This is a genomic window from Labrys sp. ALF-8 (assembly GCF_059699065.1).
Genome location: NZ_AP048541.1, coordinates 114,859 through 170,919 on the forward strand (window position 1 = coordinate 114,859; position 56,061 = coordinate 170,919).

The following is a 56,061-nucleotide window of genomic DNA, read 5'->3' on the forward strand; positions in this document are numbered from 1 at the left end:
CCGCACATGGCCGGCGCCGGATCGTCCATGCCACCGGTGACGGCACCGGGCGTGAGATTGTCAGGGCCTTGGTCGAGGCGGTTCGTCTTGCGTCTTCGATTACGGTGCTGGAAGAAGCGGAAGCACGCAGGCTCCTGGTCGAGGGCGGGCGCATTGCCGGCTTGATGGTCGCCTTGTCCTCGGGACCGCTCGTGATCCCCACCTCTCGCGTGGTGCTTGCAACGGGCGGGATCGGGGGGCTGTTCCAGGAAAGCACCAACCCCAGAACCAGTGCCGGCCAAGGATTGGCCCTCGCTGCTCAGGCTGGAGCGATGCTCTCCAATCTCGAATTCATCCAGTTCCACCCGACCGCGCTGGACGCGCCGACACGGCCCATGGGGTTGATCAGCGAAGCGGTGCGGGGAGAAGGCGCCATTCTGGTCGATGAGAAGGGCGATCGCTTTCTGAAGGATCTGCCGGGGGCGGAGCTTGGGCCGCGCGATGAAGTCGCACGAGGGATCTGGAACCATCGAATGGGCGGCCACTCGACGTTTCTTGATGCTCGCGAGCGGCCCGGCCCACGCTTCCTGAAGCGATTTCCCGGGATCGCGCACTCATGCCTTCTGGCGGGCATTGATCCGACAAGGGATCCGATACCGGTCCGGCCCGCCGTTCACTATCATATGGGTGGCGTCGCCGTTGATGGGCGCGGACGCAGTTCCGTTCGCGGATTATGGGCCTGCGGAGAGGTTGCCTGCACGGGATTGCACGGTGCCAACCGGCTGGCCAGCAACTCCCTGACGGAGGCGGCCGTATGTGCGTCCTGGGTGGCCGAGGATGTCCGCAACTGCCTGAACGATATCTGTGCAAGGTTGCCTGACTACGCTCTCCCCGTGATCCCTGCTTCCGGCAATCCAACAGCCGTGCGCCCTCTGCTCTCCCACTGGCTCGGGCTGGTGAGAGATCGGACAGGCCTGGAGAAGGCGATCGGAGCACTCCTGCCGCTGGCAGGCCGTCGCGGGCCATCCATGGCGCCTGCCCAGGTCGCCCTGATGATGGCGGTCTCGGCTTTCCGGCGCGAAGAGAGCCGAGGCGCCCACTACCGCTCCGACTTTCCCTGGGCTCACGCCGACGCTTCTCGCTCCGTCCTGTCCTTGAAGGAGGCGACGAGTGCGGCCGTGGAGCTTTGTCCTCAACCGATCGATCTTGCCGAGAGTGCCTGACATGGCGTTGACGCCCCTGCCCTCCTTCTTGTTCGAGCCCCTGGTTCGCGCCGCCCTGGCTGAAGATCTCGGTCGTGCGGGCGACCTGACCACGGACGCCATCGTTCCTCGCGATCTGGTGGCCAGGACTGTGCTGGCCGCCCGGCAGCCGGGCGTGGTCGCCGGCCTCGACGTGGCAGCCAGCGCCTTTCGACTGATGGATCCGGCCATGGAGGTGATCGTCCACAAGCCAGACGGCAGCAAGCTCGCCCCCGGAATGGTCATCGCCTCGGTAAACGGTCTCGCTCATGCCATGTTGACCGCCGAGCGCACCGCCCTGAACTTTCTTTGCCACCTCAGTGGCATCGCCACCGCGACGGCGGCGGTCGTTGACGCCGTGAAGGACCACAAGGCCCAGATCGTCTGCACCAGGAAGACGACCCCCGGCCTGCGCATGCTCGAAAAATACGCCGTCCGCGCAGGCGGCGGAGGCAACCATCGCTTCGGGCTCGATGATGCCGTCCTGATCAAGGACAACCACGTCGCGATTGCCGGCGGTATCCGTTCGGCTTTGGAACGCGCGCGCGCCACGGTGGGGCATATGGTCAAGATCGAACTCGAGGTCGACACATTGGCGCAACTGGAGGAAGCCCTGACGCTCGGCGTCGACGCCGTCCTGCTCGACAACATGTCACCCGATGAGCTGCGGACTGCCGTGGCGATGGTTGGAGGCCGGGCGCTGACTGAGGCATCGGGCCGCGTAACGGCCGCGACGGCGCCGGCCATTGCGGCCAGCGGCGTCGATCTCATCTCCATCGGCTGGCTCACCCATAGTGCGCCTACCCTCGACATCGGCCTCGACTACGCGCCGTAGCCGGGCGTATTCCCTCTGAAGCGAATAGAATGAGGCCCCGCTCTATTCGCCCGCCCGCCCCATCCCGGAGAATTGAAGTGCATCTCGAGCAGACAGAGACTGGCAAGCACCCGCGTGCAGACGCGGCCTATATGCGTGTCTATGACCGTTGGGCCGGCCTCTACAATCTCGTCTTCAACTGGCCATTCAGACCCGGCCGCAAGGCTCTTGGACAAGCTGTCTCACAGGCTCTCCCCAACGGCGGCTCGGTGCTCGTCGCCGGCGTGGGAACCGGCCTCGAGCTCGAATTCCTGCCGGTGAATACCGATATCGTGGGCATCGATCTATCAAGGCCGATGCTCGAGATCGCAAGGCAGCGCGTGGCTACGAGACACCTTGGCCATGTGCGCTCCCTGGGTCTCATGGACGCCGGCGCACTGACCTTCGGCGATAGCAGCTTTCACCTCGTCGCGGCGCCCTACCTGCTGAGCGTTGCCCCCTCCCCGCAGCGCGTCCTCGAGGAGATGTGGCGGGTCACGCGGGTGGGTGGAGAGGTGATCATCCTGAATCACTTCTCGTCCGAGCGCGGTATCTTCGCCGTTCTCGAAACCGGGCTGGAACGCCTCGGACACAGGGTGGGATGGCGGCCCAAATTTCCCCGGGCGGTCATCGACGATTGGCTCGAGGCTCAATCGGGCGCCCTTGTCATCGACCGCCGACGCATCGCGCCTTTCCGCCTCTTCACACTCGTGCGCGTGAGGAAGACGGCCTGAAAGGCTTACTGCGACAGCAGCGATGGGGCTTCCTTGATCAGCCGCTGGGAGGCAAGGACGCCCTTGGAGTCGAACTTCAGTTCGACCACCCAGTCATAGGTGGTGTCGGGCCACTGGCCGTCCGGGAGCACGGCGGCGGGCTCGCCGCCGAGCGCGCGGATAAGCTTGGCCAGCTTGTGGTGATGCCAGGCGATGAGAATGCTCCTGCCGTGCGGCTTCGTGCTTAGGAAGACCGCGAGTTCCTTCTCCTGATGATTGGCGAAGCTCGTGTCGACGGGCAAGCCGAGCGCCTGGGCGAGCGGCTCCAGCGTAAGGCGCGGACGCTCGCTGTTGTCGCTGTCGGTGGAGGCGATCAGGAGTTCGGGCTCCTGGCTGCCCCCATCCGCCGTGAAGGGCTTGAAGTAATGGGCATAGGCACGGGCCCTTCTCTCGCCCTCCGGCGCCAATCCTCGCCCCGTGGCCGGGGCTTCGGCGTGCCGGATGATGAGAATGGTGCAGCCGGCAAGGAAATCCCGTGCCAGCGCGGGGTGCGGCATCGCTCCTGCCAGCAGGGCGCTGACCAGGGCTGCCAGCAGGCTGCGGCGCGTGAAAATGGACATCACCATCTCCCGGTTTGGCGTCAGAGCATTCGCGCCAGCGCAGTCGCGGTATCCCGTGCGGCATTCAGGGTGATGGCGACGTCCTCTGCCGAATGGGCCGTCGAGACGAACAGGTTCTCATAGGCCCCGGGGTGGAAAAGGACGCCGCGCTCCAGCATGCCCTCCCACCAGAGCCGGAACATGTTCTGGTCGGCGTGACGTTCGGCGTCGCGATAGTTGTCGATGGCCCGTTCGGAGAACCAGACCTGCATCAGGGGACCGACACCCACCACGGTCGCCGGCAGGCCTGCGGCCTCCAGGACCTGCTCCAGGCCGCTGCGGAGGCTGTCCGATACGGCATCGAGGCGGTCGTAGGTGCCTTCCTTTCCCAATTCGTCCAGGGCTGCGTTTGCCGCCGCGACGGCGATGCCGTTGGCCGTGTAGGTGCCGGCCATGGAAACGGCGCCGGTCGCGACCAGCTTCATGATGTCGGCCCGCCCGCCCATCGCGGCGACGGGAAAGCCTCCGCCGAGGCCCTTGGCGAAGACGGAGAGGTCAGGCCGGATGCGGTAGCGTTCCTGCGCCCCGCCAAGCCCGAGGCGGAAGCCTGTGATCACCTCGTCGAAGATCAGAACGATGCCATGCTGCTCCGTGAGTGCACGCATGGCCTCGAGGTAGCCGGGCTTTGGAAGAATGCAGCCGGTGTTGCACATCACCGGTTCGGTGAGCACCGCGGCAATGTCGGCGCCTTCGCGCGCGATCACATCGGCCAGGAGATCGGCATCGTTCCACGGCAGGATGATGAGATTTTCCTCCACGCCATGGGGCATGCCGGGACCCTGGGCCACCGGGCTGGGACGCTCGTCCGGCCCTGCCATCGCGAGGGAGGGATGCTTGCTCCAGTAAACACCGTCCGAGAAGCCGTGATACATGCCCTCGAAGCGTATGATCTTGCGCCGGCCGGTGAAAGCGCGGGCCAGGCGCGTGGCATAGAGTACTGCCTCGGTGCCCGTATTGCACAACCTGACCTGGTCGACGCTCGGCACCGCCGCGATGATCTTCTCCGCCAATACCGCCTCCTCCGCGGTTGGCAGCGCGAAGATGGTGCCGCGCCGTTCGATGAAATCGACCACGGCCTGCGTCACGCTCGGCGGCCTGTGGCCGAGGATCATCGGCCCCAGGCCCAAGAGGTAGTCCACATAGTGGTTGTCGTCGACATCGCGCAGGCGGGAGCCGTTACCGCTTTCCACGAACAACGGATATGGCATCCACCCGGACCATTGCGCCCTGGCGGTGCTGTTGACACCGCCGGGGATCACCTGACGCGCTGAATCGAAGAGAGCAGCACTATTTGCGGTACGCAGAATCGATGTGTTGACGAAATTCACGTGTCTTACTCAGTTGCAAAAGGGGGATTGGCGAGGCGCAGTCAGTTCTTGGAAAGATCGGCGTCGAGGAAGCCCAGCGGATGCGGCGGCCGGATCACCCGCGTGCCGGCCTGTTCCTGCTCCTCGGCGATGGCACGGTGGAGCTCGGGCATCTTGGTCCAGTGGACCTTGGGGCGGTAATGATGCTCGGCGTGGTAGCCGTTGTTCATCCAGGTCCAGTTGTAGATCCTGTCGTAGGTGCTTACGCCCCAGGCTAGCGGCTTGTCCGGATCGCCGCCGAAATGCTCGTAATAGCCGTTGAGCGAGGACAGGCTCTGCCCGAGATAGTTGAACGGCAGCATGCAGACCAGGAAGCGCCAGTCGATGGCGGTCAGGACGAGGTAGAAGCCGATCATGACGGCAAGCTCGATCTTGGCCTGCCGTGCCTCGCTCGGACGCCGCAAAGCCATTGCCCGGAGGATCTCGACGGGATCGTCGCGAAAATAGCTCAGGAAGGTGTAGCTCCAGACATTCTCGGGGTGCCCGTCATGGCCGTGCTTGTAGATGGAGAGATAGTCGAGCGTGCGTCCGCCCTCGTCGGGCCGGTCCATGTTGCCGCTGTGATGGCGCATATGGACGAAGTGATACATCGTCTGGGAAAAGCCGAGCGTGATCGAGAGGACCATGCTGAAGGCGGCGTTGAGGCCGGCGCTTTTGAAATAGGGATTGTGGATGAAATTGTGGGAGATGCTGTTGATGTTCCACGAGATCGATAGCGCGTAGATCAGGGCCAGCGTCACGAAACTCCACCACGACAGCATCGGGAAGGCGAGGAACAGCGCGATCACGCCCGCAAGGTGCGCGAGGCCGAGTGACACCGGTATCCAGTCCCAGCGGGAATATTGCAGAAGGCGGGTCTGCATGTTCGGACACACTCCGGGTTGATTGGCCGGCGCGCTCCGAAGGAGCAGGCGGCATCTCATGCCACCGCAAGGCGCAAGGTGTGTGCCAACCCGGCGCGAATTAGATTTCTCAATGACTTAGCCGTTCGAACCATCGATTTTGGAGGAAGCGCCACGGATTTCTTCCCCCCATTCCGTGGAGGAAGCTCCAAAATTTGATGCTCGCAATTTGGAGGAAGGCCAGGCGGCCGGCCCGAAACCCCCGGATTTGCAGCGTTCGCGGGCCCCGGTGGGCGTGGCACGCATCTTGCGAAGTCCGTACGAACCGTGCGCCGAAGGGCGACACGCGGGTTTTCGGATTGCCTGATGACGTATCGTATTCTCTGCGACTTCGATGGGACCGTCACCATGAACGATGTGACGGATTTGCTGCTCGAGAGCTTTGCCGAGCCGGGCTGGCAGGATATCGAGGCACAATGGCAGGCGGGGCTTATAGGCTCGGCGGCCTGCATGGAGCGCCAGGTCGCCCTGCTGCGCTGCCGGCGCGAGGCGCTCGACGCGCTGCTCGACACCATCCGCATCGATCCGGGCTTTGCCGGCTTTGCCGCCTACTGCCGGCGGGAGGGCATTCCCCTCGCCATCGTCAGCGACGGCCTCGACTACGCCATCCATCGCATTCTGGCGCGCGCGGGCATTGCAGGACTGCCGGTCATCGCCAACCAGCTCGTCTTTCTCGACGATGACCGCTACGCCATGTCCAGCCCGCACTCGGAGGCAGGGTGCCGCTCGCTTGCCGGCACCTGCAAATGTCGCACCGCCAGCGCGACGGGGGATCGGACCGTCCTGATCGGCGATGGCCGGTCAGACTTCTGCGCGGCCGAGACGACGGATTTCGTCTTCGCCAAGAACGCACTTCTGACCTACTGCCGGATCCAGGACATTCCTCATGTTCCGTTCGTGCACTTTGCCCAGGTCACCGGCTTTCTCGCGATGGGCGTCGCGACGAAGCCCGCGCGTCCCGTCGCCCGTCCACGCGGGACAATGGTGCAATGATGCCGATTCGCGTTCTCGATCTCGACGGGAGCCTGCCGGAGCAGGACCCTGTCGCGCGGCGGCTGGCGTCGGGTGACGCAGAACTGCACGATCTTCGCCAGCAGGGACCGGCGTTGCGCCTGTGGAGCCTGGGGCATCGTTTCACCGCCTTCGACGGTTTCTGGCGCGATCTGTCCGGCGGGCATCGGCCATCACTGACACTGGTCGGCTCCGGCGATTTCCATCATCTGACGGCGAGCTTCATCGCCGCGGTGGAAGGCCCGCTCACGGTCCTGCATTTCGACAACCACCCCGACTGGTGCTGGACCATGCCGCGCCGGCATTGCGGCTCATGGACCCACGAGGTCCTGGGCATGAGCCACGTCGCACGTCTGATCACCATCGGCCCGTGCAGCGAGGATCTCGTGCGCCCGGACCGGAAGGGAGCCGATATGGACGCCCTTTCGACAAGGCGGCTGGAACTCTATCCCTGGCGTCACGCGCCCTCCTCGATCGGCGCTAGCCGGGTCGCCGACGGGCCGGGACATCGCGTCTCCGATGGTGCCCTGCACTGGCGCAATCTCGCCGACGACGATTGGAGCGCTTTCCTGGATGGGCTGGTCCGGGAGATTCCCACCGAGCGCATCTGGCTCACCATCGACAAGGATGTGCTGCCCCCATCGGATGCCGTGACCAACTGGGACCAGGGCGGCCTGCCGCTTGACTATCTGCTTGAGGCCATTCGCCGCCTGGCAGGTCGCTTCAGCCTCGCAGGAGCGGATATCTGCGGGGAATATGCGCCTATCCGACACCGCAATCCCCTCAAATATCTGGAGGCCAGGCTCGATCAGCCTCGTCCGGCCGCCTCTCCCGACCTTGCCGTCAATGCACTGACGAATGAGAGATTGCTTGCCGCATTCGAGGAGATCCTATGACTGGGCTTGCTTTCCTCGTGCTGGCCGGGACCGTTTGCTGCGACGTGGTCGGCCAGCTCTGCTTCAAGGTCGGGCTCGACGGCGCCCCTTCTTCGATCCAGGCCCTGCCGATCTGGCAGCGGGTCGTGCGCTCTCCCCTGATCTGGCTGGGGCTTGCCACCTATGCGATGGAAATCGGGGCCTGGCTGTATGTGCTTTCACGCCTGCCCCTGAGCGTTGCCTTTCCGCTGGCAGGCCTTTCCTATTGCGGCATCGCACTGGCGAGCCGCTTCATCCTCCATGAATCCATCTCCCGTCGTCGCTGGATCGGTACGCTCCTGATCGCAGTCGGCGCCGCCATCGTGGGAAGTTCGTTGTGAAGTATCGCGGACCACGCAGCGCTCATCGCCATGCCCTCACTCCCGAAGCCGGCCCGCGCCGGACGGACTACGGCTTCCATTTTCCCGGTGGCCCCACGGCCATATTGCTGATCCATGGCCTCACAGGGACCCCAACCGAGCTGAAGATCGTTGCCAAGGGGCTGTCGAAGGCTGGATTTTCCGTCTACGGGGTACAGCTCGCAGGCCATTGCGGCAATGAGGCGGACCTTCTTGCCACGGGATGGCAGGACTGGCTCGAAAGCGCCTTGGCCGCCTTCGACCGCATACGCAGCCGGCATGAGACTGTTTTCGTCGGCGGCCTTTCCATGGGCGCCCTGCTCTCTCTCCTGGTCGCCTCGCACCGTCCAGGCCGGGTAAGCGGCTGTATACTTTATTCCCCGACCATGTTCTACGATGGCTGGAGCATTCCCCGCATCAGCGTGGCGCTTCACGCCGCGATCCTGCTGGGCTTCGGGCGCTTCCTGCGGTTCCGCGAGAATTTTCCCTACGGGGTCAAGGACGATCGCCTGCGGGCTCGCATTCAAGCCGCCATGGAGGCCGGGCAAAGCGAGGAGGCCGGGCTGCTCCATATGCCGGGGCGGAGCCTGGGCCAGTTGCTGCGGCTGATCCGCGACCTCAAGCGCCGCCTGCCCGCCATCCGCACGCCGGCACTGGTCCTCCATGCCCGCGAGGACGATGTCACCAGCATACGCAACGCCGCCTACATCGCGGCCCATATCGGCGGTGCGGTGGAGAAGATCCTGCTCGACGACAGCTATCACCTGATCACGCTCGACCGTGAACGCGACCTCGTCATCGACCATACGATCGGCTTCCTGCGTCGCACCGAGCTGGCGCGGGCGGCGGCGTTGGCCGTGTTTCCCTTGCAGGAACGAGTTGCGTCATGACGCTCCAGGCCGTCGTCGAAACCTCGATCACCGCCTTCGCGCCGGAAGATTGGGACCGCTGCTTTCCGGGCGATCCCGAGAACTGGGCCTTCTACCGAGCCTGCGAGCTCGCCGGCCCGCCCGGTTTCGAATGGTATTATGCCGCCATTCTCGCCGATGGCCGGCCCGTAGCGCTCGCTCCGGCGTTCGGCACCCAATACCGGCTGGATACGACCGTTCAGGGACCCATGAAGCAAGTGACGGACAGGCTCTATCGGCTCTTTCCCTCCCTGCTTTCCCTGAGGCTGCTGGCCATGGGATCGCCAGTCGCCGAGATCTGCCATGTGGGTTTCGCGCCGGAGGTGAATTCATCGAGGCAGGCCGACCTCCTCGCGCGCATGGTCACGGGCCTGCAGCAATTCGGCAGGCAAAGGCGCTACAGTCTTCTCGGCATCAAGGATGCGCCGTCCGCCGCGGATGGCCTGTGGGCGAACGCCATGCACCAACGAGGCTTCACCCGTTTGCCGGGACTGCCGACAGCGATACTCGACCTGCCCTTCCATAGCTTCGAGGACTACCTCGCCAGCCTCAGCCGCGCCACGCGCAAGGACATGCGCCGCAAGATGAAGGCATTCGGCGAGATACGGGTCGAGCAGCGTCACGCGATCGACGATGTGGTGGATGAAGTTTCGCGGCTCTATGAGGAAACGGTCGCCCACAGCGAACTGCAGTTCGAATATCTGCCTGCCGACTATTTCCCGCAGTTGCTCCGCTCCCTTGCGCCCCAGGCAAGCATATTCCTCTATTGGGCCCAGGATAAGCTGGTCGCCTTCAATTTCGTCATCGAGACGGAGGGCCGGCTGATCGACAAATATATTGGCATGCACTACGAGGCCGTGCCTCGATACAGCCTCTATTTCAACAGCTGGCTCCACAATGTGCGCTACTGCATCGAGCGAGGCATCCCGCGCTACCAGAGCGGCCAGGCCTTCTACGGCCCGAAGCTGCGATTGGGATGCGAACTCCAGCCGAACTGGCAGTATTTTCGCCACAGCAATATGGCCATCAACGCCGTCCTCCAACTTGTCGCGCGGGTGGTCAGGCTTGACCATTTCGATCCCGCGATCGCGGAGCTCGTGAGAGGTACGTCATGACCGACGCCGCGGCGCCCCGGCAGCTGAGCCCCCAGGCCGTACTCGTTGCCTGGGTTTTCCTGCTCGCCTTCGAGACCATGGCGCAAGTCGGCCTGAAGGCGGGGGGGGAGGTTCTGTCGGGCGTTCCCTTCGGCATGGCCTGGCTCGGGCAGGCCGCGCAGACGCCCTGGGTCTGGGCCGGCATCGTGGGTTACCTCGGCGGCTTCGCGTCCTGGATGGTCATTCTGGACCGCATGCCCCTGAGCCTCGGTTTTCCTCTCACTGCCGTCGTAATGCTAACCGTCGCCCTGGCTTCGCGCTATATCTTCGGCGAGGAGCTCTCGTCATGGCGGCTCAGCGGCATCGGCCTCGTCATCATCGGCATGGCAATCATGGGAGGGGATGATTCATGACCCTTCTGGCATGCCTCGGAGGATGGTGGGCTCGCTCGATCCGCTGGAAGCTGGTCGGCGTCTTCGTGCTGATCAGCGTCATTCCGATGCTGATCGCGAGCCACCTCACCACGCAGCTGGTGGCCACGGCGTTCGAGAACAACGTGCGCGGCTGGCTGTTCCAGACCTCCCGCTTCTTCGTGACCAGCATTCTCGACGAGCGCAGGGAAACGGCGGGCGTCGCCAAGGCGATGATCGAGACCGGCGCCTTGAACGACATCTTTTCCGGGCAGACGCGTGAACTGCCCCTGCCGGTTTCCCATGTGATCGACGCCCTCGGCTATGACCTGTTCATGATCACCAACGAGAAGGGCGAGGTCGTCTTCTCCTCGCGAGGCAACGACCACATCACCAGTATTCCCTTCGGCCAGGGCCAGGATCTCTATCTCTACAGCAGTACCGGACGATCGGTGCTGATGGCCGCGGGAAGCAGCGACACGACCTTTGACGGAAAGCGTTTCCGTGTGCTGATCGGCAATTTCGTCGATCAGAGTTTCGTCAACAATATGGGCGTGCTCTCCTCACTCACCATCCAGCTCTTCTACAAGGTCGACGGCAAATTCCGGGAGCTCTATGCCTCGCAGTCCAGCAGCGATGCCGCGCTTCCGGGCAAGGTCCTCTCGCGTCTCGACGAGCTTGGCGGCAAGGGCTACATCAAGGCCAAGCAGGACGGCGACAATCCCTCCATAGGCGTCTTCGCCCCGATAAGGGACGGCGGCAATCTGATCGGCGTCGTCTATTGCGGCCTGAGCCCGCAGGCCGGCCTTGCCGATTGGATCACGCGCGGCAACCTCTTCATCGGCATTTTCGCCTGCGGCATGCTGCTGTCCGTCATCGCCGGACTGATCGTTTCGCGGCTGCTGACCCAGCCCGTCGTCCGGCTGGCGCACGGCGTGCATGCGATCGCCAAGGGTGACTTCACGCAGCGTGTGCCGGTCCGCCGGCAGGACGAACTGGGCCAGCTCGCCATGGCCTTCAACTCGATGGCCCTCCAGCTCGAAGGGCTGCGCAAGATGGAGGCCAAGCTGCGCCGCCGCGAGCGCCTGATGACGCTTGGCGAGGTGGCGGCGGGCCTGGCACATGAAGTGCGCAATCCCCTCGGCATCATCAAGACCTCGGCCGAACTCCTGCAGAGCAGCCCCAACCTCACCCCCGTGGAGGTCCGCCGTCTCGGCTATGTGGTCGACGAGGTACGGCGTATCGACCAGTTGATCCGTGATTTCCTCACCTTCGCCAAACCGCCGCAGCGGATGAGCGACCTGGCGCCCGCCAACCTCATCGAGCGCGTGCTGGGCAGTTGCCAGAGCGAGATCGAACGCCGGGGCGTGGAGGTTCACGTCGAGGACAGGACGACCCGCGGCCTGAAGGTGCATGTCGATCGCGACCAGATGATCCAGGCCTGCCTCAATCTGGTGCTCAACGCCCTGCAGGCCATGGAGACTCAGTCCGAACCTGCCGACGGAGAGCTGCGTGCTCCCCGGCGCCCGCGTCTCGATATCCGGATCGACAGCAGAGGGGACGATGTCCACGTGATGTTCGCCGACAACGGGCCGGGAATCCCGCCCCACTTGATAGACCGGATCTTCGATCCCTTCGTCACCACCAAGGATGCGGGCGCCGGCCTCGGCCTCGCCAAGGTCTTCGCGGTGGCCGAGGGACATGGCGGCTGGATCGAGGCACGCAACAACCCGCATGGGGGAGCCATATTCGAACTTGTCATACCAAGTACTCAGCGGAGGGCCGGGAATGTCCCAGACGATCCTGATCGTTGACGACGAGATTCGGCTGCTCGACGTACTCTCCGGCGTCCTGGAAGGGCTTGGCTACGTCGCTCTCACGGCCAGCAGCGGTCCTGCCGCGCTCCAGCTCCTGGAAAACGAGCCCATCGATCTCGTACTGACCGATCTGCGCATGCCCGGCATGAACGGCCAGGAACTGCTGACCGAGATACGCCGGCGCCATCCCGCCATGCCCGTGGTCATCATGACCGCCTTCAGCACGGTGCGGGCCGCGGTCCAGGCAATCAAGGACGGCGCTTTCGACTACATCGCCAAGCCGATCGAGCAGGAGGAGCTGGCGACCACGCTGGCCAATGCGCTGCGCCTGCACGAGGCCCTGCGCGACAATGAGCGCCTGAGGCAGGAACTCGCAGGGCGCTACAGGTTCGACAGCCTCGTCGGCAATTCGACGGCCTTCCAGAAGGTGATCAAGGCCGTCAGCGAGGTCTGCGAGCAGCGCACCACCGTGCTGGTGACGGGCGAGAGCGGAACCGGCAAGGAGGTCGTAGCCCGCGCCATCCATTTCAACAGCCCCCGCCATCGCAAGCCCTTCGTGGCCGTGAACTGCGCGGCCATCCCGGAGACTCTGCTGGAAAGCGAGTTCTTCGGCCACGTGAAGGGCAGCTTCACGGGCGCGGTCGCCAACCGTATCGGACGCTTCGCCCAAGCGGAGGGAGGCACGCTCTTCCTCGACGAGGTCGGGGACATGCCGCTGCAGCTCCAGGTCAAGATCCTGCGCGTGCTGCAGGAACGCCAATACGAGCCCGTCGGAGGCACGGGGACCCGCACCGCCGATGTGCGCATCATCGCCGCCACCAATCGGGATCTCGGCGCACTGGTCGCCGACGGCAAGTTCCGGGAGGACCTCTATTATCGCCTGGCCGTTTTCCCGATCCGCCTTCCGGCCCTGCGCGAGCGGGCGGAGGACATTCCCCTCTTCCTGCGGCTTTTCGCCGATCAGCTCGGCCCCTCGCTCGGCAAGCGCGACATTCAGTTCAGCCCGGACGCCGTTCGTGTGCTCGCGGCCTATCGCTGGCCCGGCAACATCCGCGAACTGCAGAACTGCGTCGAGCGCTCCCTGATCTCGGCGCGCAGCGAGATCATCACCGCGCCTGACCTGCCACCCTATATCACCGAGCGCCCGCCGGCCGCCAACGGCAATGCCTTTCCCATCCAGCTCGACGATCTTGCCGCCGATTTCGAGCGCCGCCTGATCCTGGACGCTCTCAGGCAGGCCGATGGCGTGCAGGTACGGGCGGCGGAACTGCTGGGCATCACCGAGCGCAGCCTTTGGCATCGCCTCAAAAAATACGACATAACCGTCTCGAAGGCGGTTGGGTCGCGCCCCTGAGCGCGAACAGGAGGCCCCCATGACCCCAATCCTCGATCGCCTTCTCCAGCGAGCCATTGCGCGCATCGTCAGCAAGGGCCGCCTCAGCGTCGTCAGTCCGTCAGGGCGGCAGATGTCCTTCGGCGACGGCACCGGCGCTCCTGTCACGGTGCGCCTGACGGACAGCCGCGCCGTCCTCGCGCTTCTCGCCGATCCCGACATGCGCCTGGGCGAGCTCTACATGGAAGGGCGGTTCGTGGTGGAGCAGGGCTCGATCTACGACTTCCTCTTCCTCATGCTGCGCGAGGCCCAGAACCGGAGCCATCCCCTGCCCGCCCGCCTTATCGACCGGACGCGCGCCTCGTTGCGCCGCTTCCGCCTTCGAAACCTCCCGGCCCGGTCCAGGCGTAATGTCGCCCATCACTACGATCTCGACGACAGGCTCTACAGCCTGTTCCTCGACGAGGATCGGCAGTATTCCTGCGCCTATTTCGAGGATGACGGCCGCACCCTCGAGGAAGCGCAGGCTGCCAAGAAACGCCACATCGTCGCAAAGCTCGCGATCGAGCCGGGGCACCGGGTGCTGGATATCGGCTCGGGCTGGGGCGGCCTCGCCTGCTCGATCGCCGAGGCCGGGGCAGGTCAGGTGCAGGGCGTGACGCTCTCCACCGAACAGCTCGCCTATGCCCGTGCCCGTCCGAAGGGCGCAGCCGAGGGGCGCGTCCGGTTCGATCTCATGGACTACCGGTCGGTCGAGGGCCGCTTCGACCGCATCGTTTCCGTCGGCATGTTCGAACATGTCGGCGTCGGCTCCTATGCCGCCTTCTTCCAGGCATGCCACAGGCTCATGGCCGAAGACGGCGTCATGCTGCTGCACACGATCGGCTGTTCCGCCGAGCCTGGCTTCACGACACCCTGGCTCGACAAATACATCTTCCCGGGGGGCTATATCCCCTCCCTCTCGGAGATCCTGCCCGAGATCGAGAAAGCCGGCCTCTACGTGACGGACGTCGAGGTGCTGCGCCTGCACTATGCCCTGACGCTCCAGGCCTGGCGCTCTCGCTTCCTGGCCCGCTGGAACGAGGCCAGGGACCTTTACGACGAGCGCTTCTGCCGCATGTGGGAATATTACCTCGCCGCTGCCGAGGTCGCCTTCCGCTGCGAGGATCTCGTCGTTTTCCAGATCCAGCTGGCAAGGCGCAACGATGCCCTGCCGCTGACCCGCGACTATATCGGCCGGACCGAACAGGCCCTGGCCCCCGTCGGCGCGGCGACGACCATGCCGGAGCTGAAGCAGGCTTCCTGACCATCCCGGATACCGACCCTGAAATGGAAATGCCCTGACCTTCTTCATCCTGACAATGAGACGGTGGCTCCCATGGCCCATATCGTACTGATCAATCCTCGCTTCGAAGCCTCCTACTGGGGTCTCGAACATGCATTGCCGCTCTTCGACGCCAAGGCCAATCTGCCCGTGGCCTGCCTGCCCCTCCTGGCAGCCCTGACGCCCGCCGAACACCGCATCACGCTGATCGACGAGAACGTCCAGGAGATCGACTATGACCTCTGCGCCAGCGCCGATATCGTCGGCGTCACCGGCATGATCGTGCAGCGTTTCCGGATGCGCGAGATCCTCGAGGAATTGAAGCGGCGGGATTGCTTCGTGGTAGTCGGCGGTCCCTGGATCACGGTGCAGGACGACTATTTCGGCGATCTCGTCGATGTCGCCTTCATCGGCGAGGCTGAGGAGACTTGGCCGCGCTTCCTGGCGGAATGGGCGCAGGGAAGCCACGGCCGCCGATACGAGCAGGCGGACAAGACCGACATGACCCGTGTGCCGGTGCCGCGCTTCGATCTCCTGAGGATGGACGATTACGCGGTCGGCAGCATCCAGTTCTCGCGCGGCTGTCCCTTCACCTGCGAATTCTGCGACATCATCGTGGTCTTCGGCCGAAAGCCGCGCATCAAGACCAGCCGCCAGGTCCTTTCGGAGATGGAGGCCCTGCTGGCAACCGGCATGGATACGGCCTTCATCGTCGACGACAACCTGATTGGCAACAAGAAGGCGATCAAGGAGGTGCTGCGAGACGTCATAGACTGGCAGGTCCGGCACAATTATCCCATGACCTTCGTCACGGAGGCCTCGATCGATCTCGCCGATGACGAGGAACTCATGGAGATGATGGTGGAGGCCAACATCCGCGTCGTCTTCATCGGCATCGAGACGCCGAACGAGGCGGCCCTGCGGGAGACCAAGAAGCTCCAGAACGTGCGCAAGGGAATGAGCATGCTGGAGAAGGTACATGCCATCCAGCGCGCCGGCATCGAGGTGTGGTGCGGCATGATCCTGGGCTTCGACAGCGACGACGCCACCATCTTCGATGCTCAGCGCGCGTTCATCAAGGAGGCACGCATCGTCAATGCCATGGTCGGCATGCTCTCGGCCATCCCGAAGACGCCCCTCCACGCCCGCCTTGCCAAGGAGGGAAGGCTGGACCCCTCGGACCGGCAACCCTATGGCACCAATGTCATCCCGCTCCAGCTCAGCCGCGAGGAACTGCGCGACGGCTATCTTGCCGTGATGGGGGATCTCCACGAACCCGGGGCGTTCTTCGACAGGCTCGATGCGCTTTATCTCGACGAGCGGATCGAGCCGGAACGCGCGCGCCTGCGCCACCTGCGCCGGCATCCCCTGCGATTGGCCAAGCTCAACGCGATGTGGATGTTCGAGGCCTTCGGCATCTTCCTGCGGCTGATGCGCCGCGTGCCCGACCGCAATCTGCGCCGTATCTACCGCGAGCGCCTGTGGACCATGCTCAAGCGCCGCCGTTCACCCGTCGTGATGCAGATCTATGCCATCAAATGCGCGATGCACTATCACGCCCATACGATGATCGGGCAGATGAAGTCCGGCACGATCATCAATTCGTTCTGAGCGGGTTTTGCGAACGGCGTTCCGGGAATAGGGCGGTGGCCGAAGCCGCCCGCCTGGACCTTTCCGATCAGAACTTGACGCCGAAGGAATAGCTGAGGTTCAGGCCGACCGTACTCTGGTTGGGCGATCCGATGCGTGAGGTGATCGGGCTGTCGGCGGCATCGCCGACCAGCCGATCATATTTGTAGTAGACTGTCGCCTTCCAGGCGGGGTTGAACCGATAGGCGGCCGATGCCAGCGCGCCGACCGACTTGAGACCGCTGCTGGCATGATAAGCCGTCACCAGCCCGTTGCGGGCCGCCTCCGCATCGGAGATGCTGAAGGAACTGCGCATATAGGTGCCGTTGGCCAGCGACAGGCGCGGGCCGAGTGAAAAGGTGAAAGCCTGATAGGGCTGTACCCAATCGGTGGCGAAATCCGCCACCATCCCCTGCCGCCCGCGCAGGGCCTGGCGGATCTCGACATGGGCGCGCAGCCTATCCTCGATCAGCCAGTATTCGCCGAACAGGCCCGCGTCCACGGTGAACGGCAAGGCATGGAGCCCGGCCAGCGAGCGATCGTCGGAGCGTGAGCGCCCTCCCCTGAAATCGGCCACCGGGCCGAAAGAGAAGCGGTTGTTGTCGAAAACGCTGATGGAGAAGCCGTCATCCGGCGCGCTGAAGCCCTCCGGCTCGCCGACGCGGCGAATGTCGAAATCGGAAGGCAGCACCGAAAGACTTGTCTTGGATGCCCCTTCATAGCTGGGGCCATATTGCAGGCCGGCGCCCAGGGTGATGATCCAGTCGGGAGCCGCCGCCGGCTGTGAGGAGAAGTTGAGCAGGGAATAGGGCGACGCCTCCTGAGCCCATGCGGAGCTGTACGCCGGCCAGAACGCGGCAACGACGGCGAAGCCAATGGCCGGCACGAGGGAGTGCTTGTGCATGGACGGATACTCAACGATCGATCTTATGAAACGTGCTGGCGCCTGACATGGCAAGCGATGAGTGCATGCAGCCTTAAGAAACCATTCGGAACCGCAGAGGGGTGTGGCAGGAAGACATCATCGCCGGACCCACCCCATCCGGATGAAGGGAGCGAACAGCACGCGATAGATAGCCTCCCCGAGTGACACAAGGAAGTCGCCCGTCAGATCCATGAACACCTTGGCCGCGAGCGCCGCCAGGAGCGAGGTCGCGAGTGCTCCCAGCATGTCCAGCGGCATATGGACACCCAGATAGATGCGAGCCCAGCATATGGCGAGCGCAATGACGAAGAGGCTGAGCGCGGCGGGCCAGCGACGGGCACCGGCATAGGCCACGAGCGCCGAGAGCAGCACTGTCGCATGATCGCTGGGAAAGGAGGTATCCGTCGCGCTTGCGAGGAACGTGTGGCCCAGGGGTATGGCGAAGGGTCGCGGCACGAAGATGAAGAGACCGATGAGCTGGTTGATCCCGAGGGCGATGATGATCGTGGCCGTGGCCTGCAGCGCCGTTTCCCGCTGCGGTCTTTCGCCGCCAAGCCAATCCCAGCAGAGCAGCATGGGCACGAGGCCAATGGCGTAGACCGCGATCAGGCGCGCTCCCTCGATCACCGCTGGCTGGGAAGCGATGCCGGCATTCATCGTCAGGAAGAGCATTTGGTTGAGCTGTATGAGGTTCAAGTCGGTCTATTTCCCTGATGATCGCAACAGGTGGGGCGAGGCGCATCGCGGCGCGGAGGCCATCCCGGGGCATGGCCCAGGGCGCGGGCGGCGGATTGCAAGCGTGCGCTGGACCGGCCCGGCTCCGATCGCCAGCTGCATGAAAACGGCACAAATTCTCGCGGCTTGCCCTTTCATCGCCAATGCCTTCCAGGACCAGCCCCCCGCAGGTTGGACGATAGGAATTCAAACTTAGGGATGAGTTAGAGGAGGCAGCCCGCTGGGTTGACGACGGCAACCCGCCACTTCGCTCGTCGAGAAAAATTCCTCGCCTAAGTCACAGCTAAATTTTGCAAGCTAGCGTACCCATCATTTCCGATATGAGTACACTCAATTCGCTTGAAATGTTCAAGATCGGAGAATCACCGAGGTTTATAGCCGAGGGCCAATGACCCATACGACAAGAGATACTACCATATTTTCTCTGAACAAAGTTCCAGAGGTCACGATAATATTCTGGGCAATAAAGATATTGTCCACCACGGTCGGCGAAACGGCCGCTGATCTCCTGTCGATCCGGCTCGATCTCGGGCTCACGCTCACGTCCTACGTGATGAGCGCGGTGTTTCTCGTGGCTCTGTTCTTCCAATTGAGGGCTCCGCGCTACAACGCCCTGCTCTATTGGGTGACCGTCGTGCTGATCAGTATCGTCGGTACGCTGATTTCGGACAATCTCGTCGACGGCATGGGTGTCAGCCTCGTCACCACCTCCCTGGCCTTCGGCCTCATTCTCGCAGGGGTCTTCGCGGCGTGGTACGCCCGGGAACGAACGCTGTCGATCCACAGTATCGTCACGCGTCGGCGCGAGCTCTTCTATTGGGCTGCGATCCTCTTCACCTTCGCCATGGGCACCTCGGTCGGCGATCTCCTGTCCGAGAGCCTGGATCTGGGCTACGATCAGGCTCTCCTGGTGTTTGCGGCCATGATCCTCGTGGTTGCCTTGCTCCACTATGCCGCTGGAATGAACGCGATCCTGTCCTTCTGGCTCGCCTATATCCTGACACGCCCGCTGGGCGCGTCCCTTGGCGATCTTCTCGCCAAACCCGTGCTGGCGGGGGGTCTTGGCTGGGGCACCGTGACGACCAGCATCGTCTTCTTCGTCGTCATTCTGCTTGCCGTTGCCTATCTGGCGATCCGCAAGCCCGACGAGATAACGCCGAACCGCGCAGAAACCTGACAGACGCCCGAGGTTGATTGACCCGCACCGCTTCAACCGTGGACGCACGCGCGTCCGTTCCCCTCCGGTGCTCCCCAAACGACAGGACTGTATCCATGTTCAATAAAGCCCTCAGGATCGCCCTCATGAGCGCCATCGCCGGACTGGCGGCTACCGGCATTGCGCGGGCAGACTGCGAGAGCGACATGAACCAGCTCGAGAAGGCTCTCCAAACGCCAAACCTGCCGGCAACGGCCAAGGCTGCGCTGGAGGAAGCCAGGGTCAAATCGGTCGCTGCGCTGAAGAAGGATGACGACGCCGCCTGCCACAAGGCGATCGAGGCCGGCCTGAAGAAAGCAGGCATCCCCATGCAGTAGTCCGGCGGTGCCGGCATTGCCGTTCGCCTCCCCCTTCCACTTGTATCCTTGCCGGTGAACGCGACGAACCGCTGGAGCCGCACGCCGCCGCCGTGGTCTCGAAGGCGGCGGCCCCGTGGGGCTGCCGTCGTGAGGGCCCCGAAAGCGCTACGGTGGTTCGTCCCACAGGAAGGGATGATCCGGCGGCAAGCGCGCGTCGCTGGTCCGGTCCCACCAGTTCGTGGGTTTTCTCCCATTGCACCAGTAGGAGTCGTAGATCGTATCCGCCTGCCACCCCCAAAGCTGGTCGAGGCCGAGCCGATCCAGCGGATACATGATGTTGCGCACGGCGGCCGAGGCCGTGTTCGATTGTTGATGCGCGAGGCGACAGGCATGGCCGATCTCGTGTATCAACATGGTATCCGGTAGATCCTGCACGGGCCGCGGGTCGGCAATCACCCAGGGCAACCACTCGGGGCGAAGTACGGTGTAGCCGTTGGGGCCTCCGTCGTTCCGTGCAAAAACGATGACCAGCCGCGATTCTTCCGCAAGGGTGCCAAGGCTGCTCCGCAGCGCCTTGAGCTGGTCGATGGGCGGTTCGCCTTCGATCGGAATGCTCATCGCCCCGGAAAAACTCCGAAGGCCTTGCGCGGTGGCACCCGTCTCGTCGATCAGGGTGTCGGCGATCTCGCCGAGGAAGTCGGCGACCCTTCCATTCGCTTTCACCAGTCGTGACAATTTCGGGCCGACTGCTTTCTCGAATTCCCGGTTCAGCTTTCCGCGTACCTGGGCATGCCATGCCGGACCGGGTCCCACGGGCTGCATGTCGAGCGACAGAGTGTATTTGCGCAGTACCGCATTGGCGGCTTTCAGCAGCGACCAGGAGTTCAACCAGCTGGAGGCGCTGCGCCAGACGTCTTGCGTCCAGTAAACCTGCACGCGCACGGCCTTGCCGCCGAACCGGTGATATTGCTCCGGGGCAGTGTCGATATCGTTGGCAGGGTCTTTATTGAAGTTGAGGAAGTCGGTCATGGAGATTGGCCCTCGCAGACCTTTGGCTACGCGTCGCAAGTGCCGCCCCGTCCATGCGCAGCGTTGCGCCGGGGTCTAAAGCGCTGGCAGCGGAACCTCAGTCACGATGCCGTTTAGACCATGAACTTCCGGCCGGCGCTTCCTCTGAAATGGGGACGTCCTCGGCATCTGGCCCGCAAAGCCCCTTGCCGGCGCATGCGTCAGCGCGCCCACCCGTTTCAGAACTGGAGCAGTGCGCGAAACATGCTGCGTCCGAAATGGGCCTCGAACGCGAACAGCGCGTAGCACTCCGCGATGCGAGGCCGCCGTTGCGGCGGCAACCGAGCCAGGGAGGCATCGCTCGAGGAATTCCCCGGCGGATCGTCGATGCAATCGGGGTCGCCATCCGGCCGCCCGACGAAATGCCCGAGTTCGTGGATGAGCGTGCCGATCTGCAGGTCGCTCGACGCAAAGAAATAGAGCGGCAGCAGCACCACCGCATCCGCCCGCAGCGTGGCGGACGTGCCATCCGTCCGGTCGAGCTTCACGGTCTGGCCACGCTCGGCGATGCCGTTCGACAGCGATAGCGCCAGCGTGCGCGATTGCGCCATCTCGTCATAGGGGATCGTGAACGGGAACTTGATGAAAATCTGCTCCGGGATCACGGTAGCGAGCGAGAGCGTGCGATCGATGGCGCGAAAGGTGCGCTCGATCAGCGCGAAGTCCGGCGGAGGCGGATCGCTGAGCAGGACCGCGAAATGCTTGCGCACCAGTGTCTGGGCCGGGGATTCGATCGTGCCCATCGTTCTCGCCATGGTCAGGGTGCGCAGCGCGCTCTTCACGCAGCTTTGCGAGATGGGCAGGATATCGTTGAAAACCCGCTCCATCATCTCATCCGTGACGTTGAAGGTCGGTGCGGACGGCGCAGGCGGCGCGGCCTGCCCGACACCGCTTCGGGGCGCGAAGGAACTCGAAGATCCGCTCGTTATCGGGGACGATGCGCCCAGGACGCGATTGAGCGCCTGAATTGTCGGCCCGTTCGGGTCAATGCGAAAATCGACGAAACTGATGTTCTGCTTCTGGAACCTGCCGATTGCCGTGCGCGTCAACGGGCCGAACAAGCCATCCGTGGCCAGGCGCAGCGTGGGCCCGCCCTGGCTGGTGTCGACCGCGTTCAGCGCCTGCTGGATGGTGAGAACGTCATTGCGGAGATTGACCCCGCCCTGCCCGACGGAACGGCCTACCGCGACGGGCAAGGCCACCTGACCGCCTGGCGCGACGCGGGGAGCCGTCGCGCGGCAGCTCTGATCGAAACAATAGCAACGCAGGCGCCCCATCGGCCATCCCTCCAAGGCGAAGCCGGCTCCCTACTCCAGTCGAGCCGCACCGGCGCTGCCAGCCTTCACGAATTCGCGTGCAGATCCATGTTGACCGTGCAGGCCCAAGAAAACAAGCCGGCAAGTTTGTGGCCCGCGGCCTTGGCGTGCCGGCACGCCTCATTCCCCACCCAGGCCGGCGTAATTCTCACCTATGGCCCGCAGGCCGCGGCTGAGATTGGTTCTCCACTTCCTGCCATTGGCAACCGCCTCCTCGATCAGGTCCCCGAATGCCTCCGGCTCGTTGTAAGAGAAGTAGCCGAACAACTGCTTGGCCTGCTTGAGATCCTTGGTTTTCTTGAGGGGCGAGCGCTGGGGGTCCTGGGAGATGATGAGTTTGTGGATGCAGTAGCGCATCGGCTGCGGCACGCGGACCCGCACTCCGTCACCATGCAGGATCATGCCGGGTACCGCCTGGCGAAGGAGGAAGGCCATATACTGCATGGCGACCGCCGATGCTCCGATGTTGGGCACCGGGATGGCCTGTCCGTCGTCTCGGCTTCGCACGGGCGTCAGCAATTCGACTTCAAGGCCGGATTGCGCACGAAAGCGACGCGGCAGGTCGCGCGCGTCCAGGGTCGGTAACGGACTGAAGGTCTTGTCGGCCCGCTGGATGACGTCCAGGATACTTGCATCGCCGCGCGTATCGGCGATTGAGGCGACCGCCAGGTCGGCATCCTGCGTCATCATCAGGCTATCGTCGAACTTGAATCCCAGCATGGCCGTGTATGTCCCGAAGGCCATCGTGCCGATCAGGACCAGCCCGCTATTGAAGAAACCGGCGCGCGATAGGGCCTCCATGAGAACGCCGATATTGCGGGACGGGCCCGGAACACCCGCGGTCTTGATCATGCTGACTTGCTTCCGACGCAGGCGCGACTGCTCCGAGGCGGCCAGGATCTGGACGACCTGGCTCTGGACCGCATTGTCCTGGGCCGGGCCCAGATAACGCTGGATGCGGTTATTGCCGTGGCGCTCGACCGAATAGACGTAGGCTATGCCATTGACGATGCGCGTGGCGATGGAACCGGGCAAAGGGGTGTCGGCGTCCAGCTTTTGATCGAGGTCCGCAATCAGGGTCTGGACGGTGAGAGGGAGTTCATTCGACATGCCGGTCTTATATACAGATTTTACTATTCTGTATATAAGACCCGTGGTCGCCCTTCACCGTGGGATGATGGATCAGCCTTGCCCCCCGCACATCCATGCGCAGGCTCGAGACCCACGCTACGCCCGTGCCAAAACGCAGTGACGGGCCGTCGATCATGCGGACTGCGAGGGGCCTCGGAAGGTACGGCGGCCACCGGCCTTCGCCGCATAGAGCGATCGGTCGGCCCTGGTGAATGCACCCGCGGGTGTTTCCCCGTCTATGAAGGCATAGCCGATCGAGGCGCCGACCTTGAAGATGCGGCCCGAGCAGTTCATCGAGATCTCCGCCACGTCGAGCATGCGCCGGGCCATGTCTTCGATGCTTTTTTGGCTGACGGCCGGACCGAAGAGCACGGCGAACTCGTCGCCGCCGATACGGGCAATGAGGTCGGCGCAATCGCACTGGGCCGAAAGTCGGCGGCCGACCTCAACCAGGCACTCGTCTCCGACATCATGTCCGAAAGTATCGTTGACCTCCTTGAAGCCATCGAGATCGATGAGCATGAGGGCACCTCCCGCGCCTCCGGCCTCACACAGTTCGGTGAGCCGGGCCTGGAACTGGGTGCGGTTGGCGAGTCCCGTCATGCCGTCGTGCTCGGCGAGATGCCGCATGCGCTTGAGCAGTTCCTTCTCCTCGGTGACATCCTGCTTGATGCCGAACAGGCGGATCGCCTCCCCGTTCCGGCGCTCGACGGTGGCAGTTATCCTGATCCAGCGCTTCGCGGTGTCCGGCGTTCGAATCTCGGCATCGAACCCGAAGCCTGACCCTGCTTCGATGGCATTGCCGCGAACTTTCTTCAGATGAGCGAGCGATTCTTCTGAGTAGCTCCTCAAGATATCGTTGCGCACGATGCCGCTGCCCCGCGGAAGACCAAACAGGTCATAGGTTCCATTGCTCCAGGTCAATCGTTCGCTGGGCAAGTCGCACTGCCAGATGCCCATCCGCGCCGCCACGGAGGCTCTCTCGAAAATCTCGGCATTTGCGACCGCGGACCTGCGCATGAGGCCGGACTGATGCTCGATCTTCCGACGCAATTGCCAAACGGCACGAACATTGAACGGGCGTATCAGAACCGAACGCAAGCGATGCAGGAGAGGATAGAGCGTGGATTCGGGTGGGTGGGCGCGGTCGCGACCGAACCGAAGTGAGCCGGCTTCCGAGTCGCCCACCGGGTCCCCAGCACTGTCTTCCGCAATCCCGTACAACTCTTTCTCCAAAAGGTTCCGCCGACTGGGCCCTTGTTCACACCGAAGCGCCGATTGCATCGTCAGAGACATTGGCCAGAAACGACCGAAGTCAGACCCATTCGTATACGCCGTTTTCCGTGCCTCCGGCCACGGCCCGGAAAATGAAGCTGACCCTGCCAGGATTTCTGCTTCATCTTTATCCCAAGCGCCAGAGGTAAACTAGAATTCGCTTGATCGAAAGCACTCTGGCCTGGTGTTGGCGATGCCGACGCCCAGAGATGGGACGGACCGCTGCTCTGCCATGCATCAGCGATCCGAATGCAACGCCGCCTTCAACGCTTTTATGAAATCGGCATAGAAGCCTCGGCTGGCATGCGATTCATGCGTGAGGAAGCCGAGTTCGACCGAAAGGCGGGGCACCGTCCGGCGCAGGTGGAAGCCTTCGCACAGCATACTGCGGGCTGTGAGTTCGTCCACGATGGTCGCCCCGTTCCCCGCCGCCGCGATAGCGCAGGCCAGGAAGTAGGTCTGCACTTCGATCGGCGGATTGAACACACGGCCTGCCGTCTCGAGGCTCTCGGCGATGAGGGCCCCGATCTTGTCGCTTGGCGAAACGCCGACTAGGTCCAGCCCGTCAATGTCGGCGAGGGCGATGTCCGGGCCGGGCTTGGGGCCAAAATAGACGAGATCGACCTCGCCCAGCACCTCCATGCGCAACCCAGGATGCTCGCCGGGAAACAGCGTCACCGCGAAGTCGAGCCGCCGCGCCCGCAGGGCGGTGACAAGCGCATCGATATGGTCGGTTTCCAGTTCGCAGGTCACCGACGGGTAGCTGCGGCGAAAGCAGTTGATCGCCCGCGGCATGATCGAGAGGCCGAGGCTGGGCAGGCAGCCGATGTGAAGCCGGCCTTCCGGGAAACGGCGCAGATTGGCCGAGAGCATCTTGAGCTGCTCCAGCCCCTTATGGAGCTTGGCGACTTCCACATGGAGCGCCTCGGCCTCGGCTGTGGGCAGGAGCCGCCCCTTCACCCTTTCGAACAGCTTGAAGCCGAGGGAACTCTCCGCATGCTGGAGCACCTTGCTCGCCGCCGGCTGCGAGACGCCGAGCAAGGCGGCGGCTTTGCTGATCGATCCCGTCTGCTTGATCGCATGAAACACTTCGATGTGGCGAAGCCGCATGCCGGACTCCCTGCTGAGATGGACCAGCATAACCTCAGGTTATAGATGCCGTCGATAATGCGTTTTGACCGGACCTAGCGTTTGCGTTGAAATTCCGGATCATGACCCGGGAACAGGCAGCTCGCGCGCGAACTGGCCGCGATAATTCCGGGCAGTCACCATCACCGCCACCGCGGAACCAGAAGAGAACCCGCCCATGTCCACAACCTTTGCTTCTGCGCCTTTCCTCAGGAGCGCCATCGCCGGCGCCCTTTTGTTGTCGACTGCGCTCCTGGCGACGGCGCACGCTGCCGATTTCCGGCTCGGCGTGCGGGCCGATGCGCTGACCATCGATCCGATCGCCTCGAGCGACAATCCTTCGATCTGGCTGGAGCTGCAGCTCTATGACCAACTCGTGCGCCCGAGCAAGGACGGCACCAAGCTTGAGCCGGCGATCGCCGAATCCTGGACGATCTCGCCCGATGGCAAGGCGTTCACCTTCAAGCTGCGGCCGGACGCCAAATTCTCCGACGGCCAGCCGGTCACGGCCGCCGACGTCGCCTTCTCGCTCCAGCGCGCCTCTGGCGAGAAGTCGGAATGGGCCCGCTTCTTCAAGCCGATCACCAGCTATCAGGTGGTCGATGACCACACCATCGTGATGAAGCTCGACAAACCCTTCACGCCGATCCTCAACAATCTTGCCTTGTTCAGCGCCTCGATCCTGCCGGCCAAGCTGGTCCAGGAACAGGGGGACAAATTCTTCGAGCATCCCATCGGCTCCGGTCCCTTTGCTCTGAAGAGCTGGACCCGTGGCCAGGGCGAAGAATTGGTGAAAAATCCCAACTACTGGGAGAAGGGCAAGCCCGGCGTCGACAATGTCACCATCGAGATCGTGCCGGAGGACAATTCCCGGGTCCTGAAGCTCAAGGCCGGCGAGCTCGATGCCATCACCGATGTTCCCTACAATCAGGCCGAAAGCCTCAAGACGGATGCCAACGTCGACATCCACGCCGCACCGGTGTTTCGGATCGACTTGGTGCAGCTGAACACCACGAAGAAGCCGTTCGACAATGAACCGGTCCGCCAGGCGCTGAACTATGCCCTGGACAAGGAAGCCATCGTCAAGGGCATCCTGCGTGGCAACGCCAAGCCCGCGACGTCCTCGATCCCGGTCATGGCCTATCACAACGACGAGTTGAAACCCTATCCCCTCGATCTTGCCAAGGCCAAGGAGTTGCTCGCCAAGGGCGGTGTGCCCGCCGGCTTCAAGACCAGCATGCTGGTGTCGGCCGGCGACGTCACCGCGCGCCAGGTTGCCAGCGCCATCCAGGCTTCGCTCAGGAAGGTCGGCGTCGAAGTCGCCCTGCAGACCATCGAGGACAGCTCGCAGTTCAGCACCACCAAGAGCGGCAACTACGAGATGTCGCTGAGCTATGCGACCAGCGACACCATCGATCCCGACCAGCTCGTCGGCTTCACAGCGGTCAATCCCGAGCGTGCCAATGCCTTCCACACGCAATGGAAGAATGAGCGGGTCAACCAGCTCTATGTCGACGAACGCCAGACCGCGGACGGTCCCGAACGGGGCAAGCAGTTCCAGGAGATCGAGGCGATCGTGCATGAAGAGGCGCCGTTCATATTCCTCTACACGCCCAATTCTCCCTACGCGAACCGCAAGAACGTCAGTGGCTTCGAGGTGTTGCCTACAGCGAATTATTCACTCAAGGACGTGGTGGTGAAATAGTGGGCGGGGGGCGCGACGGCCCGCCATGATCGGCGGGCCGGCACTCAGAACGTTGCAATGAATATCCTGTTCTTCAGCATCTCGCGGCTGGTGCAGTTGGTTCCCGTTCTCCTGGGCATCACCATCGTCGCCTTCCTGTTGCTGCGCGTGATGCCGGGGGATCCGGCGACGCTCATGCTCGGCAGCCGCGGCACGCCCGAGGACATCGCGGCCTTGACGAGCCAACTGGGTCTCGACCGGCCGCTCTGGCTGCAATATCTATCCTTCCTCGGCGACATCGCCAGCGGCAGCTTCGGGCGCTCGCTTGCCTACAAGGCCGAGATCGGCCCGCTCCTGGTCGCGAGATTGTGGCCGACGCTGGCTCTCGTCGGGCTGAGCACGGTGATCGCCGTCTTCATGACGGTCCCGCTCGCCATGTACACCGCCGTGCGCCGCAACGGCGTGGTCGACCATGCGGTCAAGTTCTTCTTCGTCACCGCGATGGCGATGCCGCCCTTCTGGCTCGGCGTGCTTCTGGTGCTGCTCCTGGCGATTGCCTTCCCGGTCTTTCCGGTGTCCGGCTACGGTCAGGACTGGCTCGACAAGCTGCATCATCTGGCCCTGCCGGCCTTCATCATCGCGCTCGGCACTGCTGCGCTGACGATCCGCTCCCTGCGCAGTTCCATCATCGCCGTACTCGGCGCCGACTATGTCGACACGGCCCGCGCCAAGGGCCTGCCGGAGCAGTCGGTGCTCTGGCGCCACGTCTTCCGCAACTCGCTGACCTCGACGATCTCGGTGCTGGCGGTTCATACCAGCTGGGTCATCGGCGGCACGGTGGTGATCGAAACCGTGTTCGGCATTCCCGGCCTCGGTTCGCTGCTGGTCGCTTCCATCAGCGCCCGAGACTACCCGATGGTCCAGGGGCTGACGGTCACCTTCGCGGTGCTGGTCGTCATCATCAATCTTCTTGCCGACATCGCCTATTCGATCGTCGACCCCAGGGTGAGCCTGTCATGAGGTTGTTCAGCCGGGAGACGATGCTGCGCTTCAAGCAGAACCGCAATCTGCAGGCCGGTCTCTTCCTGCTGGCCGTGATCGTGCTGATGAGCCTCGTCGGTCCTTCGCTCGTTCCCTACGATCCCGAGGAACTCGATTTCGGCAATCCCCTGCTGGCGCCGAGCCTGCAGCACCCGTTCGGTACCGACGATCTCGGCCGCGACGTTCTTGCCCGCGTCGTGGCGGCGGGGCAGGTCGACATGCAGGTGGTGGCGATCTGCGTCCTCCTGCCTTTCCTGATCGGCAGCACGATCGGCCTCGTCTCAGGCTATTTCGGCGGCTGGATCGATCTCCTGATCATGCGCTTCGTCGACATTCTGTGGGCCTTTCCGTTCTACGTGCTGGTGATCAGCATCGTCGGGGCACTTGGGCCGAGCACCACCAACATCTACCTGGCCTTCTCGCTGGTGGTCTGGATCTCCTTCGCCAGGATCGTGCGCGGCGAAGTCCTGCTGGCGCGACGGCTCGAATATACGCAGGCCGTCTCGGTGCTTGGCTACGGCCATATCCGCATCATGCTGCGCCATATCCTGCCCAACGTGATCACCCCCGCCATCGTCTTCATGATGGCCGACGTGGTCCTTACCATTCTCGGGGTCACCTCGCTCGGCTTCCTCGGCCTCGGCATCCAGCCCCCCACGCCGGAATGGGGCGTGATGATCGCCGACGGGCGCAACTTCATCCAGGACGGCTGGTGGATCTCCCTGTTTCCGGGCCTCGCCATCGTGCTGGTCGGAGTGACCTTCACGCTGATCGGCGATGGCCTCGACGATCTGTTGAGGCCGAAGCCATGAACGGCCCGGCGAACACGCTGGCGGTCGAGCAACTGCGCGTCTCCTTCGGCAAGGCGCCCAATGCCGTGACGGTGGTCGATGGCGTCAGCTTCGAGATCCGGCGCGGCGAGGTCTTCGGCCTCGTGGGCGAGTCCGGCAGCGGCAAGAGCGTGACCTGCCGCTCGCTCATCCAGCTCTTCGGCGGCGCCAGACCCTCGGCGATGACGGGTACGATCTCCTTTGAGGGGCGCAACCTCGCCGCCCTCCAGCCCAGGGATCTCGTGGATATCCGCGGCAGCCAGATTGCCATGATCTTCCAGGACCCGATGACGGCCCTCAATCCCACCATGAAGGTGGGTCGTCAGATCGAGGAGGGCCTGCGCCAGCATGAGAGGCTCAGTGCAGGACAGGCGCGGGCAAAGGCAATCGCGCTCTTGAAATCGGTCGGCGTGACGGCACCGGAGCGGCGCCTCGACAGCTATCCGCATGCCTTCAGTGGCGGCATGCGCCAGCGCGTGCTCATCGCCATCGCGCTGGCCTGCCGTCCCAGGCTGCTGATCGCCGACGAGCCGACGACGGCGCTCGATGTCACCGTGCAGGACCAGATCCTCAAGCTGATCCTGAAATTGCGCGCCGAGATCGGCATGGCGGTGCTGCTGGTCACGCACGATCTCGGGGTGGTGGCGCAGACCTGCGATCGGGTTGCGGTGATGTATGCCGGACGTATCGTGGAACTTGCGACGACCGAGCAGCTCTTCGCCAAGCCGTCCCATCCCTACACGCGCGCCCTGCTCAACGCCCTGCCCGCGCATGGTGGCCGCAGCGGGCGCCTGCAGCCGATCGGGGGTGCGCCGCCGAGCCTGGCCTCGCCGCCATCGGGTTGCCGCTTCCATCCGCGCTGCTCCCTGGCGATCGCGGCCTGCGGGCAGCGCCAGCCGCCCCTGGTGGCCGTCGACGAGGGTCATGCCGCTGCATGCATCCGGATCGGGGAGACGGCATGATGCAATCGCTGCTGTCGGTCAGCCGCCTTTCGAAGACCTTCCCGATGGGCCGCAACCTGCGCGATGTCATCACGCGCTCGCCCCGGCAGCATCTGCGCGCCCTGCGCGACGTGTCGCTGACCGTGCAGCCCGGCGAAGTGTTGGGGGTCGTCGGCGAGTCGGGATGCGGCAAGAGTACGCTCGGACGCTGCATCGCCGGGCTGGAGAAGCCAGAGCACGGCGACATTCTCTGGCAGGGGGCGCCAATCTCGGGCGTCGAAGGCCGCAGGGCCCGCGCACGTCACATCCAGATGGTGTTCCAGGACCCCTATGCCTCGCTCAATCCGCGCATGACCCTTGGCCAGGCGCTTGAGGAAGCTCTCTACGTGCACGGGCTCGCCGGCAATGCGGCGCAGCGACGGGAACGCGTCGACGAACTCATGCTGATGGTCGGCCTGGCGCCGGCGCTGAAGGACAGGTTGCCTCATGCCATAAGCGGCGGTCAGCGCCAGCGCATCAGCATCGCCCGGGCTTTGGCCGTCGAGCCGCAATTGCTGATCGCGGACGAACCCGTCTCCGCGCTCGACGCGTCGGTGCAGGCGCAGATCATCAATCTCCTGGAAGACCTCAGGGCGAAGCTGAACATCGCCCTGATCTTCATCGCCCATGACCTCAATGTCGTGCGCCATATCAGCGACCGCGTCGCCGTGATGTATCTGGGCGAGATCGTCGAGACCGCCACCACGGAAATGCTGTTCACCAGGCCGCTGCATCCCTACACGCGCGGCCTCCTGGCTGCGATCCCGATACCCGATCCGAAACGGCGCACCAATGCGCCGAGCATCGAGGGCGAAATACCCGACCCCCTCAATCCGCCGGCCGGCTGCGGTTTTTCAACCCGTTGCCCTCATGTGATCGCGCCCTGCCGGGTCCGCCATCCCGACCTCTCCGACTTGGCTGGGCATGGGGTGCGCTGTCTCAACCCGGCAGCCTCGACAGCCTTTCCCTTTGCCGATCCCGGAACCGGATCGGCCCATCCAGCTACAGGAAATCAGTGATGTTCTTCCATAAGTCGAAGCCGGTCGAAGCAGCCGGCGAGGAGATCGTGCGGACGGCCCTGCAACGGTTCGCCTCCCACGGGCTCGCGGAGGACAAGTTCGCCTTCACGCTGTTGATCCACCCTGCCTCGGACGAGAAAGCCTATGGCGAGGGTGGAACCCTCCCGGCTGGCTACTCCTATCGCGGCGATGTCTTCTTCTATCCCTGCAGCGTGATCAAGGTCTTCTACCTCGTTGCGATGCAGGCTGCGATCGAGGCAGGAAGGGTCCCGGCGACGCCCGAGCTGGAGCGGGCCATGCACGACATGATCAAGTGGTCGAGCAATACCGCCACCAACTACATCATCGACAAGCTGACCGGGACGACCGGAGACACCGAACTGGGCGAAGAGGAGATGCGGCGCTGGATAGCGGCCCGAAACGGTATCAATGCCTATTTCCAGCAACTTGGCCTGCCCGAGTTCGACGGCATCAATGTCTGCCAGAAACTGATGGACGACGACCGTTACGGCCGTGAGAAGATCTTCGTCGAAGCCGGCGGCAACAATCACAACCGCCTCACCACGGAGGCTTCCGCGTCGATACTTGCCCGGATCATGGAGGGGGCGGTGGTTTCGGCCGAGCGCTCGCGCGTCATGGCGGATTTCCTGCATCGGCCGCGCGATGCCGCCTTCGTCCAGCGCCCGTCGTCCCAGGTTCGCAACTACATGGGAGCGGATCTGCCGGAAGGAGCCCGTCTGTGGTCCAAGGCCGGCTGGACCGGCTGGACGGGTGATCCGCTCGCAAGCTACCGACGCCATGACGCCATGCATGTGGCGCTCGCCGGCGGGAAGCGCTTCACCTGCGTCGCCTTCACCGAGGGCGAGCGGATCTCGGCGGACCTGACGATTCTGCCTTCCATCGGAAAGCACGCAGCCGAACTCGTGGCCGCTCTTTGACAGGGCGGCGCCGGTCGGCCCCAGCCGGCGGGAAGGCCTGTGATCCTTCCTGGATCACAGGATCGGGCTCATGGTGGCGCAGGCATTTTGGGCGATCCGGCGCACACCCGACCAGCGGCGGACGCTTGCTTCGTCAATCGGCACGGACTGGGCGATGTAGGTCAACTGCCGTGCTCGCACCTGCCCGGTGGTCGCCGGATCGCGCAGGAGCACGTCGTTCTCGAAATTGAGGTCGAAGCTTCGCACGTCCATGTTCGACGAGCCGAGGAACGTGACCTGGCCGTCGATGGTCAGCGTCTTGGCATGGAGCAGGCCACCCTCGAACTCATGGATCTTTGCGCCGGCCGCGAGGAGCCGCTTGTAGTGGCTCCGGCTAGCCAGGCCGACGAAACGGGAATCGTTGCGCCGCGGGAAGATCAGCGTCACGCCGACGCCGCTCGACGCGGCTCCGCACAGCGCGCTGACGACAGTCTCGTCCGGCACGAAATAGGGGGTTGAAATGATCAGTTCCCGCCGCGCCTGAGAGATGAGCCTGCTGAAGAGCTGGGCCGTCGTGCCGCGCTCGACAGTGGGGCCCGTGCCCACGACCTGCGCCGAAAAGCCGTCCCCGGGCCCCTTCTCGATCGCCGGAAAGTTCGACGCTTGGTCGTCGCGTTCGGTCAACCAGTTCTGCGCGAACAGCAACTGCATCTGCCCTACGACGGGACCTTCCAGGCGCAGCAGGATGTCGACCCAGGGTCCGAAGCCGGCCTTTGGAAGGAAAGCGGCATCGGCGCAGTTCTGACTGCCGCAATAGCAGATGCGGGCGTCGATGATGGTGATCTTGCGGTGATTGCGCAGGTCCACCCGGTTGGCGGTTAACAATGTCCCGGCGGTCGGCAGAGGCAAGGCGGCCACCAGTTCCACGCCGGCATCGCGCATGGCCTGCCAATATTGCGAGGCGATGAAGGCGCGTGAACCCAGTGCGTCCGCCATGATCCGGCAACGGACTCCCCGTTTCGCGGCCCGGATGACCGCCTGCGCCATGTTGATGCCCGTCTCGTCGTCGAGCCAGATGTAGTAGAGGATATGGACGTGATCGACGGCGCCGTCGATGTCGGTTAACAGGCGCTGCCTGGCCTCATCGCCTCCCGACATCAGTTCCGCGCTATTGCCCGAGACCGGCCGGAACCCGTTGATCGACGCCGCATAGGCAGAGGCCGTGCCCGGCTCCAAGGGAGCGATCCCCTCCTGTCGCCGTCCGATCGTTTCCCCGGCGCGACGATCACGCGCGAGGAAACGCCTGGACAAACGTACCTCGCCGAAGAAGAGGTATACGAACAATCCCGTAATCGGCAGGAGCAGCAGGAGGAGGACCCAGGCAACGCGCACGGTCGGTGCGGTGTCGTCGCGCAGCATGATACGCAGGACAAGGAGGCCGGTCGCCACCAGGTGCAGCACCAGGAAGGAGAATGCGATCATGCATGGCTCGCGAAGAAGGCAAGCAACACACTCTCTCGTGCATCAACAACCGATACGAATAAAATCGAGTCCGCCACCCTATACCGCCCCGGTTCGATTAAAACTTCAGCCATGCTTAAGCTCTTGAGTATAGCTCCTGTCGGCGGAGATCTCACAAGCCAAAAGCCTGCTATCGTAAACGGCCTTCGTGGCCACGCCGCCAGGCTGTGTCCATCCGCGTCGGCACCGCCCCGACGGATTGGCTCGCCCTGGGCGTTTCTGCCAAGATCGCGGTTGGCTTGCCGGCACATGTGCCACCCAACGCGTGAACTACGGTGTCCGGAAATTCCATTGGGAAATCGCCGGATGCCGGCTGAGAAAAAGTCACCAACGGCGTTCTTCCCTGATCCGATAAAAATAGATTGAAACGAGGAAACTATAAATGAGAGTTGATCGCGTTGTATTTCGATCGTTGCTACTGCCGCTAATTATATTTTCGTCGATCTGGGCGGTTGCCTTCGCTGCCGAAATCGTTCCCTTGGGAGAAAAGGTCAACCACCGCTTGTCCTTCATGAAGGACGTCGCCGGGTTCAAGGCGCGCAATCATCTGCCGATAGAGGACCTGGCACAGGAAGCCAAGGTCCTGGACAGCGCAAAGGCCGAGGCCGGGAAACTGGGTCTGGACCCTTCTACGGTGGAGCCGTTCGTCATCGCCCAGATCAAGGCCGCCAAGGCCATCGAATATCGCTACGAGGCGGATTGGCTTGCCCAGCCGGAGGCAGGGTGGCAACCGCGTCCGCTCGAGGAGGTGCGCCAGGAGATTGCCCAATTGAGCCGGGAAATCCTGCAGCAGCTCGCGCATGACCTGAAAAGCGGATCCTTCCGCCCGAATGACAGGGCCGACTTCTTCAAGGTCGTCGACGAGCCCAACCTGAAGGAGTCCGACAAGCAGCAATTGTTCGACGCGTTGCTGGCAGTGCGGATGGCAAGGTAGCTCATGCATCGTGAGCGCGCGCAGTCTCAGCGCAGGCCCGCCAACGGATAGGATATCTGGTTGAGCACGAGCATGGTCGATGTCTCGGCCACGGCCGGAATGCCCTGGAGCGCGTTGATGGTGAAATCGCGCAGCGCATCGGCGTCCCGGACCCAGACCCGCAGCAGGTAGTCGCTCCCCCCGGTCACCAGCAGGCATTCGGTGATCTCGGGCCTGTTGCGGATCGCTTCGAGGAACTGCTCGTGCCCGTCGGGACCGTATCGGGACAGCTTGACCGAGACGACCACGCAGAGATTGAGGCCGAGGGCGATGGGATTGATCTTGGCCGAGTAGCCCTCGATGACACCGGTGTCCTCGAGTTGCCGGATGCGGCGGCTGCAGGGGGTGGGCGACAGTCCGACCTTCTCCGCCACGTCGAGGTTCGACATGCGGCCGTCCTCGACCAGCTGCTTCAGGATCCGCCGGTCGATCGCGTCGAAACGCGATGGTGGCGAGTTTTTATCACTTTGCCCTGTTCCTTGGCGCATTTCCCTATGATCTCCGGCCAATGCGTCGAAAGATTGCACGCACTCGCCACTAACGCGAGTGATATCTTCCAGTGTCGCTGGAGATGAGAGATGGATATGACCTCGGCCTCTTCGAGTGCTGTCGCCCGACGGCCGTCCTTCGCCAAATGGATGGGAACGACGAACGACATCACGCGCACCTTCCTGGCGGCCGGCCGTATTCCCGGCCTGATCAACATGGCGGGCGGACTGCCCGAACCAGCGTCCTTTCCGGTCATGGAAATCTCGGCCATCGCGCGCGAGATGATCGAGGCTCATCCCCAGGACACGCTGGGCTACGGGCCTATCGAGGGCCTGCCCGAATTGCGGGATGCGCTCGCCGCGCGCTTCAGTTCGCCGGCGCTCCCCCTCATGAGGGCCAATATCCTGGTGACGTCCGGCGGCATGCAGGCCCTCGACCTTCTGGGCAAGGTGCTGCTGGAAGACGGTGGTCTCATCGCGGCCCAGTTTCCGACCTATCTGGGCGCGCTCGATGCCTGGCGGCCCCGCTCGCCCTCATTCCGCAAGATGATGGTGGAAGACGCAGGCTTCGACCCCGTGGCGGCGTTCGACGGTGCGCAATTCGCTTATACGGTGCCGAACTTTTCCAATCCGACGGGCAGGATGGTCAATGTCGACATGAGGCAGCGCCTGGTCGATGCGGCCCATCGCGGAGGGACCTGGCTGGTCGAGGACGATCCCTACGGCACCCTTCACTATGACGGCGCGCCGCTGCCGAGGTTGATCGAGCTATCGGCGCGTGCCTGCCCGGGCGAAGCCTATCAGGGCCCAGTCGTCTATCTCGGCACGCTGTCGAAGGAGATCGTGCCGGGCCTGCGTATCGGCTGGGTCGTCGCTGCGCCCGAGATGATCGAGGCGTTGACGCTCGCCAAGCAGGGATCCGACATGTGCACCAGCGGCGTCACGCAGCGCATCGCCCTTGCGGCGCTGGAGGCCGGCTTGATCGAGCGAATACAGCCGGCGATCCTCGATATTTATCGGCGGCGCCGCGACGCGCTCTGCACGGCGATGGCGACGCATCTGCGCGACTGGTTCGACTGGGAGGTGCCGACCGGCGGCATGTTCGTCTGGGCCAGCGTGCGTGATGCCACCATCGATACGGACCTGCTGCTGCCCCATGCCATGGCCGCGGGCGTCTGCGTCACGCCGAGCAGCGTCTTCGATGATTCGGGCGCGAACCGTTCGGCGATCCGCATCAACTTTACGCTCAACGACGCCGACAGGCTGAGCGAGGGCGTCAGGCGGCTGGCGACCGCGATGATGACGATGCAAGCCCGGAGGAGTTGAGATGACGGTCACGATCCACCCTGCCCCAGCCACCGATCTGACGCCGGCGGAGTTCGAGGCGTGGCGCGGGGTACCCGCGTCGATCGTCGTGGACCTCGCGCGCGACATCGGCCAGATCGATCCTGCCATCCGTCCCCTGAACCCGCCCGGGCGGCAGCCCGCCCTGTTCGGGCGCGCGGTGACGGTATCGTGCGAGCCGCCGGATTTCGGGGCGGTCGTCCACGCGCTGGAGATCGTCGGTCCCGGTGACGTGCTGGTCATCGCAGCCGGCGGCAACTCCGAATTCGCCATGATCGGCGAGATACTCGGCGGGCATATCAGGAGCCGCGGCGCAGCCGGGATCGTCTGCGACGGCGCCGTTCGCGATGTCGCCACGCTGGCCTCCTGGTCGAATTTTTCGGTCTTCACCAGGTTCGTGACGCCGCGCGGTCCAGCCTCGGCCGAGCGGGGATCGATCAACCTGCCGGTTGTCGTCGGCGGCCGGCTGGTCACGCCGGGCGACCTCGTCATCGGTGACGATGACGGCCTCGTCGCCCTGTCGCCGTCTGCGGTCCGCTCCCGCATCGACACTGCGAAGGACAGGCAGGCACGCGAGGTGCGATGGATAGAAGACCTTGCCGGGGGACGGCCTGTCGCCGAGACCTTCGGACTGTTGGCCCCGATCCGGCTCTGATCGACGGGCCAGACCCTTCAGGTGGCAGGAGGATCCATCCGCCCTGCCGGGAGAACGATATCGCCATTCGCCATCCTGCCCGTTGACACCCCTGGCGGGCAACGGCGATAGATCCAGAATAAATGGCCATCGATCGGGAAGAATCATGACTGTCGCCATGGAGGAGCCGGCAAGCGTCGGCATGAATGCAGGCCGGCTCGCGCGGATCGATGCCGCGATGCAGGATTATGTGGATCGCGGCGTCTATGCCGGCATCAACACGCTGGTGGCGCGACGCGGCAAGGTGGTGCATGCCGGTCACTACGGTTGGCGCGACCGAGAGACACAGGCGCCGATGACGGCCGACACCCTCTTTCGCCTCTATTCCATGACGAAGCCGATCGTCTGCACGGCCCTCATGACCCTGTTCGAGGAGGGCCGCTTCACCCTCGTCGATCCGGTGGCGAAGTTCATTCCCACCTTCGCTTCGGTGAAGGTACGCGCCGACGACGGCAGCCTCGTCGCCCCCGCCCGCCCCATGACCGTCGGCGACGTGATGGCCCACACCAGCGGCCTCGTCTATCACTTCCTGGGCGACTCGCCCGTTTCGCAGATGTACGAGAAGGCGACTATCCTGCAGGCGGATGTCTCCCTGGCGGACGCGATCGACGATCTCGCGCATTTCCCTCTCGCCTTCCATCCCGGCTCCAGCTGGAAATACAGCTTCGGCAACGACGTCGTCGGGCGCCTGGTCGAGGTCATTTCCGGAAAGCCGCTCGGCGATGCATTGAGGGAGCGGCTGTTCGAGCCGCTGGGCATGTCCGACATCGGCTACGGTGTCGCGGCGGACAAGCGTGACAGGCTTGCCGCCATGTATGGGCGCCCCGATGTTCTGCAGCCGGGCGTCACCGTGGCTGGTTGCCTGGCGGCGTGGGCGCAGGGCGCGAATGACAGGATCGACGTCTCGGCGAGCTATCCGGTCGACAAGGCGGCGCAGTTCCAGCGCGGCGGCCATGGCCTGTTTGGCACGATCGGCGACTATTTCCGTTTCGCCCAGGCGCTCTGCAACGGAGGCACCCTTGACGGACATCGTATCCTCGCTCGCAAGACGCTGGAACTCATGCATGCCAACCGCATTTCGCTTGCGCACTTGCCGCTCGAAATCGGCGGCCTGCCGCTGATGGGGTACGGCTTCGGCCTCGGCTCCCGGGTGGCGCTCGACATCGCCGCCACCAATGCGCCGGGATCGGTTGGCGAATTCGGCTGGTCCGGCGCAGCCAAGACGCATTACTGGGTTGATTCCACGGAGGAAATCGTGGCGCTCTTCATGACCCAGTCGATGATGAGCTTCGACCAGCCCGAGATGGAGATGCGGGCGCTCGTCTATCAGGCCCTGGAGTGAGGCAAGCGGTCGCGTTTCGATTGACGCACTGCTTCCTGGGACCTGCTCGTTTCATTTGCGGCGGCGGGGACTGCTTCCATCTTGCGCCGACGACGGGCGAACATCTCACTCACCCCGTTCTATTGAGACGGAGATATACTTTTGTACTAGGGCTACTAGAAAAATTGGAAGATTGCGAAAGATAGATTCCACAGGATAGGTTTCTGTTCTCTGCCCGAGCAGGAGGAACAGATATGCTGTACCTTACCAATCTGCCATTGTGGTCGTCAGTTCTTATTTTGATTGTTGTCCCGACGCTTCTGGCAATGGGAGGTCCGGTTCTCATCCGGCAGCGCGTTTCTCTCGAGCAGCTCAGCAACAACAATGAAGTGGCAGGCTTCAAGTTCGCGGTCGTGGGTGTCCTCTACGCTGTCCTCCTTGCCTTCGCAGTGATCGTCGTCTGGGAGAAATTCAGCGATGCGGAAAGCCAGGTCGCCCAGGAGGCCGGAGCGGCAGCGACGCTCTATCGCCTGGCGGACGGCGTCCAGGGCGATCCGGGCGCCGCGCTCCGGGAAAAGCTTACCACCTATCTCGAGCTTGCCATTGCGGATGATTGGCCGGCGATGGCTACAGGTCACGGAAGCAGGAAGACGACGCAGGCCCTGAACGACATCTACACGGCTGCGCTGCAGGTTTCGCCAGCCGGCGCCCGCGATAGCGATCTGCTCACCGAAATACTCCACCAGCTGGATCTGCTCACCCAGGCGAGGCGGGCCCGATTGTTCGCCTCAACCGGCGTCGTGCCCACCGTGTTGTGGTTCGTGCTTTTCGGCGGCGCCGTTCTGACTGTCGGTTTCACCTTCTTTTTCGGCACGGAGAACGTCTATGCGCAGGCTATGATGACGGCTGTGCTGACAGTTCTGATCTTTTCAGGATTGCTTCTCATCGTCGTGACCGACCATCCCTTCGCAGGAGCCGTCTCCGTGCCACCGGAGGCACTCCAGGCCGTCCTGGAGGACTTGAGAACCTCTTAGAGCCCGGTACGCTGCGATGCGGCGAGTGTGTGCCCTTCGATAACCGGTTCCAGCGCCGACGCCTCCTTGAACTCCTGAAACGGGAAGGGCCGCCCGGCTGGCGCCGTGTCCCTCAACCATCGCGCGCGGAACGTTGGATGGTGCGAGCGCATTCTAGGTTTATCTGGGCCATGGACGCTGTCTTCCAGCCGCTCGATTGCGGGAAGCCGGAGCGGAAATGGCCGCAGGCGCGAAGGGACAAGCAATGGCAATCGCAAAGAACACGATCTGTTTGTGGTACGACAAGGACGCCGAGGCGGCAGCGCGCTTCTACGCCGAGGTTTTCCCCGACAGTTCGGTCCAGGCCGTACACCGCGCGCCCGGCGATTACCCATCCGGCAAGGAGGGTGACGTCCTGACGGTCCAATTCACGGTTGCCGGCATCCCCTGTCTCGGCCTCAACGGAGGCCCGGCGTTCAAACACAACGAAGCCTTCTCGTTCCAGATCGCGACCGATGACCAGCAGGAAACAGATCGCTACTGGGATGCGATCGTCGGCAATGGCGGCCAGGAAAGTGCCTGCGGCTGGTGCAAGGACAGATGGGGTATTTCGTGGCAGATCACGCCGCGCATATTGAGCGAGGCGCTGGCCGTTGGCGGTGACGAAGCAAAGCGCGCGTTCGAAGCGATGATGGAGATGGGCAAGATCGATGTCGCCGCGATCGAGGTGGCTCGACGCGGCTGACGGGACGGGGCGGCTACTGCAGGACGGCGTCGCGGTGCTCGATGCGAGCCGCCAGTCGCGGATCGAGGCCTACGGTCGGCTTGGCGGCGGGACGCCGATAGGAACCGTAGAGCGCCTTTCGAGGTGCGAGTGCGACCAGGGCCTCCGCCTGCTTCACAGCAGCGCTGACGGGATCGACGACCGGCACCGGAATGCGCTCGCGCTCACGCCGGGCCATGCCGGCGAGTGGCGCGCCGCCGAAGATCAGCACATCGGCATTGGCATCACGCACCACCTTCTCGGCGAAATCGACAAGGGCATCACTGTTAGCCTGCTCTTCGTCGGTGACTTGGGCAAAGCTCAGCTCGAGCGAGTGGATGCCGGCGCAGCGATCGCCCATGCCGTTGAGCTCGATACAATCGCGATACCAGCTGACGAGCGAACTGGAGAAAGTGACGACGGCAAAACGCTTTCCCAGCATGCAGGCCGTGAGCATGGCGGCTTCCGATACACCGATGATGGGGAAATCGAAGAGCTCCCGCGCAGCAGGCAGGCCCGGATCACCGAACGCGGCGATGATCGCTGCATCGACCTGTCCCGTGTGGGCGGCGAGCATTTCGAGCGCGATTCCACCACCGATCAGGGCCTCTGCCCGGGTGGAAATATAGGGCATGCCGCGGCTGGCGGTCGCCGGGATTATCTGCGTTCCCGCCGAGGCCACTGCCTGGCCCGCCTCGACCATTCTGGTCGTGACATCGTCGGTCATGTTGGGATTGAGGAGGAGGAGGCGCATGTCAATCTCCGGACTGCGAATGGGGGTGGCAGACGCGGGGATGCCGCTTCTCGAGCCAGGCAGCCGCCTGGACCAGGCCGGCGTCGTCGTCGAGACGGCCGACCAGTTGCACGCCCAGCGGCATGCCCTGTGTACTGCCAAGCAATGGTAGGGTGATGGCGGGGGCCCCGAGCAGCGTCCAGAGCGTGGCCATCACGGGATTTCCGGTTCCTTCCTCGACGAGGGGGGCGATGCCGGGTGCTGCCGGCGTGATGATCGCATCATAGCCTGCGAACAGGTCACGATAGAGCGCCCGCAGATGTTCGCGCGCCTCCAGGGCCGAGATGAACTCCATGGCCGAAACCTGCCTGCCTGCTTCGACGATGCCGAGCAGAACGGGGCTCATCAGCGCCTGCGAGCGGACGTAGTCGTCGCGGCAGGCATCGGCGATGCCCGCATTCATGATCGTGGCCTGCAGGTCGAGAGCGGCATCGAACGCTGCGGGGAGTTCGACTTCCCGGACGAGCCCGCCGAGCGAGGCGGTGAAGTGCTCGATCTTCCTGTGCGTCGGCTCATCCGCGCGGCTCCAATAGGGACCGCGCACAAAGGCGATCCGTGGCACCGCGTCGGAAGCGACGGCAGCGGCGAGCGAAGGCAGGACCGGGCGGAAGCTGAGCTCGTCCAGAGAATCCGGACCTGCCAGTGCATCGGCCAGCAGGGCAACGCCGGCGACATCCATGGCCATCAGGCCCGGCTGGTCGAGCATCGCGGAGTGGCGCAGGATGCCCGTGCGGGGCAGCACGCCAAGGCTCGGCTTGTAGCCCACGATGCCGCAAAAGGAGGCCGGGCGAATGGTGGAGCCGTTTGTCTGCGTGGCGAGCGCGAGGGGCACCATGCCTGCCGCCACTGCTGCCGCCGACCCGCTCGACGAACCGCCGGGCGTGCGGGCGCGATCATGGGGATTGCGTGTGGGCCCTGGCGTATAGACGGCGAACTCGGAGGTGACCGTCTTGCCGAGCACGATCGCGCCTGCCGATCGAAGGCGTTCGACAAGGGTCGCGTCCCTGGCGGGCCGGCGGCCGCTATAGATGCGGCAGTTGTACTCCGTCGGCATGTCGGCCGTGTCGACGATGTCCTTGATGCCGACGGGCAGGCCATGGAGCGGGCCGGATGCTCCGCCTGCGGCCCGTCGGCTGTCGGCGGCTTGCGCCTGTCTCAGCGCATGCTCGGGATCGAGCCATGCCCAGGCCCGGATCTCCGGCTCCGCGGCGGCGATATGGTCGAGGCAGGCCCGTGTCAGTTCGACCGCGCCCAGCGTGCCGTCGCGAAGACGGGCCAGCAGGCTGGCCGCGGGGAGAGCGAGGAGGTCGGGAATCATGGTCAGGCCCGCTGCGAGGGAGGCGCCCATTCGAGCAGGCTCGCCGTGACGCGGCTCACCAGCCAGTAGCTGAGCGAGGTGTAGAGGATGAACAGCAGCGCGATCAGGAACATGCGGTCGAGATAGGCAAACTGCTGGGCGTAGACGATGATGTAGCCAAGGCCCGACTGCGCCCCGAGATATTCGGCGCCGAGTACGGCGCCCCACCCCGTGCCAAGGCTGAGCAGCACCGTGGAGCGCATCTCGGGCAGGATCGCCGGCAGGATGACCGTCCGGTAGAGCGTGGTTCGGGAGGCGCCCAGCGCGCGGGCATTGTCGATGAAAATGCCCGGCACGTTCTGCACGGCGTTCACCGTGCCGGCGAAGAAGATCACGCCGACGCCATAGGCGATGAACAGCATCTTGCCGATGAAATAGGTTCCGAACCAGAGCTGGAACAGCGGTACCATCGCCAGCAGCGGCAGCGTGCGCAGGAATTGCACCGGCAGCTCGACGAGGCGGCGCGTCCAGCGGGACCAACTGATCGCAAGGCCGAGGCCGGTGCCGAGGAGCCCGCCGAGCATCAGTCCCGCCAGAAGACGAAGGATGGTGTCGAAGGAGTGGCTGAGCAGGGATAGCGTCGCCGCCAGATAGCTGCGCTGTGCGCCCTCGCCCACGGAAGGAACGCCGAGGCCGCCCTGCCAATAATCGGCCATGGAGAGGAAGGTCCTGGTTGCCAGGACCTGCCAGCCGGCGACCATCGGTTCACCGGGGGCGGCCTCGGCCGTATAGACCAGCGACAGGATCTGCCAGGCCGCCATGATGGCGAACAGGACGCCCAATGCGATCCAGCGATCGCGGCGCGCGGTCGAGCCGAGGGCATTCATGCTGCCACCGCGCCATGCTCTAGGCCCAGATGGTGCAGGAGCCGATGCTTGGCCGCGACCATTTCCGGCAGGAGCAGGCTCTCGGTCGTGCGGGGCCGCGTGGCCGTGATCTTCAGATCGTCGACCTGGTCGCCAGCCCGGAACACCATGATCCGGTCGGCGAGCGCCAGGGCCTCGTCGACGTCATGGGTCACGAACAGCACGGTACGGCGTTTGTCCGCGCCGTCGGCGTTCCACAGGTTCAGCAGGAGATCCTGCAGTTGGTGGCGCGTGACGTAGTCGAGCGCGCCGAAAGGCTCGTCGAGCATGAGCACGCGGCCGCCATTGGCGAAGACGGTCGCCACCGCCACGCGCTTGAGCATGCCGCCGGAAAGCTCGCGCGGCCAGGCGCGCTCGACATGGGAAAGGCCGACCCTCGAGAGATAGTAGCGGGCGATCTCCCGGCGCTCGGCCGCCGGCGTACCGCGGCACTTCAAGCCATATTCGACGTTGCCGATCACGCGCATCCAGGGAAACACGCTGTCCTTCTGGAAGACCACGCCGCGTTCCGGGCCGGGGCCGGTGATCTGCCTGCCGTTGACGAGAATGTCGCCGTCGCTCGGCGCCAGAAGGCCCGCCAGCATCTGCAGAAGCGTGGACTTGCCGCAACCGGAAGGGCCGACCAGGCAGACGAACTCGCCTTCCGCGATCACGAAGGACATGTCGTTGACGGCCGTCACTTCCTGTCCGTCGGCGCGACGGAAATGCCGCTTCACATGGACGAGTTCGATCATCCTGCGGGTCATGCTGGCAGACATTGGTCAGGTCCTTTCGTTTGACTGGCTGGCGCTCCAGGATGCCAGGCGCCTTACCGTCCAGGCGGCAACTGCATCGGCCAGGATGGCGCAGAAGCCGAGGAGCAGCAGCGCCGCCATGATCCCTTCCGTGTCCGTGGCGCCGGCCAGGACTTCGAGAATCTTGCCCATGCCCTCCTGCGAGCCGAGAAGCTCGGAGATCGCTTCCAGTCCCCAGGCCCCGGCGAGTGCGATGCGCAGGCCGCCGAGGATCTCCGGCACGGTGGCGGGAATGAGTATATCGGTGACGATCCGGCGTCGGCTCGCCCCGAGCGTGCGCGCGAAATCCTCATAGATCGGGTTGACGTTCGACGCCGCGCGTTGCGCGAAGACGTAGAGCATCACGGTGACATAGAAGATGACGAGGCAAACCGCGCTCGCCCGGCCGACGCCGAACCAGATCAGCAGGAACGGGGCGGCTACCAGGATCGGCACGGTGCCTGCCGTCATCATGAACGGATCGACGACGGCGCGGAAGAGGCCGTAGCGGGCGCTCACCAGTCCCGCCACGATGCCGATCGCCGCGCCTGCGGCCACGGCGATGGCCACGTTCTGCGCGGTGTAGACGAGATTGGCGTAGAAGTTCGGCTCGGCGATGCCGAAATAGGCCATCTCCGGCGCATCCCAGAAGCTGGCCTGAAGTCGTTCCAGTGCCGCCAGGGGCGAAGGCAGGATGATGGGTGGGACGACGGCGCTGAGCCCCTGCCAGACCAGCAGGAAGAGCACGATGCCGGCAAGGCGCAGCGGATCCGCGGCGGTCGCCAGCTTGGTCAGCGCCATACGCCAGGCCGGCAGGGAACGGACCTTGGCAGCGCCGGTTCTGCCGCCTGCGGATGGGGCCGCCATGCCCAGGGGAGCTGCCGGCCCGGTTTCCGATCCCTCCCTCATGTCACGACGCAGCCGCCGTCAGCAGGCGATATGAATCGAGGAAGTCGTAGGCGTCGTAGAGCTCCTTCGCCTTCTTCACCAGCGCTTGCTTGTCGGCGCCGAGCGATCCGCCGTTCAGCTTGGCGAGCAGATCATCCGACTTCTTCTTGTAGTCGACCATCAGGTGCCAGATATCGGCGCCCCACACGACGTCCTCGGGCGTCACCTTGCCCGTGGGGATCACCTTGTGCGCTTCGAAATCCTTGATGACGGCTCCCCAGACATTCTTGAAATAGGTCGTCGATTTGGGATCGTCATAGTAGCGGGCGTTCTCCGCAAAGGGCGTCAGCGGGTCGAGGATCTTGATGGTCTGCTCGACACCCTTGCCGTCGAGATCCGTGCCCGCGACGCTGTTCAGATAGGGCGCCTGGAGCTCGAACAGGGACGGGTCCTTCCTCGTGGCCTCGATGGTGCGCCAGACGACGGACATGAAGCGCAGAACGGTATTGGGGTTCCTGTTGACATAGTCGCCGTTGGCGCCGACGCCCACGATGCCGATCAGTGGCTCGATCGGGGAATCGATGCCGCCGGGGCCGTATTTGATGAGATCGCCGATATCGACCAGGCTGGTCCAGCCCGCCTGGCGCAGCGTATAGACAATGGGCGCACCCTCCGGATTCAGGAAGTCAAGCCGGCCTGCCTTGGCCAGCACCAGGGCCTTGGAATCGTCGAGGACCTGCAGCTTGAAGCCGGCACCCGAAGTCTTGTTGAGGTATTCCTCGAAGGCCCGGTCGCTCAGTTGCGGCGCGCCGGTCAGGGTCTTGCCCTTCATCGGGGCGAGCGCCGCCTTCAGGGCCTCCTCGTAGCTCTTGCCCTCGGCGATGTAGTCCTTGAAGGACTTCAGCTTGAGGGCCGGATTGGCGAGGATGGCGTTGGCGAGAAAGTCGTCGGTGAACCCGATGCATTTGAGCGTGGCCGCGTCCTTGTAGGTCGGCAGCATCAACGGGCAGAATTCGGAAATGATGTCGAGCTGGCCATTCAGCAGCAGCGTCGTGACGTTGGAATCGTTGGCCTTCATGCCATAGGGGGCGGGATCGAAGGTGATGCCCACCTCGTCGAACCAGCCTTTCTTCATGGCGATGTAGTAGAAGGTATTGTCGGCATAGGGGCGCATGCCGAACTTGATGGCGGCTGCCGGTATCTCTACGCCGGGTTCCGGACTGGTCGGTACAAAACGGTCTGCCGCCGCGGCGAGGCCCGGTGAAGCCAGCAGGGCGATTGCGGCGGCCGCCTGAATGAGCCGCCGTGCGTAATGGCCGATCGCCTTTGTGGCCCCCGGGGTCGACTTGATCTGCATCTGATTCTCCTGACTTGGCTGGGCACGCCATTCGATTGAAGACGATCCGCGGCTGCCGCTTGTCGAACCGGTTTCGACCGGACTCCGCCGCACTCGCCGGATACATGCAAGCGTCATGCCATTTTTTATTTAACTTAACTTATTGATTTATATTATTATAATCATAATTCTGTATGCAAAAATTTTTGGCATTCGGGTCGCTTTTTGCATGCATTTTCGGCAATTGTAATTTTCTGGCATAGAGTTGAAGAGGCGGAATCAGGTCCGGCGATGAGAAAGTCGATACGGGGCGGCAGGATGATCGTGAAAACTGGCGAGAGGGAGGATCAGGTGTCCGATGGTTTGGATCCGGCCGCACGGCCCCCCTCGAACGACGACCGGTCCCTGGCCATCGCCCGGCCTCGACCCCTCCATGCCGAGGTGGTCGACCGGCTGCGCGACATGATCGTCGAAGGCGAGATCGCGGCGGGCGCGCGGCTCCACGAGATCAATCTTGCACAGCGCCTCCGGGTCTCGCGAACACCGCTGCGCGAGGCGTTGAAGCTCCTGGCGAACGAGGGGCTGGTGGAACTCCTCCCGGGCCGCGGGGCCAGGGTGGGTCGGCAGACGCCGGAAGGAGTCATCGAGCTGTTCGAGGTCATCAGTGGTCTCGAGCGTCTCGCCGCCGAACTGGCGGCGGCGCGGATGACGAGCAGGGACATGCAGCGCCTGCAGAAGCTACACGAGCGCATGGCGGCCCATTTCCATGCCGGCGAACGGCACGAATATTTCGCGCTGAACCACCAGATCCACATGCTGATCGTCGCCGCATCGAAGAATGCCACGCTGATCGCAACCCATGCCGGGCTGATGCTGCGCGCCCGCTGGGGCCGGTATACGGCCCTCGCCTCGAACGAGCGCTGGAATGAGGCAATGGCGGAGCATGAGGCCCTGATGGCCGCTTTTATTGCCAGGGACGCGGCCCAGGCCGGCCATATCCTTTATCAGCACGACCTTAGGACCGGCCAGACGACGCGCGAGATCCTCAGCAAGGCCGTCGGCAGCCTGCCGGCATGACCACGCACCCGAGCAGCGTGTGTCCGGCGGCATCCTGCACGGGCCAGGATGCTCTTTTCGGCCGGCGCAGCCACAGGCCAGGCTCAGATCGGATAGAGTGTCCGCTCGATGCGCGCGCAGGTCAGCCTGAGTGCCTCAAGTATACGCTCGTAATCTTGTGCTTGCCGAACCCGATCGACGACCGTCACGATGATGCAGGCCACCGCGTGTCCCTGTGAATCGCGAATGGGACAGCAAACGTCGATGATGCCGGCCCAGTCGGTGCTCTTGCGGAGCACATAGCCGCGCACGCGGATCTCGGCCAAGACCTCTTCGAGTGCCGTCCTGTCGATCGGCGTTCCCGCCTGCCTGTCGCAGTCGGCAAACATCTGCTGGCGCCTTGCCTCTGGCTGAAATGCCATGATGACCGTGCCGGTGGTGGCATCGGACGCCAGGCGGCCATAGCCGGTATTCATGTTGAAGGTGATGTCCGGGTTGGCCGGTATGTGCCCCAGTGTCACCGTCCGGCCGCGATGAACGATGACGACATGGGGCGTCTGTTGCACCTCGTCCGCCAGTTTCTGCATCTCGGGCAGGGCGACGGCCATGAGGACCTTCGACTGTGGCGTGCGCAGCCCGAGTGCGAAGAGTTTGTTGGTCAGCGTGATCTCGTCGGTTTCGCCGTCGCGTTCCACATAACCCCGCGCGATGAGCACGTGGATCATGCGGAAGATCTCGTTCTTGCTGCGGCCAAGGCCGTCGGCGAGGTCGCGGACCGACAGTGGGCTCGCCCGCTCGGCCATCGCTTCCAGAATATCCAGTCCCTTCTCCAAAGCCGGGGCCGAATAGGACTTTTCATTGATTGGCTCGTCCATGGACATTTCGGCGCGATCCTCCCGCAATTGATCACTTCATATACGAATTGCGCTTTACATGTGAAGCGAAGTGTGGTGGCATTTATCCAACATGCCGCCGCGGCTGGCAACGCGGCGGAGAACAAAAAGCCGTGGACCATCCTGTTCCAAACACAGAGGGAATAATCATGAAGACCAGTCGTGCCTTTCGTACCCTGATGCTGGCGGCCGCCGCAGGATTGCTGGCGACCTGCGCCTACGCGCAAGACAAGGTTATCGGCGTCGTCGCTATCGATCTGCAAAGTTCTTTCTTCGTGCGCATGAAGGAAGCCGGCGATGTTGCAGCCAAGGACTATGGCGTCACCACGTCCTGGCAGAGTGCCGAGGGAAGCCTGGAAAAGCAGGTCTCCCTCATCGAAAACCTCATCAATCAGAAGGCAAGCGCGATCCTGGTGGATCCGCTCGACAAGAACGCGCTCGTCCCCGTGCTGAAGAAAGCGCAGGACGCGGGCATCAGCGTCATCACGATGGGAAATAAGGTCGAGGCGGGCGGCAATTATTCGACCCTCTATCCCGACGCCTCCGATGCTGCCCAGACGGCTCGCGCCCTGGCTCGCTCGCTCGACGGCAAGGGAGAGATCGCCGCCTTGATCGGCGCGCGCGGCAACTATGTCTCCGACACCCGCGAGAAGGGCTTCGTCGACACGATCAAAAAGGAGTTTCCAGATATCAAGGTGGTCGGCATCCAGCCGGCCGGATGGGATCCTTCGAAGGGCTCCGACGTGGCCCAGACATGGCTATCGACCTATCCCGACCTGAAGGGCATCTGGAGCATGTCCGACACGCAGCTCCTCGGGGCGTCCTCGGTCGCGCAGGCAGCCGGCAAGCCGCTCAAATATGCAGGCTTCGACGGCGATGCCGAGATGGCCCCCCTGTTTCAGGACAACTCGATGGTCATCGACGTCCTGACCGGGGCCTACCGGGTGGGATACTGGAATATTGCCGTGGCGGCCCGGCTCGCCAAGGGGGAGAAGCTTCCCAACGACCTCTATATGCCGACCTACCTGATCATGACGGACGCGACTGCCGAGAAGGTCAACGCATCCGGAGACAAGATCAGCTATGTCACGCCTGAAAAGGCCCAGCAGCTCGCCAAGGATTATTCGAACGAGTTCGGCCCGTCCAAGCCCAGCTCGGCAATGAGCGTCGGTCACTGAGCGGAGGCCGGCGACCGTGGCGCGCGCTTTGTCGGAACAGTCCCGCCGAACGGCAGCCTACCTGCCTTCGGCGATGCGCGACGAGCTCGTGCTCGTCGTCCTGATCGCAGTCGCGGTCGCGGGCTTCGCGTTTGCCCGCCCGGCCTTCCTCGCCATCGACAATCTGCTCGATATTGGCCAGCAAAGCGCGATCGTGGCGACCGTGGCGTTCGGCATGACCGGCGTCATCATCGCACGCGGTATCGATATCTCGGTCGGAGGCGCCATGGCGGCGAGCGGCATCGTCGCAGCCATGGTTCTGGGCGCCACGGGATCCGGCCTCCTGGCCATCGTCGCTGCGGTCGGCTGCGGCGCACTCTTCGGCGGCTTGAACGCGGTTCTCGTCGCGGGGCTCGGCATCAGCCCGTTCATCGCGACACTGGGGACGATGGCGCTGGCGAAGGGGGCGGCTCTCAGCCTCTCGCATGCCTCCAGCATTCTGGTCGCCGATCCTCTCCTGCTGTGGCTTGGGCAGGGCCGCTTCATCGGCCTCCCGGCAGGATTGCTGATTGTCCTCATTCTTTGCGCGGCCTGGTTTGTCCTGCTCCGGTACAGCGTGATCGGACGCTCGATGTTCGCTGTCGGCGGCAATGCCGTTGCTGCGAGGGCGTCCCTCATTCCGGTCACCAGGATCCGCTCCCTTACCTACATCTTCTGCGGCGCCTCGGCCGGCATAGCCGCGATCATCGCAATCGGGCGGCTTGGCTCCGCCCAACCCCTTGCCGGCAATGGTCTCGAATTCGCCGCGATCACGGCCGCCGTCGTCGGAGGGGCAAGCCTGGCCGGTGGCAAGGGCTCCGCGGTGGGCACCCTGCTGGGGGCTATCGCCGTCGGCACGATCACCAGCGGCCTTGCCTTCCTGCAGTTCTCCCAGCAGATCGTCTATATGGTTTCGGGGGGACTGATCCTGATCGCCGTGTTGCTTCGGGGCGACCTGTCCTGGCTGGCTTTCCTCCGGCCTCGCGGTTCCGCCGCCGCGTCGCTCGCCGCGCGCAGCCCGACCCCTCGGACGCTCGAAATCACAGGACTGACGAAGCAATTCTCCGGCATCAAGGTCCTCAACGAAGTTTCCTTCCGCCTGCAAGGCGGGGAAGTCGTGGCCCTGATGGGCGAGAATGGCGCCGGCAAATCGACGCTCGTGAAGTGTATTTCCGGCGTCTACGTTCCGGATGGCGGCAAGGTAAGATATGGCCAATCCGCACTGTCCGACACCGACGCGACCTCCGACATCGCCGTCATCCACCAGCATTTCAGCCTGGTGCCCGACCTTACGATCGCCGAAAGCCTCAGCCTGGGCAACGAGCCCCATCACTTCGGCTTTCTCAGGCGCGCGCGAATGCGCAGCAAGGCTCGCCTGGCGCTGGCGGAGGTCGGTCTCGAGGCCTCCGTGGACACGCCCGTCAGGCACCTCACCGTCGGTGAACGTCAGATGCTGGAGGTCGCCAAGGCGCTCCTTTCCTCGGCATGGCTGATCGTGATGGACGAGCCGACGAGCGCCCTCAGCAATAGGGAGCGCGATCGGCTTTACGCAATCGTGCGCAGGCTTGCAGCCCGGGGCTGCTGTGTTCTCTATATCTCGCACAAGATGGAAGAGGTCCGAGCCCTCGCCAGCCGCGCCGTCGTCCTGCGGGACGGAAGGCTGGTCGGGGACGTGCCGATGGCAGATACGACCGACCGTCAGCTCGTCCACATGATGGTCGGCCGCGCACTCGAGAACGTATTTCCCTGGCGGGAGGCCCGCCTGGGAGAAACCGTGGTGGATGTCGAACACCTCAAGACCGATGGGCTGTTGAAGGACGTCTCGCTGACCCTTCGCCAGGGAGAGGTTGTCGGCCTCGCAGGCCTGATGGGCAGCGGGCGCAGCGACATCCTGCGCTGCATCGCCGGGTTGGATGGCTTCTCGGGCGGGCGCATAGAACTGCGCGGTGCCAACATGACGCCGGGCGATTCTACGCGAGCTGCCAGGAAGGGCGTCGCCTTCATCCCCGAGGATCGCCGCTTGGAGGGGCTGGTCGGCGGCCTCAGCGTTGCCGACAATCTGGGCCTTGTCTGGATGGGCCGTCATCGGCGCCTTGGCACCGTTTCCGTCTCCGCGCTTCGAAGGACTGCCGCCGAGCTGATCCGGCGCCTCGATATCCGTCCGCCCGATCCGTCGAAGATGGCCGGGACCCTCTCCGGCGGCAATCAGCAGAAGGTTGTAATCGGCAAATGGCTGGCCGTCGATCCGACGATCATCCTGCTCGACGAGCCGACCAGTGGCGTCGATGTCGGCGCGAAGTCTGAGATTCATGCAGTGATCGGAGAACTCAAGACGGCCGGCGCCGCCATTCTGCTCGTTTCCAGCGAGCTCCCGGAACTGCTCGGCGTATCCGACCGTATCATCGTGATCCGCGAAGGCCGCAGCGTTGGTGAACTGCCCAGGGGTGTAAGCGAAGAGGCGGTCATGGAACTGGCCTTCGCGACCTCGGCGAAGTCAACCCATGAGGCAGCCGAGGAGCACATCCCATGACGCAGCGTCTACGGGGTTGGACCGTGAATGCCGGCCCGATCGGTCTCCTCCTCCTTGTCATCATTGCCTGCGGGCTCATCGATGGCCGTATCCTCACCCTGCAGAATCTCCTGACCGTTCTCGCCCAGAGCGTGCCGATCATGCTTCTCGCGCTTGGCGCCTTCATCGTGCTCCTGACGGGCGGCATCGATCTTTCGGCCGGCGTGTCCGTGACTCTGGGAAGCATCGTGATCGCGAGCATGCTCGCTGCGGGGTTTCCCATCCTGCCGTCCTTGGCCGTGGGCCTTGCCGCCGTGGTCCTGATCGGTACGGTCAACGGCTTGCTGGTGACCTTCTTCCAGCTGCCGGCCTTCATCGCCACACTGGCGACCATGTCCTGCATCCAGGGCGTCAGCCTGCTCCTGGCGACACGCGGGGTCTATGTCCTCAGCGATCCGGGACTGAAATGGTTCGGCATCGGCCAGTTCCACGGCATTCCGGTGTCGATCCTCGTCGCACTCGCAGTTGTGTGTGTTGCCTATGTCCTGATGCACCACACCCGCTTCGGGCTGCGGATCTACGCCACGGGATCGGACCCCGTGGCGACCGGGCTGGCCAGCATTTCGACCCGTCGCGTGCTGCTGCTCGCCTATGTCACGGCTTCCTGCTTCACCTTCCTGTCCGCCACGATGCTGATTGCGCGTACGCCTATCGTGACCCCGAACCTCGGTGGCCAGTCGCTGCTGCTCGATGCGATCGCCTCCTGCGTTCTCGGCGGAACCAGCATCTTCGGGGGACGTGGAACCGTGATCGGCGTCGTGGCGGGAACATTGATGGTGAGTCTCTTCGCCAACGCCCTGCGCGTCGTCGGAATCGATCCGTCGAGCATAGACCTCATGAAAGGCGCCCTCGTGATCGCGGCACTTGTCTGCGATGTCGGCATTACCCGGCTGCGGGGCAAGATACTCCAGGAAGACACCCAATGAATATTGATGGAAGGCGCGCTATGGCGGGCGATCGGGACGTGACGGTCGTGGACGCGGCAATCGACATACTCGCGCGCCTCATATCCTTCGACACCGTGAGTTCCAGGTCCAACAAGGATGCGGTGGCCTATATCGCCGACTACTTCCGAGCGCTAGGCGCGAGCGCGCAGGTCATAGCCGCCAAGGATCAGGACAAGCAAAACCTTTGGGTCACGCTCGGGCCGGGAACACGGAACGGACTGGTGTTCTCCGGTCATGTCGACGTCGTGCCGACGGATGGCCAGCACTGGACCCGCCCTCCCTTTGCATTGACGCGGGAAGGCGACAAACTCTACGGCCGCGGTACGTCCGACATGAAGGGTTATCTGGCATGCGTGATGGCGGTGCTGGCGCGTCTCGACGTCCGGACCCTGTCGCGTCCGCTTCATGTCGCCGTCACCTTCGACGAGGAGGTGGGCTGTATCGGCGCTCATGAACTCGTGGCATTCATGAGCCAGAATGATCTTCGGCCGGCTGCGATCTTCGTGGGCGAACCCACGCGCCTGGCCGTCATTGATCGTCACAAGGGCTCGGTGGGCTTCACCACCGAGGTCGCGGGCCAGGCGGCTCATTCCTCACAAGTCCATCTCGGTACCAGCGCGATCAGCATTGCCGCACATGTCATCGGTTTTCTTGAAACGCTGGGTGCGAGGCAAAAGGAACTACCGGCAGACGAGGCCTTCCCCTACCCCTACCCTTCCATCAATGTCGGTACCGTGCATGGCGGCCACGTCCGCAACATCGTTGCTCCTGACTGTACGATCGAGTGGGAAATGCGCCCCATCCTGCCGGAGCAGACGCAGGCCATGAGGCTTGCTTTCGATCAGCACGTCGAGCAAGTCCTTGCACGCTATGGAGGGCGTGAAGGCGCCGAACCAACCATCACGACCCGATGCGTCTGGGATTCCCCGCCGCTGGTCTCCGATCCGCACTCCCTCGCCAGCGCCATGGTTCTGCAGGCGACCGGTCACAACCAGACGCAGGGCGTCTCCTACGGCACCGAGGCCGGCATCTATCAGCAAGCCGGTTATCCGACGGTCGTCTGCGGCCCGGGCAACATCGAGCAGGCCCACACGGCCGACGAGTGGATCTCAACCGAGCAGATCGGAGCGTGCCTGGACTATCTCGCGCGCCTGATCACCCTGAATGTCGCCGCCGACTTTCGAGCCTAGGAGGATCATGTGCGGGTCGCTCCCAACGTCTATTTGGTCGGATCGGGCGTGCAGGGCTGTTCGCTCACCCATGACCTCGACTGCAACTGCTGGCTCTTCGACACGGGCCAGGGCCTCGTCCTGTTCGACAGCGGCGCCGGCCTCGATGTCGATGCCATCCTCGCCCGGATGGAGGAGGATGGCCTGTCGCCCGAGGGGCTTGGCCACATCTTCCTCACTCATGCCCATGGCGATCATTCGGCGGGCGCCGCGGAGCTGAGGAAGCGCACCGGTTGCAAGGTCCTGTGCAGCAGGTCGACGGCGGAATTGCTGGAAGCCGGGGAGGCCGCCTTCAGCCTCGATGTCGCGAGGAAAGCGGGAGTCTATCCCGAGAATTTCACCTACAGCACGCCGGTCCCCGACGCGATCTTCTCAGATCGACAGGTGGAGCTTGTGGGTCGGCTGGCCATCGAGCCGATCGCGACGCCCGGCCATAGCCTCGATCACTTCTCTTTCCTCGTGCGCCAGCCGGGTCTTGCCGCACTCGTGACGGGAGATGCCATGCTTCATTCCGGCAGGATCATCTACCAGGGAACCTACGATTTCGACGTCCGCCAGTCGGCCGTCAGCATACGAAAACTGGGAGACCTGGATTTCGAGATGCTGTTGCCCGGCCACGGCTTCTTCGTGCGTCATGGCGGCCGGCGCCATGCCGCGGTCGCGATCGCCGATCTCGACCGGTTGAAGACGCCGCGACCGGTCGAGTTCGTGAATGTCTGACCAGGAAGGCGCGCATATGAGCAAATTCGAAAACAAGGTTGCCATCGTAACCGGTGGGGCGAGCGGAATTGGTGCTGCGGTGGCGCAGGCCTTCGCCGAGCAGGGCGCCCTCGTCGCCATTCTCGACATACGCACACCCGAGCAGCGGCAGCCGGCCGGCCGATTGCGCTTCTACAATTGCGACGTCTCGGATGAAGTTTCGGTCGAGGCGGCTTTCGACCGGGTCGCCGCGGAATGCGGGCCGATAGACATTCTCGTTCACTGTGCGGCGCGCCTTGGCGTTAGCGCTCCGTTCCACGAGGTCAGCTCGACGAACTGGCGCCAGTATATCGACGTCAATCTCACGGGTTCCTTCCTCGCCAGCCGTGCCGCCGCCTCGCGTATGGTGTCGAACCACACGAAGGGGCGGATTGTATTGATCGGTTCCGTCAATTCCTTCGCCTCGGAGCGCGAGGCGGCCCCCTATGCCAGCAGCAAGGGCGGCGTGCGCATGCTGACGCGTTCGGCGGCCGTCGACCTTGCCCCCTACGGCATCACGGTCAACATGATCGCGCCGGGGCCGATCGTCACGCCGCCTCTCAGGGAGAAGTTCGAGACCCCGGACCTGGATCGGATATTCAGTCGTGTGATGCCGGCCGGAAAGCCGGGCCTTCCCGCAGATATCGCATCGGCTGCCTTGTTTCTGGCTGCTCCGGAAAACGGTTTCGTCAGCGGCGTCGACCTCGTCGTTGACGGCGGGATGCTCGCACAAATCCTGAACTAGAACGACGCTCACCCTGAAGCAGGCGTGCTCGATGCGCCGCGAGTATGAGGAATGTCTCCATGACCTACGACGTCATCGTGGTTGGTGCCGGCTCGGCCGGCGCTGTCGTCGCCGCCCGCCTCAGTGAGGACCGGCATCGCCGGGTGCTGCTGCTGGAGGCCGGTCCCAGCTATCGAAGCGCTGAGCAGCCGCCCGAAATGGCGAGTGCCAACGTCTTCAACCTGATCCTGCCCGAGCAGTTTCAGAAGGCCTACATGTACGCCGACCTCATGGCGCGCCGCACCCACAGGCAGGATCATCGCATCTATTGGCGTGGCAAGGGCCTGGGCGGCTCGAGCGCGGTGAATGCCCAGATCGCGATACGCGGTGTCCTGTCTGCTTTTGACCGCTGGGCAGAGGCAGGGTGTGTGGGTTGGTCGGGGGCCGACGTCCTTCCCTTCTTCAACAAGCTCGAGGACGATCCGATCGAGGCGCCCTATCA

Annotated in this window: 54 protein-coding genes (2 of these 54 cut by a window edge); 35 read left to right on the forward strand and 19 right to left on the reverse strand. The window is 63.9% G+C overall.

The features are described from left to right. The 3 genes from AC6H34_RS31485 to AC6H34_RS31495 all read left to right on the forward strand — a co-directional run. On the forward strand, positions 1-1,202 hold the 3' portion of the coding sequence (locus AC6H34_RS31485; RefSeq protein WP_497541606.1) for an L-aspartate oxidase. 352 nt of this gene lie to the left of the window's left edge; only the last 1,202 of its 1,554 coding nucleotides appear in the window; the start codon falls outside the window, past its left edge; it ends in the stop codon at positions 1,200-1,202. A 1-nt stretch (position 1,203) separates the two neighbouring features. Continuing rightward, entirely contained in the window at positions 1,204-2,055 is an 852-nt protein-coding gene (gene nadC, locus AC6H34_RS31490) for a carboxylating nicotinate-nucleotide diphosphorylase (RefSeq protein ID WP_497541607.1), read from the forward strand. A gap of 77 nt (positions 2,056-2,132) precedes the next feature. Beyond that, the gene (locus AC6H34_RS31495; RefSeq protein WP_497541608.1) at positions 2,133-2,807 is read left to right on the forward strand and encodes a class I SAM-dependent methyltransferase; all 675 of its coding nucleotides are present in this window, start codon (positions 2,133-2,135) and stop codon (positions 2,805-2,807) included. A 5-nt stretch (positions 2,808-2,812) separates the two neighbouring features. Here AC6H34_RS31495 and AC6H34_RS31500 read toward each other — a convergent pair whose 3' ends face one another. From AC6H34_RS31500 to AC6H34_RS31510, 3 genes are read right to left on the reverse strand one after another with little or no spacing between them, the layout of a single operon-like run. After that, on the reverse strand, positions 2,813-3,406 hold the full coding sequence (locus AC6H34_RS31500; RefSeq protein WP_497541609.1) for a flagellar basal body-associated protein FliL: 594 nt from the start codon (positions 3,404-3,406) through the stop codon (positions 2,813-2,815). A 20-nt stretch (positions 3,407-3,426) separates the two neighbouring features. Continuing rightward, positions 3,427-4,773, reverse strand: a complete 1,347-nt coding sequence (locus tag AC6H34_RS31505) for an aspartate aminotransferase family protein (RefSeq protein WP_497541610.1) — start codon at positions 4,771-4,773, stop codon at positions 3,427-3,429. A gap of 41 nt (positions 4,774-4,814) precedes the next feature. Beyond that, positions 4,815-5,675, reverse strand: a complete 861-nt coding sequence (locus AC6H34_RS31510; RefSeq protein ID WP_497541611.1) for a fatty acid desaturase family protein — start codon at positions 5,673-5,675, stop codon at positions 4,815-4,817. A 345-nt stretch (positions 5,676-6,020) separates the two neighbouring features. Here AC6H34_RS31510 and AC6H34_RS31515 point away from each other — a divergent pair, with 345 nt between their 5' ends. From AC6H34_RS31515 to AC6H34_RS31560, 10 genes are all read left to right on the forward strand, one after another. Continuing rightward, positions 6,021-6,707: an MtnX-like HAD-IB family phosphatase gene (locus AC6H34_RS31515; RefSeq protein WP_497541612.1), complete on the forward strand. Its 687-nt coding sequence runs from the start codon at positions 6,021-6,023 to the stop codon at positions 6,705-6,707. Continuing rightward, a complete protein-coding gene (locus AC6H34_RS31520; RefSeq protein ID WP_497541613.1) occupies positions 6,704-7,621 on the forward strand; it encodes an arginase in 918 nt (305 codons plus the stop codon). The genes AC6H34_RS31515 and AC6H34_RS31520 overlap by 4 nt, the downstream gene beginning before the upstream one ends. Next, complete coding sequence (locus AC6H34_RS31525; RefSeq protein WP_497541614.1) at positions 7,618-7,980, forward strand: EamA family transporter; 363 nt, start codon at positions 7,618-7,620, stop codon at positions 7,978-7,980. The genes AC6H34_RS31520 and AC6H34_RS31525 overlap by 4 nt, the downstream gene beginning before the upstream one ends. Beyond that, complete coding sequence (locus AC6H34_RS31530) at positions 7,977-8,888, forward strand: alpha/beta hydrolase (RefSeq protein WP_497541615.1); 912 nt, start codon at positions 7,977-7,979, stop codon at positions 8,886-8,888. The genes AC6H34_RS31525 and AC6H34_RS31530 overlap by 4 nt, the downstream gene beginning before the upstream one ends. Beyond that, positions 8,885-10,021: a GNAT family N-acetyltransferase gene (locus AC6H34_RS31535; protein ID WP_497541616.1), complete on the forward strand. Its 1,137-nt coding sequence runs from the start codon at positions 8,885-8,887 to the stop codon at positions 10,019-10,021. Before AC6H34_RS31530 ends, AC6H34_RS31535 begins: the two co-directional genes overlap by 4 nt. Continuing rightward, positions 10,018-10,413: a DMT family transporter gene (locus tag AC6H34_RS31540; protein WP_497541617.1), complete on the forward strand. Its 396-nt coding sequence runs from the start codon at positions 10,018-10,020 to the stop codon at positions 10,411-10,413. Before AC6H34_RS31535 ends, AC6H34_RS31540 begins: the two co-directional genes overlap by 4 nt. After that, entirely contained in the window at positions 10,410-12,224 is a 1,815-nt protein-coding gene (locus AC6H34_RS31545) for a sensor histidine kinase (protein WP_497541618.1), read from the forward strand. Before AC6H34_RS31540 ends, AC6H34_RS31545 begins: the two co-directional genes overlap by 4 nt. Further along, positions 12,199-13,581, forward strand: coding sequence for a sigma-54-dependent transcriptional regulator (locus AC6H34_RS31550; RefSeq protein ID WP_497541619.1), 1,383 nt, complete (start codon positions 12,199-12,201; stop codon positions 13,579-13,581). Before AC6H34_RS31545 ends, AC6H34_RS31550 begins: the two co-directional genes overlap by 26 nt. 19 nt (positions 13,582-13,600) lie before the next feature. Continuing rightward, on the forward strand, positions 13,601-14,866 hold the full coding sequence (locus tag AC6H34_RS31555) for a class I SAM-dependent methyltransferase (protein ID WP_497541620.1): 1,266 nt from the start codon (positions 13,601-13,603) through the stop codon (positions 14,864-14,866). A gap of 72 nt (positions 14,867-14,938) precedes the next feature. Next, positions 14,939-16,495 carry a B12-binding domain-containing radical SAM protein gene (locus AC6H34_RS31560; RefSeq protein WP_497541621.1) on the forward strand — a complete coding sequence of 519 codons (1,557 nt, stop codon included), beginning with the start codon at positions 14,939-14,941 and terminating at the stop codon, positions 16,493-16,495. A gap of 67 nt (positions 16,496-16,562) precedes the next feature. Here AC6H34_RS31560 and AC6H34_RS31565 read toward each other — a convergent pair whose 3' ends face one another. Both AC6H34_RS31565 and AC6H34_RS31570 read right to left on the reverse strand, forming a co-directional pair. Continuing rightward, on the reverse strand, positions 16,563-17,417 hold the full coding sequence (locus AC6H34_RS31565; protein WP_497541622.1) for a MipA/OmpV family protein: 855 nt from the start codon (positions 17,415-17,417) through the stop codon (positions 16,563-16,565). 117 nt (positions 17,418-17,534) lie between these two features. Next, the gene (locus AC6H34_RS31570) at positions 17,535-18,134 is read right to left on the reverse strand and encodes a phosphatase PAP2 family protein (RefSeq protein ID WP_497541623.1); all 600 of its coding nucleotides are present in this window, start codon (positions 18,132-18,134) and stop codon (positions 17,535-17,537) included. A gap of 427 nt (positions 18,135-18,561) precedes the next feature. On the opposite strand from AC6H34_RS31570, the gene AC6H34_RS31575 reads away from it, so the two are divergent. Continuing rightward, positions 18,562-19,350, forward strand: a complete 789-nt coding sequence (locus AC6H34_RS31575) for a COG4705 family protein (RefSeq protein WP_497541624.1) — start codon at positions 18,562-18,564, stop codon at positions 19,348-19,350. A 95-nt stretch (positions 19,351-19,445) separates the two neighbouring features. Continuing rightward, on the forward strand, positions 19,446-19,706 hold the full coding sequence (locus tag AC6H34_RS31580) for a hypothetical protein (RefSeq protein ID WP_497541625.1): 261 nt from the start codon (positions 19,446-19,448) through the stop codon (positions 19,704-19,706). A 147-nt stretch (positions 19,707-19,853) separates the two neighbouring features. Here the strand turns inward: AC6H34_RS31580 and AC6H34_RS31585 are convergent, their stop codons facing one another. The 5 genes from AC6H34_RS31585 to AC6H34_RS31605 form a co-directional block, all read right to left on the reverse strand. Beyond that, entirely contained in the window at positions 19,854-20,717 is an 864-nt protein-coding gene (locus AC6H34_RS31585; RefSeq protein WP_497541626.1) for a hypothetical protein, read from the reverse strand. A 218-nt stretch (positions 20,718-20,935) separates the two neighbouring features. Next, on the reverse strand, positions 20,936-22,033 hold the full coding sequence (locus tag AC6H34_RS31590) for a peptidoglycan-binding domain-containing protein (protein WP_497541627.1): 1,098 nt from the start codon (positions 22,031-22,033) through the stop codon (positions 20,936-20,938). A gap of 159 nt (positions 22,034-22,192) precedes the next feature. Then, positions 22,193-23,182, reverse strand: coding sequence for a GSU2403 family nucleotidyltransferase fold protein (locus AC6H34_RS31595; protein WP_497541628.1), 990 nt, complete (start codon positions 23,180-23,182; stop codon positions 22,193-22,195). A 153-nt stretch (positions 23,183-23,335) separates the two neighbouring features. Continuing rightward, positions 23,336-24,223, reverse strand: a complete 888-nt coding sequence (locus AC6H34_RS31600; RefSeq protein ID WP_497541629.1) for a diguanylate cyclase domain-containing protein — start codon at positions 24,221-24,223, stop codon at positions 23,336-23,338. A 492-nt stretch (positions 24,224-24,715) separates the two neighbouring features. After that, on the reverse strand, positions 24,716-25,588 hold the full coding sequence (locus AC6H34_RS31605) for a LysR family transcriptional regulator (protein ID WP_497541630.1): 873 nt from the start codon (positions 25,586-25,588) through the stop codon (positions 24,716-24,718). 196 nt (positions 25,589-25,784) lie between these two features. Between AC6H34_RS31605 and AC6H34_RS31610 the strand changes: the two genes are divergently transcribed. Genes AC6H34_RS31610 through AC6H34_RS31635 form a run of 6 tightly spaced genes read left to right on the forward strand, consistent with a single transcriptional unit; the run spans position 25,785 to position 32,098 of the window. Continuing rightward, complete coding sequence (locus AC6H34_RS31610) at positions 25,785-27,311, forward strand: ABC transporter substrate-binding protein (RefSeq protein WP_497541631.1); 1,527 nt, start codon at positions 25,785-25,787, stop codon at positions 27,309-27,311. A 57-nt stretch (positions 27,312-27,368) separates the two neighbouring features. Beyond that, entirely contained in the window at positions 27,369-28,310 is a 942-nt protein-coding gene (locus AC6H34_RS31615) for an ABC transporter permease (protein ID WP_497541632.1), read from the forward strand. Continuing rightward, a complete protein-coding gene (locus AC6H34_RS31620; RefSeq protein WP_497541633.1) occupies positions 28,307-29,143 on the forward strand; it encodes an ABC transporter permease in 837 nt (278 codons plus the stop codon). The genes AC6H34_RS31615 and AC6H34_RS31620 overlap by 4 nt, the downstream gene beginning before the upstream one ends. Continuing rightward, the gene (locus AC6H34_RS31625; RefSeq protein WP_497541634.1) at positions 29,140-30,123 is read left to right on the forward strand and encodes an ABC transporter ATP-binding protein; all 984 of its coding nucleotides are present in this window, start codon (positions 29,140-29,142) and stop codon (positions 30,121-30,123) included. Before AC6H34_RS31620 ends, AC6H34_RS31625 begins: the two co-directional genes overlap by 4 nt. Then, positions 30,120-31,160, forward strand: coding sequence for an ABC transporter ATP-binding protein (locus AC6H34_RS31630; RefSeq protein WP_497541635.1), 1,041 nt, complete (start codon positions 30,120-30,122; stop codon positions 31,158-31,160). The genes AC6H34_RS31625 and AC6H34_RS31630 overlap by 4 nt, the downstream gene beginning before the upstream one ends. After that, positions 31,160-32,098 (forward strand): serine hydrolase, encoded by a 939-nt coding sequence (locus AC6H34_RS31635; protein WP_497541637.1) that lies wholly within the window; start codon positions 31,160-31,162, stop codon positions 32,096-32,098. Before AC6H34_RS31630 ends, AC6H34_RS31635 begins: the two co-directional genes overlap by 1 nt. A 54-nt stretch (positions 32,099-32,152) precedes the next feature. Here the strand turns inward: AC6H34_RS31635 and cls are convergent, their stop codons facing one another. Next, the gene (gene cls / locus AC6H34_RS31640) at positions 32,153-33,556 is read right to left on the reverse strand and encodes a cardiolipin synthase (RefSeq protein ID WP_497541882.1); all 1,404 of its coding nucleotides are present in this window, start codon (positions 33,554-33,556) and stop codon (positions 32,153-32,155) included. 424 nt (positions 33,557-33,980) lie between these two features. Between cls and AC6H34_RS31645 the strand changes: the two genes are divergently transcribed. After that, a complete protein-coding gene (locus AC6H34_RS31645; RefSeq protein WP_497541638.1) occupies positions 33,981-34,532 on the forward strand; it encodes a chorismate mutase in 552 nt (183 codons plus the stop codon). A 26-nt stretch (positions 34,533-34,558) separates the two neighbouring features. On the opposite strand, the gene AC6H34_RS31650 is transcribed toward AC6H34_RS31645, so the two are convergent. Further along, positions 34,559-35,059 (reverse strand): Lrp/AsnC family transcriptional regulator, encoded by a 501-nt coding sequence (locus AC6H34_RS31650; protein WP_497541639.1) that lies wholly within the window; start codon positions 35,057-35,059, stop codon positions 34,559-34,561. A gap of 90 nt (positions 35,060-35,149) precedes the next feature. Here AC6H34_RS31650 and AC6H34_RS31655 point away from each other — a divergent pair, with 90 nt between their 5' ends. The 5 genes from AC6H34_RS31655 to AC6H34_RS31675 all read left to right on the forward strand — a co-directional run bounded on the left by AC6H34_RS31655 (position 35,150) and on the right by AC6H34_RS31675 (position 40,176). Then, complete coding sequence (locus tag AC6H34_RS31655) at positions 35,150-36,385, forward strand: aminotransferase-like domain-containing protein (protein WP_497541640.1); 1,236 nt, start codon at positions 35,150-35,152, stop codon at positions 36,383-36,385. Between the two features lies 1 nt (position 36,386). Next, the gene (locus AC6H34_RS31660; RefSeq protein WP_497541641.1) at positions 36,387-37,058 is read left to right on the forward strand and encodes an RraA family protein; all 672 of its coding nucleotides are present in this window, start codon (positions 36,387-36,389) and stop codon (positions 37,056-37,058) included. Between the two features lie 145 nt (positions 37,059-37,203). Then, positions 37,204-38,439 carry a serine hydrolase domain-containing protein gene (locus AC6H34_RS31665; RefSeq protein WP_497541642.1) on the forward strand — a complete coding sequence of 412 codons (1,236 nt, stop codon included), beginning with the start codon at positions 37,204-37,206 and terminating at the stop codon, positions 38,437-38,439. Positions 38,440-38,744: 305 nt separating this feature from the next. Next, a complete protein-coding gene (locus AC6H34_RS31670) occupies positions 38,745-39,452 on the forward strand; it encodes a bestrophin-like domain (protein ID WP_497541643.1) in 708 nt (235 codons plus the stop codon). A 250-nt stretch (positions 39,453-39,702) separates the two neighbouring features. Further along, complete coding sequence (locus AC6H34_RS31675) at positions 39,703-40,176, forward strand: VOC family protein (protein ID WP_497541883.1); 474 nt, start codon at positions 39,703-39,705, stop codon at positions 40,174-40,176. Between the two features lie 13 nt (positions 40,177-40,189). On the opposite strand, the gene AC6H34_RS31680 is transcribed toward AC6H34_RS31675, so the two are convergent. From AC6H34_RS31680 to AC6H34_RS31705, 6 genes are read right to left on the reverse strand one after another with little or no spacing between them, the layout of a single operon-like run. Further along, positions 40,190-40,948 (reverse strand): aspartate/glutamate racemase family protein, encoded by a 759-nt coding sequence (locus AC6H34_RS31680; protein WP_497541644.1) that lies wholly within the window; start codon positions 40,946-40,948, stop codon positions 40,190-40,192. 1 nt (position 40,949) lies between these two features. After that, entirely contained in the window at positions 40,950-42,335 is a 1,386-nt protein-coding gene (locus AC6H34_RS31685; RefSeq protein ID WP_497541645.1) for an amidase, read from the reverse strand. Further along, the gene (locus AC6H34_RS31690; protein ID WP_497541646.1) at positions 42,308-43,171 is read right to left on the reverse strand and encodes an ABC transporter permease; all 864 of its coding nucleotides are present in this window, start codon (positions 43,169-43,171) and stop codon (positions 42,308-42,310) included. The genes AC6H34_RS31685 and AC6H34_RS31690 overlap by 28 nt, the downstream gene beginning before the upstream one ends. Next, the gene (locus AC6H34_RS31695) at positions 43,168-43,968 is read right to left on the reverse strand and encodes an ABC transporter ATP-binding protein (protein ID WP_497541647.1); all 801 of its coding nucleotides are present in this window, start codon (positions 43,966-43,968) and stop codon (positions 43,168-43,170) included. The genes AC6H34_RS31690 and AC6H34_RS31695 overlap by 4 nt, the downstream gene beginning before the upstream one ends. 3 nt (positions 43,969-43,971) lie before the next feature. Then, positions 43,972-44,850, reverse strand: coding sequence for an ABC transporter permease (locus tag AC6H34_RS31700; protein ID WP_497541648.1), 879 nt, complete (start codon positions 44,848-44,850; stop codon positions 43,972-43,974). A 43-nt stretch (positions 44,851-44,893) separates the two neighbouring features. Further along, on the reverse strand, positions 44,894-46,228 hold the full coding sequence (locus AC6H34_RS31705; RefSeq protein WP_497541649.1) for an ABC transporter substrate-binding protein: 1,335 nt from the start codon (positions 46,226-46,228) through the stop codon (positions 44,894-44,896). A gap of 330 nt (positions 46,229-46,558) precedes the next feature. Here AC6H34_RS31705 and AC6H34_RS31710 point away from each other — a divergent pair, with 330 nt between their 5' ends. Beyond that, a complete protein-coding gene (locus AC6H34_RS31710) occupies positions 46,559-47,284 on the forward strand; it encodes a GntR family transcriptional regulator (protein WP_497541650.1) in 726 nt (241 codons plus the stop codon). An 83-nt stretch (positions 47,285-47,367) separates the two neighbouring features. On the opposite strand, the gene AC6H34_RS31715 is transcribed toward AC6H34_RS31710, so the two are convergent. Next, positions 47,368-48,138, reverse strand: a complete 771-nt coding sequence (locus AC6H34_RS31715; RefSeq protein WP_497541651.1) for an IclR family transcriptional regulator — start codon at positions 48,136-48,138, stop codon at positions 47,368-47,370. Between the two features lie 167 nt (positions 48,139-48,305). Between AC6H34_RS31715 and AC6H34_RS31720 the strand changes: the two genes are divergently transcribed. The 7 genes in view from AC6H34_RS31720 to AC6H34_RS31750 are tightly spaced (at most 59 nt apart) and all read left to right on the forward strand, a layout consistent with a single transcriptional unit that may run on beyond the window. Next, on the forward strand, positions 48,306-49,334 hold the full coding sequence (locus AC6H34_RS31720; protein WP_497541652.1) for a sugar ABC transporter substrate-binding protein: 1,029 nt from the start codon (positions 48,306-48,308) through the stop codon (positions 49,332-49,334). A gap of 16 nt (positions 49,335-49,350) precedes the next feature. Further along, positions 49,351-51,882, forward strand: a complete 2,532-nt coding sequence (locus AC6H34_RS31725; protein WP_497541653.1) for an ATP-binding cassette domain-containing protein — start codon at positions 49,351-49,353, stop codon at positions 51,880-51,882. Next, the gene (locus AC6H34_RS31730) at positions 51,879-52,847 is read left to right on the forward strand and encodes an ABC transporter permease (protein WP_497541654.1); all 969 of its coding nucleotides are present in this window, start codon (positions 51,879-51,881) and stop codon (positions 52,845-52,847) included. Before AC6H34_RS31725 ends, AC6H34_RS31730 begins: the two co-directional genes overlap by 4 nt. Then, positions 52,844-54,058, forward strand: a complete 1,215-nt coding sequence (gene argE / locus AC6H34_RS31735) for an acetylornithine deacetylase (protein ID WP_497541655.1) — start codon at positions 52,844-52,846, stop codon at positions 54,056-54,058. The genes AC6H34_RS31730 and argE overlap by 4 nt, the downstream gene beginning before the upstream one ends. Before the next feature lie 9 nt (positions 54,059-54,067). Continuing rightward, positions 54,068-54,817 (forward strand): MBL fold metallo-hydrolase, encoded by a 750-nt coding sequence (locus AC6H34_RS31740; RefSeq protein WP_497541656.1) that lies wholly within the window; start codon positions 54,068-54,070, stop codon positions 54,815-54,817. 16 nt (positions 54,818-54,833) lie between these two features. Then, entirely contained in the window at positions 54,834-55,580 is a 747-nt protein-coding gene (locus tag AC6H34_RS31745; protein WP_497541657.1) for an SDR family NAD(P)-dependent oxidoreductase, read from the forward strand. 59 nt (positions 55,581-55,639) lie between these two features. Beyond that, a protein-coding gene (locus AC6H34_RS31750; protein WP_497541658.1) for a GMC family oxidoreductase crosses the window boundary here: on the forward strand, positions 55,640-56,061 show its beginning. It continues 1,147 nt past the right edge of the window; the window shows 422 of its 1,569 coding nt (coding positions 1-422); the start codon lies at positions 55,640-55,642; its stop codon lies off the right edge, out of view.

What these genes read in the sequence shown, in the direction of transcription:
- AC6H34_RS31615 (WP_497541632.1), top strand. Translation starts at nt 27,369, where the DNA reads ATGAATATCCTGTTCTTCAGCATCTCGCGGCTGGTGCAGTTGGTTCCC.
- AC6H34_RS31510 (WP_497541611.1), bottom strand. Translation starts at nt 5,675, where the DNA reads ATGCAGACCCGCCTTCTGCAATATTCCCGCTGGGACTGGATACCGGTG.
- AC6H34_RS31575 (WP_497541624.1), top strand. Translation starts at nt 18,562, where the DNA reads ATGACCCATACGACAAGAGATACTACCATATTTTCTCTGAACAAAGTT.
- AC6H34_RS31620 (WP_497541633.1), top strand. Translation starts at nt 28,307, where the DNA reads ATGAGGTTGTTCAGCCGGGAGACGATGCTGCGCTTCAAGCAGAACCGC.
- AC6H34_RS31680 (WP_497541644.1), bottom strand. Translation starts at nt 40,948, where the DNA reads ATGCGCCTCCTCCTCCTCAATCCCAACATGACCGACGATGTCACGACC.
- AC6H34_RS31715 (WP_497541651.1), bottom strand. Translation starts at nt 48,138, where the DNA reads ATGGACGAGCCAATCAATGAAAAGTCCTATTCGGCCCCGGCTTTGGAG.
- AC6H34_RS31610 (WP_497541631.1), top strand. Translation starts at nt 25,785, where the DNA reads ATGTCCACAACCTTTGCTTCTGCGCCTTTCCTCAGGAGCGCCATCGCC.
- AC6H34_RS31520 (WP_497541613.1), top strand. Translation starts at nt 6,704, where the DNA reads ATGATGCCGATTCGCGTTCTCGATCTCGACGGGAGCCTGCCGGAGCAG.
- nadC (WP_497541607.1), top strand. Translation starts at nt 1,204, where the DNA reads ATGGCGTTGACGCCCCTGCCCTCCTTCTTGTTCGAGCCCCTGGTTCGC.
- AC6H34_RS31590 (WP_497541627.1), bottom strand. Translation starts at nt 22,033, where the DNA reads ATGGGGCGCCTGCGTTGCTATTGTTTCGATCAGAGCTGCCGCGCGACG.
- AC6H34_RS31545 (WP_497541618.1), top strand. Translation starts at nt 10,410, where the DNA reads ATGACCCTTCTGGCATGCCTCGGAGGATGGTGGGCTCGCTCGATCCGC.
- AC6H34_RS31655 (WP_497541640.1), top strand. Translation starts at nt 35,150, where the DNA reads ATGGATATGACCTCGGCCTCTTCGAGTGCTGTCGCCCGACGGCCGTCC.
- AC6H34_RS31695 (WP_497541647.1), bottom strand. Translation starts at nt 43,968, where the DNA reads ATGTCTGCCAGCATGACCCGCAGGATGATCGAACTCGTCCATGTGAAG.
- AC6H34_RS31565 (WP_497541622.1), bottom strand. Translation starts at nt 17,417, where the DNA reads ATGCACAAGCACTCCCTCGTGCCGGCCATTGGCTTCGCCGTCGTTGCC.
- AC6H34_RS31580 (WP_497541625.1), top strand. Translation starts at nt 19,446, where the DNA reads ATGTTCAATAAAGCCCTCAGGATCGCCCTCATGAGCGCCATCGCCGGA.
- AC6H34_RS31705 (WP_497541649.1), bottom strand. Translation starts at nt 46,228, where the DNA reads ATGCAGATCAAGTCGACCCCGGGGGCCACAAAGGCGATCGGCCATTAC.
- AC6H34_RS31670 (WP_497541643.1), top strand. Translation starts at nt 38,745, where the DNA reads ATGGGAGGTCCGGTTCTCATCCGGCAGCGCGTTTCTCTCGAGCAGCTC.
- AC6H34_RS31665 (WP_497541642.1), top strand. Translation starts at nt 37,204, where the DNA reads ATGACTGTCGCCATGGAGGAGCCGGCAAGCGTCGGCATGAATGCAGGC.
- AC6H34_RS31585 (WP_497541626.1), bottom strand. Translation starts at nt 20,717, where the DNA reads ATGACCGACTTCCTCAACTTCAATAAAGACCCTGCCAACGATATCGAC.
- AC6H34_RS31535 (WP_497541616.1), top strand. Translation starts at nt 8,885, where the DNA reads ATGACGCTCCAGGCCGTCGTCGAAACCTCGATCACCGCCTTCGCGCCG.
- AC6H34_RS31555 (WP_497541620.1), top strand. Translation starts at nt 13,601, where the DNA reads ATGACCCCAATCCTCGATCGCCTTCTCCAGCGAGCCATTGCGCGCATC.
- AC6H34_RS31605 (WP_497541630.1), bottom strand. Translation starts at nt 25,588, where the DNA reads ATGCGGCTTCGCCACATCGAAGTGTTTCATGCGATCAAGCAGACGGGA.
- AC6H34_RS31500 (WP_497541609.1), bottom strand. Translation starts at nt 3,406, where the DNA reads ATGTCCATTTTCACGCGCCGCAGCCTGCTGGCAGCCCTGGTCAGCGCC.
- AC6H34_RS31660 (WP_497541641.1), top strand. Translation starts at nt 36,387, where the DNA reads ATGACGGTCACGATCCACCCTGCCCCAGCCACCGATCTGACGCCGGCG.
- AC6H34_RS31540 (WP_497541617.1), top strand. Translation starts at nt 10,018, where the DNA reads ATGACCGACGCCGCGGCGCCCCGGCAGCTGAGCCCCCAGGCCGTACTC.
- AC6H34_RS31525 (WP_497541614.1), top strand. Translation starts at nt 7,618, where the DNA reads ATGACTGGGCTTGCTTTCCTCGTGCTGGCCGGGACCGTTTGCTGCGAC.
- AC6H34_RS31635 (WP_497541637.1), top strand. Translation starts at nt 31,160, where the DNA reads ATGTTCTTCCATAAGTCGAAGCCGGTCGAAGCAGCCGGCGAGGAGATC.
- AC6H34_RS31560 (WP_497541621.1), top strand. Translation starts at nt 14,939, where the DNA reads ATGGCCCATATCGTACTGATCAATCCTCGCTTCGAAGCCTCCTACTGG.
- AC6H34_RS31645 (WP_497541638.1), top strand. Translation starts at nt 33,981, where the DNA reads ATGAGAGTTGATCGCGTTGTATTTCGATCGTTGCTACTGCCGCTAATT.
- AC6H34_RS31730 (WP_497541654.1), top strand. Translation starts at nt 51,879, where the DNA reads ATGACGCAGCGTCTACGGGGTTGGACCGTGAATGCCGGCCCGATCGGT.
- AC6H34_RS31600 (WP_497541629.1), bottom strand. Translation starts at nt 24,223, where the DNA reads ATGCGCAGGTCCGCGGTCGCAAATGCCGAGATTTTCGAGAGAGCCTCC.
- AC6H34_RS31650 (WP_497541639.1), bottom strand. Translation starts at nt 35,059, where the DNA reads ATGCGCCAAGGAACAGGGCAAAGTGATAAAAACTCGCCACCATCGCGT.
- AC6H34_RS31630 (WP_497541635.1), top strand. Translation starts at nt 30,120, where the DNA reads ATGATGCAATCGCTGCTGTCGGTCAGCCGCCTTTCGAAGACCTTCCCG.
- AC6H34_RS31720 (WP_497541652.1), top strand. Translation starts at nt 48,306, where the DNA reads ATGAAGACCAGTCGTGCCTTTCGTACCCTGATGCTGGCGGCCGCCGCA.
- AC6H34_RS31685 (WP_497541645.1), bottom strand. Translation starts at nt 42,335, where the DNA reads ATGGGCGCCTCCCTCGCAGCGGGCCTGACCATGATTCCCGACCTCCTC.
- AC6H34_RS31595 (WP_497541628.1), bottom strand. Translation starts at nt 23,182, where the DNA reads ATGTCGAATGAACTCCCTCTCACCGTCCAGACCCTGATTGCGGACCTC.
- AC6H34_RS31550 (WP_497541619.1), top strand. Translation starts at nt 12,199, where the DNA reads ATGTCCCAGACGATCCTGATCGTTGACGACGAGATTCGGCTGCTCGAC.
- AC6H34_RS31700 (WP_497541648.1), bottom strand. Translation starts at nt 44,850, where the DNA reads ATGGCGGCCCCATCCGCAGGCGGCAGAACCGGCGCTGCCAAGGTCCGT.
- AC6H34_RS31515 (WP_497541612.1), top strand. Translation starts at nt 6,021, where the DNA reads ATGACGTATCGTATTCTCTGCGACTTCGATGGGACCGTCACCATGAAC.
- AC6H34_RS31625 (WP_497541634.1), top strand. Translation starts at nt 29,140, where the DNA reads ATGAACGGCCCGGCGAACACGCTGGCGGTCGAGCAACTGCGCGTCTCC.
- AC6H34_RS31745 (WP_497541657.1), top strand. Translation starts at nt 54,834, where the DNA reads ATGAGCAAATTCGAAAACAAGGTTGCCATCGTAACCGGTGGGGCGAGC.
- AC6H34_RS31690 (WP_497541646.1), bottom strand. Translation starts at nt 43,171, where the DNA reads ATGAATGCCCTCGGCTCGACCGCGCGCCGCGATCGCTGGATCGCATTG.
- argE (WP_497541655.1), top strand. Translation starts at nt 52,844, where the DNA reads ATGAATATTGATGGAAGGCGCGCTATGGCGGGCGATCGGGACGTGACG.